Source organism: Halalkalibacter krulwichiae (assembly GCF_002109385.1).
Classification (GTDB): Bacteria; Bacillota; Bacilli; order Bacillales; family Bacillaceae_D; genus Halalkalibacter; species Halalkalibacter krulwichiae.
Genome location: NZ_CP020814.1, coordinates 2194901 through 2252571 on the forward strand (window position 1 = coordinate 2194901; position 57671 = coordinate 2252571).

Consider the following 57671-nt stretch of genomic DNA (forward strand, 5'->3'; position numbering starts at 1 on the left):
TACATTTAGCATCGTACCAAAAGCACTAGGAAAAGAAGAAAACGATCGTATTGGCAATTTAGTAGGAATCTTAGATGGCTACGCGAAGCAAGGTGGTCATCACCTTAACATAAATGTATTTAATCGTGAAACATTAATTGATGCAATGGAGCATCCGGAAGAATACCCACAATTAACGATACGTGTGTCAGGCTATGCTGTAAACTTCATTAAACTAACACGCGATCAACAAATTGATGTCATAAACCGGACATTCCACGAATCACTTTAAGTATAAAAGTATGTAGAAGGAAGTGAAGCCGAGATAAAAGAGTTGTTATTAATGAAAAATCCGAACGTAATAGATGCGTAGCATCCGCTACGGAAATAGAATTCTCTATGTGGCCTCGTTCGTATCTTCAATAAAACACTTTTTATCTCAGTTTCCTGCTTTCGACTTAATAGAAAATGAGGGGTTTATATGATTGGAAAGGTGCATTCGATTGAAACATGCGGCACAGTAGATGGTCCAGGGCTGCGCTATGTCGTTTTTATGCAAGGCTGTTTATTACGCTGTCAATTTTGTCACAATCCAGATACTTGGAAGATTGGAGAAGGAAAATCCATGACAGTTGACGAGATAATAAATGATTTGCAACATTATCTACCATACTTTGAAAGTAGTAATGGTGGCATTACAGTCTCAGGAGGAGAACCTCTATTACAAATAGATTTCTTAATTGAGCTTTTTTCAAAGTGCAAAGAGCTTGGCATTCATACGACCATTGATTCATCGGGCGGCTGTTTTCAAGAACACCCTGAATTTTTACGTAAACTTGATCGGTTACTAGAATTAACTGATTTAATTTTGCTTGATATTAAACATATTAATACAAAGAAGCACCGTATGTTAACTGGGATGAAAAATGAGCATATATTGAGCTTTGCCAAGCTCTTATCTGATCGCAATATCCCAATTTGGTTAAGACATGTTCTCGTTCCTGGTATTAGCGATGATTCAAATGATCTGCTAAAATTGCGTTCATTTATTGACAGCCTGAAAAATGTAGAGCGAGTTGAAATATTGCCCTATCATAAATTAGGGGTTTATAAATGGAAAGAATTAGGGTTAGAGTATCCATTAGAAGGAGTGGAACCACCTTCTGAACAAAAAATTACTGAGGCTCAAATAATATTAAATTCATAGAAAAATCCATTGAGAATAATCTCAATGGATTTTTCCTTTGTTTAAAAAAGATAAATAATTGAAGAGTTGTGATCAAAGTCACAGAGGATTCTTAAAGATGTATATAAAATACATATTAAGAAGGTAACAAATTAACTGCTCGGAGGCGATGAGAATGTTTTGTCATCAATGTGAACAAACACCTACTGGAGGCTGTCAAATAATTGGAGTTTGTGGCAAAAATGAAGATATTGCAAGTTTGCAAGACACATTAGTGTTTGCATTAAAAGGGATTGCTGCCTATGCGACCCATGCAAGACAGCTTGGATATTCTGACCCGGAGGTAGATGCGATTACACACGAAGCTTTATATATGACTTTAACAAATTCAAATTTTAATTTGCAAGAACATGTTGATATGGCGATGAAAGTAGGGTCAGCTGCAGTTAAAGTAATGGAGTTATTAGATAAAGCGCATACAAGTAGACTAGGTGTTCCTGAACCAGTAACCGTTTCTCAAAATAAAGTTGAAGGAAAAGCGATTATCGTAACTGGCCACAATTTGTTTGCTCTTGAGGAGCTACTAAAGCAAACAGGTGGGAAAGGGATTAATATATATACACACTCAGAAATGCTACCTGCCCATGGATATCCACAATTAAAAAAATACAACCACTTAAAAGGCAACATTGGTAAAGCGTGGTTTGATCAAAGACGCTTATTTGAGAAATTCCCAGGTGCTATACTTGCTACGACAAACTGTGTAATGCCAATTAAAGGCACATACTCTGACCGCTTCTTTTCTTATGATATTGCGGGCCTAGAAGGCGTTGAGAAAATTATAAATGATGATTTCACACCACTCATTCAAAAAGCCCTTTCACTTCCAGATGCAAACATTGAAAGTGATGAAAAGCTAACTACAGGTTTCCATCACGAAACAGTCATTGGCATTGCTCCTGAAATAGTAAGTGCAGTAAAAGCAGGAAAAATTCGAAAGTTCTTCGTGATCGCTGGCTGTGATGCCCCAGGACCAGGAGGAAAATATTATCGAGAATTAGCAACATCATTGCCAAATGACACAGTCATACTTACAACATCTTGTGGAAAATTCAGATTTAATGATTATGATTTTGGCACCGTAGCAGATACAGATATCCCACGATATATTGATTTAGGACAATGTAATAACTCTGTATCTACTGTTAAAATAGCTCTTGCACTAGCAGATGCATTTGATTGTGAAGTAAATGAACTTCCAGTTAGCATTGTCCTATCATGGTTTGAACAAAAAGCAGTTGCCATATTACTTGGTTTATTTAGCCTTGGAATTCAAGATGTACGAATTGGGCCAAAGCCCCCTGAATGGATCACGCCAGGAGTACTAGGGGTTTTGCAAGATGCCTTTAATTTAAAGTTAATTACTACGGTTGAAGAGGATCTGACGGCAATGCTACAATAAAATATTTTAATCAATTATTAAATAATTATTAAAAATACAGCGCAAAGCTTAGATGAAGCATTGCGCTTATTTTTTGTTACAAGTCTCTCACCAATGAATCTTAACGATAGTACTTAATTTTATATTAACTTATTATTTGTTAACAGTTACCTTTCTCCGTGGCAATGTCCATTGATAGTGAACGGAAAGCATTCGAAGGAGGACAATTAATAGGAATAAAAGTAATGTTCCAACTGTTCCTGTAACTATGTTTAATCCTATCCCGAGTCCAGCTAACATTGTCCACGCAATATAAATCTCCTTTTGTAAAAGTAATGGCTTTCTCCTAGCTAAAATATCTCGTATCATTCCTCCTCCCGTACCAGTTAAAGCCGCAGCTACTAAAACAGCACTTAACGGATGTTCCATATTTGATGCGTAAATGGCCCCTTGAATAGAAAATGCGGCTAAGCCTAAGGAGTCAAAGAATATCCCTGTTTTCTTCCAGTGATTAACCCACAATTTGGGTAAAAAAAAGGCTAACGACATAGCGATGATTGCAATGGTGAACAGTGAGCCTTGTGCCCATAAATTAGAAACGGGAACTCCTATCAGTAAATTTCGGATCGCACCGCCTCCAAAGGCGGTAACAAGTCCTAATATGTATACACCTATCAGATCATAGTCTTCTTCCATAGCAACGATCACACCGCTTAATGCAAAAGCAATCGTTCCGATGATATTAAGGACATCCCAAATCATATTCCTTCTCCTTACTAATCTCTAATCTAACCTTAAATAAAGTGGGTGCTACTATGTTTGATAATAAGTCGATCGTAAATAGCATGCTAATTGTAATTTCAAAGTATCTTCATTATTATCTAAGTTCAGCTGAATTAATTCTTCTATCTTTTTAATACGTTGGTATAAAGTATTAATATGGATGTGGAGTTGTTCTGCTGTTTTCACAGCTGATCGATTATTTTCCATGTATTTTACAAGTGTCTTTTCTAATTCTTTGTTTTTTTCATTATCGGACCTCAGCGGTAAAAAAACTTCGTTGATGAATTGTACAATCTCTTGAGTAGACTGGTTTAGAAACAAACGATTTAATCCAATTTCTTTGTAACAAATAACTTCTGATTTATTTCGGGTAGATAGAAATGATATGGTCTTAGTGGCTTCATCGTAACATGTACAGAGTTTTTCTAGACCTTTATAAGCAAAACTAATCCCTCCGCGAAAAGGAGATCCATTGTTATTCTCCCATTCCTTTTTAATAATAAGAAGTTTCTGTTGAATGTATTTGAATTGGTCTAGGTCGTGAGTGGAGAAAAGTAAAATGACTTTATTATGAAAACCATATATCACTTTTTCCATAGAGACTAGTTCAGCTTTTAATTTTAAAACGAGCTGATGTATTTCAATTTCTAGCAATTGCAACTCAGAATAGTTAGGGATTTCTAATATAGTAATGACATAATGAGCGGATGGGTTTAAACCTAGTTCTTGGGCTTGTTTCATAAGTTGGTCAGCATCTTGAGTGTTTAGCAAACCTTGAAATTGTTCGTGAATTTTTTTGTAGAAAATTTCAGTTATTGTTTGTGTTTTAACCAGTTCTAAAGTTAGTACAGAGCTACTTTGTTCTAGTGTTATTCGATCATAAATAGAAAAGCTCTTTGTCGTGCGAATGATAAAGCATCCTAAAAAGGCAACACCATTATAAATAGGATAAAGATAGTAGCTTTGACTAGATATATTATTGATTTCTACATATAAAGGCCGTCGCCTTCTTTCAGAAAATAGCACCTTAATTTCAAATAGACTAATAGGACACTGTGTAAAATCACTTGAGTAAAATTTATTATCAAGCATGTTAAAGAAATATAAAGGGGGATCGATCATTTGGTCAATTTCAGAAATGATGGTTTCAAATCCTTTGTTTTTCAAGGAAATATTTATTAAGCTCTCATGGATCTCTTGTCTTTTTTGAAGTTGGCTATTTCTTTCTTCTAGCTGCTTACTTAACTCCAAACTTTCTAATAATCTTTTGTTTGCCTCGTTATAAAATTGTGCGTTTTGAATAGCAATTGCAGCCTGTAAAGCAAATCCGTGTAATAAATTTAAATCATAATTAACCCACACTTTCTTTTTGTACCATTGGTGAATAATCATTACACCAATTCTATTTTCTTCTATAAATATCGGCACGCACATTGCAGCTTCAGGTATCTTTCCTGCAGAAGTAATATGAAGGTAGTTCTCTGATGAGATGTTGTAAAGCTCCATCTTCTCATAAAGCTCTTCTTTTGTATTAAATATCCTGCCAATTCCATCTTCAAACACTTTACCTGTAATGGATTCTCCAACTTTAACTTTGAAATTATAAATACTTTGCTCAAAACCTACAGGTGCTTTCGGTAATAACTTTTTAGTCTGTTGGTCATAAAGAAGTAAAAAGCCTGCATCTGCAGCTGGTATTACTTTAAGAGCATTACTAACTATTTTCTCAAGTACCTCATCAAGGTCAAGACTTGAAGTAATCGATCGAATACTATCAACTACGTTGTTTAATTCTGTTTCTTTTTTTTGAATCATTCCTTTTGTTTGAGAGACCGAAAAGAAATAATATAAATATTCTATTTCCTCTTTGGATAATTGGAGAGCATGATTGAAAATACATACATTTACTTGATTACCTCCCTCGAAAAAGTAATAGATGAAAATCTTATCTGTTTGCTTTTTGATAACATATAGTTGTTCATTATCGAATGTAAGAAGTGGCGGCACTAATGAGTTTTCATTACCATGATTATATAATAGGTTACTTTTATTATTATGGTAATTTAAACCCCACACTTGAAATGGAGTGTCTTTTAATTTCTTTTTTAGAAATAAGAGACTATAATCAATGTCGTACAATTCGACCACCTCTATTAATGTAATAATATATAGTTTGATTACTCTATTATGTAAAAAGCTACATTGTAAATGATTAATCTTAAGTGTAAAATAAAATTCACAAAAAGAAAAGACGAAAAATTCAAAATATAATGAAAGGAGAGACTTCTTAGTTTAGTTAATTTTTAATTAAAAGGGAGATGGGATAAGATGGAGCAAGTTATGCAAGTAGCAAATAGTTTTCCAATTTGGGTCTTCGCTTCACTCATCGTTTTTGTTGTAATCTTTCAAGCTATTATATTTATTCGGTTGGCTACAAAAACTAGTGCGACTGTAGGGATGACTTCTAAAGAGGTAAAAGTAGCGATTAGAACTGGAGCCATTAGCTCTTTGGGACCATCTTTAGCGATCATTTTTGTTGCAATATCCCTCATTACTTTAATTGGCGATCCTGTTACTTTAATACGTATCGGTATTATTGGATCAGCTGCAATTGAAACGGTAGGTGCAAGTATTGGTTCGCAAGCAGCAGGCGCTGACTTAGGGTCTAGTAACTATACTGCACAAGCTTTCACCGCTGCTGTATGGGTCATGTGTCTAGGGGGAATGGGGTGGCTCTTATTCACAGCAATATTTACAAAATCGTTAGGGAAAATTCAAGGTAAGGCTGTTGCCAAAAGTAAAAACGTAAGTATCTTAAATTCTATTGCATTTGCTGCAATGATTGGAGCCTTTAGTTACCTTGGAGGAAGTGAGATGGTTAAAGGTTATATAGAAACAATCGTATTGATTATTGGGTTTATCTGCATGCCGATAATTCTGAATCTTTCGAATAAATACAAGCTTAATTGGTTAAAGGAATGGTCGCTCGGACTCGTTATACTTGTAGGAGTAGTGGTAGGTTACATATTATCATAGAGGAGGCGAGGAGAAGGTATGTCAACAAACAATGAAGCTAGAAATTTAAATGAAAGTAAAAGTAGTGAGGGAAATCAACCTAGTATCGATTTCGAAATTTTTCAAGAGAAATCTCATTTTTGGGGAAGGCTAACTATTTGGTCAGTTATCATTCTAACCTTAATGGTGCCCCTTTACCTTTCATTTGTTTTAGGTTTTCATCCTGGTTGGGCGGTTATTATTTCAGGTTTCTTAGCTTATGCATCGATAATTATGTTTGTTTGGGTTGTCGAACCAATTAGTTATTATCCAATTCTCGGGGTTTCTGGAACATATCTGGCCTTTTTAACTGGAAATATAGGAAATATGTGTCTACCATGTGCTTCTATGGCTCAAAGCGTTGTTGGTGCTGAGCCAGGAACGAAGAAAGGTGAAATTACCTCTACCTTAGCAATCGCAACTGCTTCGTTAGTCAATATAACCATTTTGATTTTCACGATATTAGGAGGTTCCTACCTAATATCTTTATTGCCAGAATCAGTAATCGAATCCTTTCGCTTTGTTCTTCCAGCTATTTTCGGTGGAGCAATTGCACAATTTGCTATTAAAAAGCCTAGCTGGGGAGTTGTTGGAATAGCTTTTGGGTTATTTGTAAACCTTGGTCCGGTACCGCGTCCATTACAAACTTTTTTGTGTATACTTGGAACTATTGTGGTGTGTATGCTGTTAGATAAGTTAAAAAAAGATAATAAAGCAGAATAACTAAAGAGGACATTCACTGATTCTTTTACATTTCTTGTAAGTTCCTTACAAACATTTTCGTATTAGAATAATGATTCATTTAATAGTTTAAGTCTTTTTAGATAGGGGGATGACTTTTGAGCAAACAAAATATTTTACGCTTTCTTGAAAATCATCAATCAGAATTTACAGATATGGCACGGGAAATTTGGGAGAACCCTCAAGTGGCATATGAGGAAGACTTTGCTTCTAGTTTGCAAATGTCAAAACTAGAAGAAGAAGGGTTTACTATTCAAACGCCCATTGCTGGTATTCATACCGCGTTTGTTGCTGAATATGGTACGGGCAATCCGGTAATAGGAATACTAGGGGAATATGATGCGTTACCAGGACTTTCTCAAAAGGTAACTACAGTTCAAAAAGAGATCCTGTCAAATGGCCCCGGACACGGATGTGGGCATAACCTACTTGGTACGGCAGGGGTGGAAGCTGTCATAGCTTTAAAGAAAGTAATGGAAGAAGAAGGTCTTGTTGGAACGATTCGATACTATGGTTGCCCTGCAGAAGAGGTGCTCTCAGGGAAATCATTTATGGCAAGAGAAGGAGTCTTTAATGATTTAGATTGTGCTTTAACGTGGCATCCAGGTGATGCTAATCTCGTGATGAATAAAAGTATGCAAGCAATGACTTCAATTGAATTTCATTTCAAAGGGATTACCTCTCATGCAGCTTCTGCTCCTCATGCGGGTAGAAGTGCCTTAGATGCTGTTGAACTTATGAATATAGGTGCAAACTATATGAGAGAGCATGTGTTGGATGGGTCTCGTATACATTATGTGATTACAAATGGCGGAATGGCTCCTAATATTGTTCCGGAATATTCAAGTGTATGGTACTACTTAAGAGCTGAAACAAAACAACAAGTAGAAGAACTGTTAGAGAGAATGGAAAAAATAGCTAAAGGTGCTTCGATGATGACTGAAACAGAGGTGAAATCAGAAATCAAAGCATTTGCTTATGAAACGCTTCCTAATGAAAAATTAGATGAGTTATTATTTAAAAATATGCAAGTATTGGACAAACCTATTTTTGATGACGAAGAAGTAGAGTTTGCTAAGGAACTTGTAAATAGTACTGGATTTAAGGTTGGAGATAAAAGTAGCTTATTCAATAGTGACGTTACCGATCTTTTACCAACCGATTTTAACTTTGACAAACAACAACATGGAAAGCCAATGGGGGGATCAACTGATGTTGGAGATGTTAGTTGGATCACTCCGGTTGGAACAGTAATAACGACTTGTGCTCCTGTTGGGGTACAGCTTCACTCCTGGCAAGCAACAGCTTCATTTGGATCTTCAATTGGATTTAAAGGGATGCATTTAGCTGCTAAGGTTATGTCTTTAACTGCTTTTGATTTGCTCATAAATAAAGATAATATAATTGAAAAAATAAGGAAAGATTTTCATGAAAGTACAGAGGGAAATGAATATGTATGTGGAATTCCAAATCAGGTTATGCCGCCGAATAAAATGGAAAATAGCTTATAAGTAACTCATATAGGGCCTAATAAAGGGCTCTTTTTTTGAGTGGTATGAAGGAGGAGCCACCATTACACTTTGAAAAAATTTGTAACCATTATTCCAATGATCCCGTCCAATAAGCAAGGAGGGGGAAATGTGAAACTTTTTATCAAATTTGATCTAGTCATATTATTAGCATTGGTTCTATTTGGTTGTAATTCACAAGAAGTTGATCGCCCTGGGATAACAGGGTATGTAATGGATAAACAGGAGAACGAGATTCTTGTAGTAGCGAAAGAAGCACAAGACTTTCGTTCAACTGGAGGCATTCCCGAATTCTATAATGCGGTATGGTTTTCTAATGCTCCGTCGGAAATAGCGATAGGAGATTACGTAAACGTCTGGTATGATTTTGTTGCAGAATCATATCCTGGACAGTCTGAGGTGAAAGAGATAACTGCAATTCCAAGTGAACCACCTAATGGAGCTATTCTTAATGAGTCAGAAATTTTAGCTCAAACGTTACAATCATTAGAATTAACAGGGCTATATGGGGTCGAATTGATTGAATTTCATGCAAATTCAAACGTTTGGAGAATTATTTTAAAAGATCTTCTTTTTGAAGACGAAGAATCAATTGAACTTGAAGTTCCTGATCAGATAATAGTCGAAAAGAAATCATAAAGGGAGTGAAATAAGAAAAGATAAGTATAAGGGCCGCTAAATAGCGGCTTTTTTGGTGATTAGTTAGCATTTCGTGGAGGTTTGTTTGTTGGGTTAATAGCCTTTTCCAATTCTTCTGCTGCTATCACGCTATCCACGTTATTACTAGAAGGTTTGCCTTTTTGACTGTACCCTTTATCTCGTTTTTGACTCATGTTATTGCCCCCTTTTTAGTGCTATCATGTTATAAGATGAGTTAATTATTGTATTGTTATTCAGGTAGGAACAAAAAAAGATGAAGGTACATCCAGTTTCGATTTATTTGCTCAAATTTATTAAAAAGCACATTAAGATAGCGCTTACAAAGGTAAGCGCTATTGCTACATATTAGAATCTTGAACCGTTCATTTGTTGTTCAGCCATTTGTACTAGTCGTTTTGTGATTTCTCCGCCTACTGAACCATTTGCACGTGAAGTCGTATCTGGTCCTAATTGGACTCCGAATTCTTGTGCGATTTCATATTTCATTTGATCTAAAGCTTGCTGAACTCCTGGTACTAATAGTTGATTTGAATTATTATTATTGTTGTTTGCCATTTCTAACACCTCTTTCTTTTATTTGAAAATAGTATGTCTTATGTAATTTATTTTATGTTTCCAATTTTATCTAATTATTAGTAAGACTACGCTATGTTTGATTTCACATTCAGTTCACATATTATTTGTATACTAACGTTGAAAATTCATTGGAGATGTGGGGTATTTATGAACAAAATTTTAGTCGCTGATGACGATACGCATATTCGTAAATTAATAAAGTTGTACTTAGAAAATAGCCATTTTATTGTAGTAGAAGCAGCTGATGGCAAAGAAGCATTAGAAGTAGTTACGAATCAAAAGATTGACCTCGCCATTTTAGATGTCATGATGCCTTATAAAGATGGAATTGAACTGACGGAGGATATAAGGTCATTTTTAGATATACCAATATTAATGGTTACAGCTAAAGGCGAATCCCATGATAAAGTGAAAGGATTTCATGCAGGAACAGATGATTACGTAGTAAAACCTTTTGATCCTGTTGAACTCATCTTAAGAGTTAAAGCTTTACTCAAAAGATATAATGTTGGAACAGAAAAAATCATTACAATTGGTTCATTAACCATTGATGCAGAGCAATTGGTCATATCCTCTCCTGAAAACACGATAAACTTGAAGAAAAAAGAGTGTGAATTGTTATGTACGCTTGCTAATTCACCAGGTAAGATATTCACCCGTACACAATTAATTGAAAAGATTTGGGGATATGACTATGAAGGAGACGAGAGGACGGTTGATGTTCATATTAAACGTTTAAGAGAACACCTGGTTCCTTTTCCTGAAATGACCATTTCTACCGTGCGAGGTTTAGGATACCGATTAGAGGAGGTGTAAGCGATTAAAAACAGCCTATACTTTCGTATTGTAGGAATTTTTATCGGAGTTGTGATAATAAGTTTATTAACTTCTTATAGCATCACAACTTTGTTTTTTCATAATGAGGTAATTTTTGATGAAGAAATTGTAAAAGTGTCAGAAGGAATTGCAGACCTTGTAGAGTTAACAGAACCGGATAAAGTACCTGATGTAATAAAAACATTAAATACATTTCCATTTGAACTCAAGATAATGAGCAATGATGGAGAGACACTCATCCAGACAAATATATCATTTACTATAACAAGTACAGAATTTAATATAGTAAAAAACCAAGTTGAAAAGACGGCATCAATCATGCCGCATGATAAACGAGAAGCAACGAGAACAATCGGTGTTCCTATTACAATTGACAATCAATCCTACGCAATGTTTATTCGTATTGATTATGAAGAGGAAATGCACAGCTTCAAAAAAGTAATGATTTTCTTGCTAGGGTTAGTCTTGTTTATTGGAAGTCTATTAATTTTATTAGCTTCTAGACACTTAGTTAATCCGATAAAAAAATTAACTTTTGCAGCTAAAGAAATAGCTAAAGGGAATTTTGCTGTTCGTTTAAATAGCAAAAATAAAGACGAAGTTGGAGAATTAATCAATAGCTTTAATCATATGGCAGCAGAAGTGGAGAAAATAGATAAAATGCGTGAGAATTTTGTTAGCAGTGTCTCCCATGAAATCCAATCTCCATTAACTTCCATAAAAGGATTTACTAAAGCGATTAGAGACGAGGTTGTACCAAAACAAAATCAAAAGGAATATTTAGACATTATTTATCAGGAGACAGAACGATTATCGCGGTTAAGTGAGAATCTTCTCCGTTTGGCCTCACTTGACTCAGAGCATCATCCATATCACCCCACCGTTTACAGGTTAGATGAACAAATTAGAAGGACCGTTTTAGCGACGGAACCTCTTTGGAAACAAAGAAATTTAACGATTGAATTAGATATAACTTCTATTGAAATAGAGGCTGATCAAGACTTGTTTGAACAAGTTTGGTTGAATTTACTGACAAATGCCATCAAATATTCACATGATAATGGCAGAATTATTGTTGAAGCAGAAAAGACTGAGACTCAAAGTGTTATTAAAATCAAAGATTTTGGAAAAGGCATACCACAAGCAGAAATTCCTCATTTATTTAAACGCTTTTATAAAGTAGACAAAGCGAGAAGAAGTTCGATTGAAGGAAATGGACTAGGATTATCCATTGTCAAAAAAATAGTAAACATTCATAAGTGTACAATTGATGTATCTAGTAAGGAAGGTATTGGTTCAACTTTCACAATCACTATTCCAAATCACCTCAAATAATGAGAAAGAGGTTGTCTAAAAAGGTTGACGTACACCTTTAATTGGATAACCTCATTTTGATGTACTATTAGACTAATGAATAGTTTATGTAAAATTACTGAAACTTTTTTATTATTAGTTCGTATGTATAAAAAAAAGATTAGTGTGGTGGTTAAATGAAAATAATCTCAGGAAATACTAAAGGTGATATAGTGATTGAACAGGACACGTTACTATTAGGAAATGTAGAAGGAAACATAAGAGTTTTACCGGGGCAAAACTTCAGTTAGAGGCTCAAGTTAAAGGAGATTTGTATCTTAGTAAACATTCAAAAGCTTCCATTCAGAAACAAATTCACGGAGAAATTATTAATAATGGTGGTTTAGTTGAAGTGATGAATGGGAAAATAAATGGAGGAATGACAAAAAAGTAGGCTGTATGAAATGTTCATACTGAGTTCATATTTGTACGATATAATGAATCTGTAAAATGAAGATATAGTTCGGAGGTTGGTGAAGTCAATGAATCTAATTGGTTTTTATAAAAATGAGAATAAGTCTAAACCAAATCAAGAGAGTATATCACCCAATGAAACGAATTATGTAATGAAATCGATTCAACAGATTGTTGAAGATTTGAGAAACAAAGGAATCGATGTAGAGCTTTGTAAAAGAGTTCAAGGGTAAGGATTAAATAAGTGATTCAAAATGGATAGGAAGGAAGAACGCCTCATGGACATGCAACAACTTAAGTACTTAAAAACAGAACTGGCAAGATTTATGATGTCTTATAAGTTTGCACTAGATGAGGTAAATACAAAGATTGATATTCTTAAACAAGAATTTCATTATATCCATGATTATAATCCGATTGAACATGTTAAATCTCGTTTGAAATCACCAGAAAGTATCCTTAAAAAAATATCTAAAAAAGGGTATGATTTGTCGCTGCAGTCAATTAGAGAAAACATTAAAGATATTGCTGGGATTAGAATTACATGTTCCTTTATTTCAGATATTTATAAAATTAGCGAGATGTTACAAAAGCAGAAAGATATTGAAGTAATTGAAGTTAAAGATTATATAAGGAATCCAAAACGTAATGGCTATCAAAGCTTACATCTATTATTGCAGGTCCCGATTTTCATGTCGGATCGAGTTGAAAATGTATGTGTAGAAGTCCAAATAAGAACCATTGCAATGGATTTTTGGGCGAGTTTGGAGCACAAAATTTATTATAAATACAACAAGGAAGTTCCACAGAAGTTAGTCAATGAATTGAAAGAAGCAGCTGAAACAGCTAGTCAATTAGATAAAAAAATGGAAAGAATTCATAAGGAAATGAATGAACTAAAGGCACTTCATGCTACGGAAGAAAAACAAGAACTTTTGATTGATAAAGAAAGATTTCACTTATCATCACAATTCATTGCTTCTTATATGCGTGGGATGATGAAGTGATATTCTAGTAATATAATTGTTGATAAAGGAGTGAGAGGGATGATTCCTTCAAAGCTGGATCAGTTCTCACACTATACACGGAAAGAATTTGAAAAAATTCAAGAGATGATTGCTCCATTAGTAAAAAAGAGCAGCACCTATGCTTTTTTATCAGTACCTATGTTTTCTTTTTCTGTCGTAAATTTGTACTTCTTATTGTTCAATTCATCACAAGCTAATCAAATGCTTTGGATTGCGATATTTGCTATATTAGGTGCTTTGGGTTTGGCCTTATTTAAAGAATCTATTCACAAAAATCGAGAAATTTTCAACAAAAGTGTAGCTTATATTAAAGGACGAATTAACAAGAGCGACTTGATAACGGACGATGAGAAAGAAAATTATTTAAATGAAATCAAACATAATCCTGTCAATGTTTTTAAAGTGTTTCAAAAATTTCTAAGCAGAGAAGAACGTTTAAAAAGAATGAAAGAGCAAATATTATCCAATCATTAAGGTAGCCAAACAGGCAGCCTTAATGATTTTTTTATTCAATGGATGATCACAAACGGAATTGACAAGCTACCTATTTCTATGATAAATAAAATAGAGTTAGCACTCGTTGATCTGGAGTGCTAATAATTGATCTTTAATTTTGAAAGGGGAACTATTCATGACTAAGAAGCAATTTAAAGCAGAGTCGAAAAGACTATTAGAAATGATGATCAATTCAATTTACACTCAAAAAGAAATATTCTTGAGGGAATTAATTTCCAATGCAAGTGACGCAATCGATAAAATGTATTATAAAGCTTTAACGGATGATTCAATTACTTTTAATAAAGACGAATATTACATAAAAGTGGCTGCTGACAAAGATAATCGAACACTGACGATTACCGATACAGGAATTGGTATGACGAAAGAAGAATTAGAAGCCAACCTTGGTACGATCGCCAAAAGTGGCTCGTTAGCATTTAAAACAGAAAATGAGTCACAAGACGGACATGACATAATTGGCCAGTTCGGTGTTGGTTTTTATTCCGCATTTATGGTAGCTGATCAAGTTACAGTTGTAACTAGATCGATTGGTAGTGAAGAAGCATTTAAGTGGCAATCAGATGGAGCAGAAGGATATACTATTGAACTAGCGGAGAAAGACTCCGTTGGAACAATTATAGAATTGAAAATGAAAGAAAGTACAGAAGAAGAGAACTATGATGAGTTCCTAGAGGAGTTTCGTCTGAAAGCTATCATTAAGAAGTATTCAGACTTCATTCGTTATCCAATTAAAATGGACGTGGTAGAACGTTCATTAAAAGAAGGAAGCGATAATGAATGGGATGAATATACAGAGGAACAGACAATTAATAGTATGGTTCCGATTTGGAGAAAGAATAAATCAGAATTAACAGATGAGGATTATGATCACTTTTATCAAGAAAAGCACTACGGTTTTGATAAACCTTTAAAGCATATTCATATAAGTGTTGACGGAGCTGTAAGATATAATGCAATTTTATATATTCCTGAAAATATTCCATTTGACTACTATTCGAAGGAGTATGAAAAAGGCTTAGAACTCTACTCAAATGGAGTACTAATCATGAATAAATGTGCAGATCTTTTACCAGATCATTTTAGTTTTGTAAAAGGGATGGTTGATTCTGAGGATTTATCTCTCAATATTTCAAGGGAGATTTTACAGCATGATCGACAGTTGAAATTAATCGCGAAAAACATTAACAACAAAATTAAAAGCGGCTTGCAGAGTCTACTAAAAGATGAAAGAGAAAAATATGAAACATTTTATAACGCCTTTGGGCGTCAGCTGAAATACGGTGTATATACAGATTTCGGAGCTAATAAAGAAGCTCTTCAAGATTTATTAATGTTCTACTCTTCTACAGAAAAGAAGATGGTGACATTACAAGAGTATGTTTCTAGAATGCCAGAAGATCAAAAATATATTTATTATGCTACAGGTGAGTCGAATGAGAGAATAGAAAAACTCCCACAAATTGAAGTAGTTACCGATAAGGGATATGAAGTTTTATATTTTACAGAAGACATTGATGAATTTGCGATTAAAATGTTACAAACTTATAAAGAAAAAGAATTTAGATCAGTATCAAGTGGCGATTTAGGGATTGAAAACGAGGAAAGCAATGAAAACAATGCGACTGAGGAACAAAGTCACAAAGAGTTGCTTGATAAAATGAAAGAAATTCTTGCGGGCAAAGTAAAAGATGTACGGGCGTCCAAACGATTGAAAACACACCCTGTTTGCTTATCTGCAGATGGTGAAGTAACGATTGAGATGGAGAAAATTCTCCAGGCAATGCCAGACAATCAAAATATAAAAGCGGATAAGATTTTGGAAATAAATCCAAATCATGAAGTATTTCTATCGTTAAAAAATGCTTTTGCTAGCGATGCAGAAAAATTAAGCTTATACACGAACTTACTTTATAATCAAGCTCTTCTAATTGAAGGTCTTCCAATTAATGATCCACTAGAATTCACAAATGATATTTGCAAAGTAATGGTTTAAAAGGAATAGGAATCACACTACAACCTCTCAATTGTATGATTACAATGAGAGGTTTTTCCTTTACAAAATAGAAAGTAGGTACATTCAATTCTTTAAGGTAAACATGGAAAAAACATTGCTCATAAAAAGGGCTTGTTGTTAAAGGACCAATTCCTAGTATAGAATTTAACTATATGCATGAATATTTGTAAAAGTAACTCTATAACTCGCAACAAATACATAGTTTTTAGGAGAACTTAAAAATGACTAAACATATACTGACGATTGATCGTACTTCTCCAGTCCCACTTTATAAACAAATTAAGGAAATCTTAATAGCAGAACTGCGAGCGAATATGGATGGTCCACTGCGTCCTATTAGCACGGAGGAAGAGCTTGTTCTCCGTTTCCATGTAAGCCGAGCACCCGTTCGTCAAGCGTTAAAAGAGCTTGCTGATGAAGGCTATGTCTACAGAGAGGTAAGCGTCAAATAATACACACATTCCATTAGCCCTGGTCCCATGCGATACTCTAATCAATAATGATGAAAGGGTGTCGCTATGAAACGTAAAGAAAAACACGATTTGTGGAAAAAACGCATGGAGGCATACGAAGCCAGCGGGGAGACGATCCCAAAATGGGTATCTAAACAAGATGACATTACAGAATATCAATTCCACTATTGGCGAAAGAAGATCAAGGAAGAAGGAAACTCAGATTCAAGTGATGAGGTAAGCCGCACCTGGACATCTTTTGATGTCCCTACCTTCACCACCACATCCATTGAAGTGAGACTAGATGATCTGTCTGTCTATATTCCTGAAAATGTGAGTGAAGAACATTTGTCTCGTGTACTACGCGTGTTGAGAAATGGATGATCAATCAACGCTCCATTGATAAAGTCTACCTTGCAAAAGGGAGTACAGACTTACGAAAATCCATTGATGGACTTGCGGCTATCGTACAAGAAAGCTTTCAATTAGATCCCTTCTCCCCATGTCTATTTGTTTTCTGTAATAGACAACGAGATAAGATCAAAATCCTTCACTGGGAACATAATGGATTTTGGCTCTATTATCGCCGTTTAGAAAAAGGTACGTTCCCTTGGCCAGAAGATTCATCTTCTTCTCCGCAAATGATTAGCCACCGTCAGTTCCGTTGGTTACTTGACGGCCTTTCTATTGATCAAAAATCTGCACATCCAAAAGTTACCGCACAGCGAGTCATTTAATGAATAAATGATAAAGCAAATCGATGAGAGGTGATGTATAATTAAGCTATGAAAACTACAGAAACCACCTCTCAACCTACAACTGAAGAATTAGAAGAACGTGTCTCATCACTTGAGGAACAAAACGCAGAGCTGACGGCAAAAATTAAATGGTATGAGGAACAATTCCGTCTTAGTAAGCAACGCCAATTTGGTACTTCAAGTGAGAAGACAAATGCTGATCAGTTAGAATTGCCTCTTTTTAATGAGGTAGAAATTACTGCTGACCCATCGATTGAAGAACCTACGGTTGAAACCATTACGTACGAACGTAAAAAAACCAAAGGTCAACGTGATAGTAAACTTGAGAACCTTCCGAAGGAAGTTATTGAGTATCGATTACCTGAAGAAGATCAGGTTTGTTTGTGCTGCAATGGAAAGCTACATGAAATGTCAACAGAAGTACGACGTGAATTAAAAGTCATCCCAGCGGAAGTGAAGGTCATTGAACATGTTCAACATGTTTATGCGTGTCGCCGTTGTGAACGTGAAAGCACTGAGACTCCTATTGTTAAAGCTTCTATGCCGAAATCTGTTTTTCCAAAGAGTCTTGCTTCGCCATCTGCGATGGCCTACATCATGAATCAAAAATATGTAGAAGGGCTTCCATTATACCGTCAAGAACAGCAATTTGCTCGTCTTGGTATCTTTTTGTCACGCCAAACATTAGCTAATTGGGTTCTTTATGGTGCTAATACATGGTTAAACCTCATCTATGATCGAATGTATCAATATCTGATGAATCTTGATATTGCTCATGCTGACGAAACGACGCTGCAAGTGCTACGAGAGCCAGATCGTCCATCAACAGCTACCTCTTACTTATGGCTTTATCGTTCAGGACAGGAAGGCCATCCGATTGTATTGTTTGATTACCAGCAAACACGAGCAAGTAAACATCCTAGAAAGTTTTTATCTCCTTTCCAAGGATACTTACATGTAGATGGATATGCTGGATACAATGGAATTCCAAACATAAAGTTAGTTGGTTGTTGGGCACACGCTCGTCGAAAATTTGATGAAGCTTTAAAGGCTTTGCCTAAAGAACAACAGTCGAAAGATGTCACAGCCAAAGAAGGCTTGAAGTTCTGTAACCAACTATTTGCGATTGAACGAGAAATCAAAGATTTGTCGTTCTCTGAACGTCATCAAGTACGTCTAGAAAAAAGTCGACCACTTCTTGACGCTTTTTCAGCATGGCTTCGCATGCAAACGCCAAAAGTATTACCAAAGAGTGCACTAGGACAAGCGATCAAATACTGTCGAAATCAATGGGATAAGCTAGAGGCTTTCTTAGATGATGGCAGACTGGAAATTGATAATAATAGAAGTGAGAGATCCATTAAGCCGTTTGTGATTGGCAGAAAGAACTGGATTTTTGCCAACACTCCGAAAGGAGCAAAGGCAAGTGCTGTGACTTATAGTATTGTAGAAACTGCCAAAGAAAATGGCCTCAACCCTTATCAATACTTAATGCACTTGTTTGAGGAGCTTCCCAATATAGATGTGAGTGATGAAAAAGCCATTGATCAATTGCTTCCTTGGTCAAACAGTCTTCCGGCTCACTGTCGTATTCAACATGATAAGTAGATTATAAGTTAATCCCCATCTCTATAATAGGTGGGGATTATTTGACGCTTACACAGAGAGCGTGCAAAGGGGACTTTCCCGGTTCGGGACCTTCCCGTACGACCTCCAGAACTCGAACTTGGTGACTTGTAAGCTATCTGCTGGAACAGGGAATTTCATTAGCTCGAGGTGAACACCACATATGAGCCACCGGAGCTACTGATGAGGATGCAGCTACTTTAAACATTCATACTAAAGATCCAGTTCTTATTGTGAAACGAAAATGTATACTCGAAGTGACCGTTTTATCGGTTTTAGACATGCCGTGCATATCGCTGATGACTATAAGTAGTCCTTTACAGTAAATCGATAATTAGTTGATCTTTGTCCTACTAGTAAAAGCTAATTTCAAGTAGTTGGGCTATTCTTAATACATATTGGCTACAGCGGAAGCATTTGTTGTCATCAGACAGCCAGTGTTTTTTTTGCTATTTGATAAGGAAATTTAATTTGAAAACGGTCAAAATGTCTCATTTCACAACAAGAAATTTATGTTAATATGTCTGAATATTAACGATAGAGGTGTGGTTTTTTGTCTGAAAGAAATCCTTATTTTGATAATGCTAAAGCAATTCTTATTTTCCTAGTTGTACTAGGACATATATTATCCGAATTTTTATATGAGAACTCATTTATCTCAAGTCTATATCTCTTTATTTTCTTGTTTCATATGCCTGCTTTTATTCTAATATCTGGTTACTTTGCAAGAGGAGTCCATAAACGAGGTTATATTAAAAATCTAGCAAAGAAACTTCTTGTTCCTTATATCGTTTTTCAAGTGTTTTATACTTTTTATTATGTAGCAATCTTTGGTAATGATGTTTCGATAAGTTTGTTCACTCCAAGGTGGGCCTTGTGGTTTTTATTAAGTTTATTTTTATGGAATGTAATGTTATTGCTGTTTACGAAAATTAGATTTGGTTTGTTAGTAGCGGTCAGCTTATCATTATTGATTGGATACATCTCCCAAATTGATGGCTTTTTAAGTTTATCGAGAACCTTTTTCTTTTTTCCGTTCTTTTTACTAGGCTATTACTTAAAAAAAGAACACTTCATCAAACTTACAACCAATCCGAAAAAGGTAATTTCACTTGGAATAATGGCTTTATTGTTTATCGTCGTTTATTTGATTATGCCTATAGATGAAAGAGCCTGGTTAATGGGAAAACAACCTTATGAAAATTTAGGGGATGTTTCACTTGAGTTTGCTTGGTTAGCAAGAAGTGCAGTGTATCTAATTATGGCAGTTGTCACTTTTTTGTTTTTATCTTTAGTACCTACTAGGAAAACGTTCTTTACACATATTGGACAATATACGATTACAATTTACTTATTACATATGCTACTTGTAAAGTTATTACATGAATCCCCTTTAGTCACGATGATCATAAAACAAGATCTATATTGGCTGCTTGTAGTATTTGCCTTTGTGATTGTTTATCTATTATCAAGAAAAACGGTTCGATTACTTATGAAACCCATTATAAAATAAAAATATCCAAAAGGATGATTAGTATTTCTTTTACGAAAGTACTTAATCATCTTTTTTTGATCAAAACTGTTGTTACATTCATCTAATTAGACTATAATCTAATTAGATGAATGTAAGGAGGTCTTTATATGCAATTAAATCGGCTTGTGAATTTTCATAAGACTCTTGGAGATAAAACGAGAATTCGAATTATCTCACTATTAAAAGAAGGGCCATTGCATGGTCAAGCAATAGCCGGAAAGCTTGGTTTGACAGCGCCAACCATTTCACATCATATTACGAAATTACGTGAAATTGATATTATTTATCAACGCCGAGAGAAGAATACGATCTATTTTTACTTAAATGAAAAAAACCTCAAAGTCATGGCAGAAGCTATCTTGCGAATTGGAAATGACGATCAACCGAGAAAGTTTACCATTCAAGAAAATGAAAAGTACAAAATCATTGATAATTTCATAAAAAATGGAAAGCTTAAGAATCTTCCTGCACAACACAAGAAAAAACTTGTAATACTTGAACATTTAGTAAAAGGGTTAGAAATAGGGAAAACATACAGTGAGCCGGAGATGAATGAATATATTAAGAATTACCATGAAGATTATGCGACGATACGTCGAGAATTTATTATGTGTCAATTTATGTATAGGCAAGAAGGGCAATACGAATTAAACCCGAAGGAAATGTGGCCGATTTGATCCATGTTATTTCTCAACTAAAGAGAGGAAAAAACTGAGCTCTCATAAAGTTAAGAAAAATTTCTGCTATAATGAGTTGAGTGATAAAAACTTCTCCTTCTTTCAATTCTTCCACGAAGGAAAAGAAGAACACATGAAATCACCAGCTTAAATAATGAATTATTCAATGAAGCTGAACCAGCTTCTTTTTTTATGAAAGTGTTCGTTATGCTTATGGAGTTTATAGATAGAATGGGGCTCGATCAATGATTATTAATCAAATAAAACCAAAACGCTATGTATATACATATGCTTGTCATGAAGATGAAAGAGAATTGTGCCAGTTAGAGATGAGATCATTTTTGGGCATGAATCAAAATGAATCGAAAGTAGAAAGCGAAAGGAAGATTCCTCTAAATAGAAGTCCTTTTGTAAAAGAGAGACTAGATGTTCTATTAGAAGCAGAAAGTCTTAAAAGGCTATTACAAATGATAAAAGATGCCGAGATAATAGAAACCACTTATAAAGTCTTATTTATTCAGAACGAAGACCAAGGTGAGAGCGGAAAAGTAGGATTTAATGAACGGAGAACGATTGAACGTGAAATCGGCTCTACTATAGTAGGAACAGTTGATTTACTCAATCCATCAATATTGTTAGGAGTAATGAAGCACCACAATCGATGGTTACTCGGTTACTATCATAAAAGTAAAGCAATTTGGTTAACTCATCAAAAGAAACCAAATAACTATTCAACTGCACTAAGTACTCGTTTGGCAAGAGCGATTGTTAACATCGCAATTCCTCTTCCTAATGGAATAAAAGCGATTGACCCTTGTTGTGGAATTGGTACGGTTCTTATTGAGGCACTATCGATGGATATTCATATTGTAGGGAGAGATATTAATCCACTTGTCTTACCAGGTGCGAGAGAAAATATCGCCCATTTTGGTTATCATACTGAAGTCATTTTAGGAAATATTTGCGATGTGTCAGCGAACTATGATGTAGCTCTAATCGATATGCCTTATAATCTATGTTCCGTAATAACAACACAAGAAAAACTAAAAATGATTCAAAGTGCACGTAGGTTTGCTCAGAAAGCGGTCATCGTTACAGTAGAGCCTATGGACTCAGTAGTTTCAGCAGCAGGATTTGAAATTGTAGATCGTTGTGTCGTGAAAAAAGGTTCGTTTAAGAGGGAGATTCTTGTTTGCGAGTAGGATAATTTGGAATTAAGGATTAGTTTTTTTGGCAGGGAGAGTTTTTAAAGCACCTAATTGATGTAAGTAAGAAGCGATGAAACTTAAGATAATTATAATTGAATTATTTTACCATGTTTTTTGTACATTAAGTTTTGCTTATACAAGTAACAGATGGTTATATTATCGTGATAGCGCGTAAAGGGATTAACCTTTACGCGCTTAAACTTATTTACCTGGTCGTACATCTTTCTCTTCCTGACCAATTCCTTCAAGACCTATTTGCTCTTGGACATCTAATTGCACTTTTTTGTTTGTTAGTTCTTCAGTTTTAAATTGTAAATCAGGTTGAATGTTGTTATTCATACTTGCTTGTTTATTCCAATCTCCCATATCCTCACCTCCATTTTATTAATCAGCTTTTGTTACAAAGCGTGACATTATGTGACAAGTTGGACAAACTAACGAAATAATTAAAGACAGAAATCAAGGAGAAATGACTAATTTCATTTCTTTGTTCATATTCAATTCACATTAAAATGGTAAACTGTATATGGGAATATTTAAATAGAAATAGGACTTTTATATTATAATTTGGAGGGTTTCATGAATGGTTCGAAAAAAAGGCATATGGCTTATTAGTGTTAGTATTATGTTTTTATTATTAGTTGTAGGGTGTAGTTCACAAGCTAATGATGCTCCATCCGGTGAGGAAGAAGCAGAAGCTCCTGTACATCCTGTAGAAATTATGGAGGTTGCAACCGGAACGCTTTCAAATGAACTTAAGATTTCTGGAAACGTGATGGCAGCAAAGCACATGCCTGTTCTTCCAATGTTGACAGGTGAGGTAAAGGCTATTCATGTGAAAAATGGCGATACCGTAAATAGTGGCGATACATTACTTGAACTTGATGCAACTGACGTGGAGTTAAACATAGCTCAAGCGCGTGCGGGGCTCGAGGCGGCGCAAGCAAATTTAAATAGTGCAAAAAGTATGTGGGACCAAAGTATCAAGCAAGCTGAAACTCAATTAAAGCAAACGAAAGATATGTATGACATGTTAAAAAATGCAGAAAGCCCTTCTGATGTAGTGCTTGAAGATGTTCCTGATGAGTTACAAGCTGTCTTTGGAAGTTTATTAGGGAGCACTATGCCTACTCAACAAGATATAAGTCAGGCTGAGTCTGCTGTGAAACAAGCAGAAATGGCACTTGAGCAGGCAAAAGGGACAGGCCAAATTGAAGCGGCTGAATCTTCTGTGAAACAAGCTGAGATATCTGTTCAGATGGCGCAGCAACAAAAAACACACTCTGTCGTTAAGGCTCCAATTTCTGGACAGGTGACTAACTTTAATGCGGTAGTAGGGGAAATGGTTTCTCCACAAGCTCCCTTGCTCCAATTGGTTCAGATGGAAAAACCAATTGTACAAATCAATGCTACTGAATCAATGCTCCCAAATTTAGAAGTAGGTCAAGAAGTTGATGTTTTTATTCATTCATTTAATCAATCGTACGCTGGGGAAATCAAGTACATTAGTCTTTTGCCTGGTGAACAGTCACGCTCATACCCAGTTGAAATTGAGCTTATAGATCCTGATGAGTCTTTACGTGTGGGGATTCACGCAGAAGTTATCATTGATACTGATATTGCAAGTGAACAAATCTTGATTCCAGTAGAGGCGGTAAGTGAAGAGAACAATGAGCAGTTTGTATTTGTGACAGAAGATGGAGAAAAAGTTGAAAGACGTGTTATCACTATTGAAAATGAAACTGCTGAATGGTATGCAGTTGAATCTGGCTTGAGTGAAGGGGAGTACATTATAGTCAAAGGAATTCATCAATTGTATGACTCTGCCCTTATTAATATTCGTAATGATATTCAAATTCAACCTGAAGAGATAGAAGAAGAGGAACAACCAGTTTCAGATGAGGAAGAAACGGAAGAAGCAAGTGACTCAGATGAAACTGACAAGTAATCGTTATATGGAGGTACTCTAGTTGAAACTGATAAAAGAATCTGTAAAGCGCCCAGTAGGGGTAATCATCCTAGCTCTTGTTATGATGATCCTAGGTGGGGTGTCATTATCTGGCTTGAAAGTTGACTTAATGCCAGATTTAGATTTGCCAATTGCAGTAGTAGCAACTCCATATAATGGTGCTGCTCCGCAAGAGGTAGAAAATTTAGTTACTCGTCCATTAGAGGGGGCGTTAAGTGCTACAGAAGGCTTAGATACTATGCAGTCTATGTCAGCGCAAAATCAATCTATTATCTTTTTAATGTACGACTTTAATACGGATTTAGATATGGTTATGTTAGATCTAAGGGAGCGAATCGATATGGTCCGGCAATCCTTGCCGGAAGGAGCTGGTTCACCAAGTGTAATGCGATTTGATCCAAACCAAATGCCCATTATGCAAATTGGCCTCTCGGCAGATATGGATCTAACTAGGCTTACTTATATTGCTGAAGAAACCGTAATTCCACGATTAGAGCGTATTCCTGGTGTTGCTCAAGTTAACTTAACGGGTGGACAGGATCGAGAAATTGTTGTTGAGCCAGATTTGGCACTTCTTCAACGATACGGAATGACGATTTCTCAATTGGCTCAATTGATCGGTGGAGAAAGCATGAGTGCATCTGCTGGCGAAGTAGAACGAGGAGGACAAGATGTACCTTTACGAATCGTCGGAGAATTTCGCTCAGTACGAGATATTGAAAATATCAATATCCTACTCCGTACAGGTGAAACAGTTAAACTTCATGAAGTAGCTGACGTGCTGGACACTTTTAGTGAGCAAAATTCGCTAGCCTATTTAAATGGAGAACCAACTTTAAGTATTGATATTTTAAAACAATCCGATGCTAATACTGTAGAAGTGTCCGAAACTGTATCAAAAGAGATTGAGATTCTTCAAAGTGAAATCACGCAAGGTGTCTCGTTGACAACAGTTATGGATTCGGCATTGTTTATTAACGATTCAATTAGAAGCGTCGTGATGAATATGGTAATTGGGGGCGCAATGGCTGTCCTCGTCCTCTTAGTATTTTTACGAAGCTTTAGAAGTACATTGATTATTGGTTTATCAATTCCAATTGCTTTAATTTCAGCCTTTACATTGTTATATTTTGCGGGTGAAACGATCAACATTATTACACTAGGTGGTCTAGCATTAGGTATCGGTTTATTAGTTGATAGTTCCATTGTTATACTAGAAAACATCTATAAATACAGAGAACGTGGCTATAGTCGAATAGAAGCTGCTAAAAAAGGAGCTTCTGAAGTATCATCAGCAGTTATTGCATCAACAATGACAAGTTTAGTTGTCTTTGTTCCAATTGTCTTTACAGGAGGAATTGCTTCTGAATTATTTATGCCTCTAGCTTTAACTGTTGGGTTTACTCTTTTGGCATCACTTGTAACAGCCTTAACATTTGTTCCAATGTTATCTGGTCTGTTACTGCCAGATATAAATGAAGAGGAAGAACCTAAAGGACTTAAGAAAATTGGTGCAAGCTTTGGTCGATTCTTTGATCGTGTTGATCAATTTTATCGGAATGTTCTCCGTTGGTCTATTAACCATAAAAAGACTATTATTTTTAGTACGATTCTCTTATTAGTAGCCAGTCTTGGAAGTGTGAAATTTGTTGGGGTTGAATTAATGCCAGCATTTGATCAAGGTGAGATATCTGCTAGTTATGAAGTACCAGCAGGAACACCCATTTCCGAAACGAGAGAGACGATTAGCCAGTTAGAACAATTCCTACTAGATTCAGGAGTAACAGAGGTTGTGCATACATCTGTTGGAGGCGGCGGCTTTATGGGTGGTGGCTCCAACGAAGGTGAACTTTATATTCGATTAGTTCCTGCAAATGAACGAACGGTTACAACAAATGAATTAATTGAAGATTTCAGTGATTTTGCTGAAAGCCTCCCAGATATTGATGTGAATGTTCGTGCTTTTGAAAGTGATGGAATGGGTGGGAATCCAATTGAAATTGAGTTGCGAGGAGAAGACTTCGATACACTTAAGTTAATTGCAGATGACATTCAACAGATCATTGATGAAGTTCCTGGTACTACAAATGTATCTCATTCGATGGGAGAAACGAGAACGGAAACTCAAATTCACATTAATAGAGACATCGCTGCACAATATGGTTTGAATTATGCAGAAATCATGCAAACCATCACGGCAAGTGTAAATGGGCAAGTGGCGACACTTATGCGTTCGGAAGGGCAAGAATTTAATGTAATGGTTATATTACCGGAAGAACAACGTAGTAATCTGGCTAATCTACAACAATTACCATTGTTAACTCCAATGGAAGATACAGTCCCATTATCTGCGGTTGCTGATTTTGTACAAGCTGAAGGGCCTAACGTCATCAATCGACAAAATCAAACTAGAGGTGTTGCCATTACTGGAGATATTTTGGACCGTGATTTAGGAGCTGTCATCTCAGAGATTGAAGCAGAATTGGACCAATATATATTCCCAGAAGGTTATGACTACCATACTGGTGGTGATTATGAGATGATGATGGATGCCTTTTTCGATTTAACTCTCGCTTTAGCTCTAGCTATATTCCTAGTTTATGCAGTTATGGCCTTCCAATTTGAAAAAGTGATTTATCCATTTATCGTAATGTTCAGTTTACCAGCAACATTTATTGGGATAATGGCAGGATTCCTTCTAACAGGAAGACCGTTAAGTGCACCAGCTTTCATTGGGGTCATCATGTTGGCCGGTATTGTGGTAAATAATGCAATTGTATTGGTCGACTATATAAATACGTTAAGAAAACGTGGTCTGGATACAGAAGAGGCTATTCTAGAAGCAGGACCATTGAGATTAAGACCGATTCTCATGACAATGCTGACAACAGTATTAGCGATGGTACCATTAGCAATGGGAATAGGAGAAGGAGCCGAGCTTCAGGCACCGATGGCAACTGTGATTGTATTCGGATTAACATTTTCTACATTCATTACACTTGTTCTCGTCCCAGTTATGTATATCTATACAGATCGATTCACCAATTGGTGGAAAGGTTTATTTACTCGACGTAAACAAGAAGTTGAAGATACAACTCATGAATAACAATCAAAAGAAGAGGAACAAATGTTCTTCTTCTTTTGCTATTTTTATATTCGGTCAAGTATACATTCAAAATAAAATAATAATTGACACGTAACCTAAAAGTTACTTATTATAAAATAGGAAACCAAAAGGTTACATATAATTCTAGGAGGAAAGAACATGAGTGATCACAAAGCATCTACACCAGATATTCGTAAACAGGCTGTTTTCAATGCCAAAATTGAGAAAGTTTGGGACATTGTAGCATCTTCGAAAGGGATAGATCAATGGTTTATGCCGAATAACTTTCAACCAGAGGAAGGGGCTGAATTTACAATCCATTCGCCTTTTGGTCCGTCTACTTGTAAAGTTTTAGAAATACACGCACCCAATCGATTGGTGTTTACATGGGGAGAGATGGGCTGGAAAATAACGTTCGAGCTAAAGGATTTAGGTGATAAAACAGAATTTACTCTTATTCATGCTGGTTGGGGCCTTCCAGAAGAAATTGTTCCTGGACCAGGGCCAGATCAATCAAACCTAGACATACGAAATAGAATGAACGATGGTTGGGAATCGATTGTTAATGAAAATTTACGAAAAGCAGTTGAGGTGTAATGGTAGAATCTCAGAATTACGATGTATTTCAAGCGATAGCAGATCCAACCAGAAGGAAGATGCTTGTTTTATTAGCAAACGAAGAAATGCCGGTTACAATGATTAGTAATCATTTTTCAATTAGTCGTCCAGCCATTTCGAAACACCTTCGTATCCTTTCTGCAGCTAATCTTGTAACAAGTGAAAAAATTGGTAGAGAGATGCGTTATCAATTACAGCCAGAAACATTGCAAGAATTCAAGCAATGGCTTTCTTTTTTCGATCAATTCTGGGAAAATAAAATTGCAATGTTACAACATATCGTTGAACAAGATCAAGAAACTAATAAATCAATCAAAAACGGATAAGAAAAGAACGTCTCTATGATTTTTCTATCATGTAAATAAGGAGTGTTTTAATGATCACATTAAAAAGTGAGAGAGAAATTATGTTAATGCAAGAGGCTGGGAAAATCTTAGCTGAATGTCATAAAGAAATAGCATCTCGTATTAAACCAGGGGTTACGACCTTAGAAATTAATTCATTTGTTGAAGAATTCTTAAAAAAACATAATGCAACGCCGGAACAAAAAGGATACAAAGGGTATGAATATGCAACTTGTGCCTCCATTAATGACGAAATTTGTCACGGATTCCCTCGCAATAATCCTCTTAGCGATGGAGATATCGTGACAATCGATATGGTTGTTAATTATAAAGGAGGTTTAGCAGATTCTGCTTGGACGTATGCAGTTGGAACAGTCTCTGAGGAAGTGAAAAAACTGATGCAAGTTACAGAGACCTCTCTTTATAAAGGTATTGAACAAGCTTTAGTTGGAAACAGACTAGGTGATATCGGCCACGCAATACAGAGTTATGCAGAGGCAGAAGGTTTTTCGGTTGTCAGAGATTTTACCGGCCATGGTATTGGACCTACGTTGCATGAAGAACCGCAAATCTTGCACTTTGGTAATCCTGGTAGAGGGATCAGGCTTCGTGAAGGTATGGTAATTACGATTGAACCGATGATTAATCAGGGTGTTTGGGGAAGTAAGATGGACTCAAATGGCTGGACTGCTCGAACAGTTGACGGGAAACTATCTGCTCAATATGAACATACATTAGCCATTTCATCAAACGGACCATTAATATTAACTAAACAATAAATAGAAAACGTTCCTAATTAGGAACGTTTTCTTCATTTTGTCCGTAGTGTTGATGGTAGCTTTCAGGATCTTCGTTTATTGGTGGACTGTTGTTATATAGAGAGAGCATGCCTATGATGGAAAATGACGAGACTAATAATATTATTATAGTCAGTTTTTCATTTGTTTTTAAAATGCCTATACAGTATATTAATTAGCAAAAATATTTAACACAAAATGATTAGATCAATGGTTGTTGTAGCTGAAATCGTAGTCATTGCTGATAATTTTATATTTGTGAGGTGTAGGTGTACTGAGACAGTACACCACTTGATGGAGTTAACAATGCCCCTTTTTGTCATCAACGATTTTAATTATTTTAATTTCATCTAGAGGAATGATTAGAAATTTACTCTTATGGTCTTTGCATTTGCATTTACATTTATGTCTTCGACGATCTTTGCATTTGCAGTCTCTCTTACGTCTTGTATGATCATGATCATCGTGATGGAGTTTTTCAATTTCAACAAAATCTTTTCCTACATGACATACAGTTCCTTTAAACTCTCTACATTCATTTCCACATTCCACTTTAAATTTCACAACACAACCAATTAATTGTCGAAGCCTAAATGCTAATTCACCATCTAAACCTCTTAATTTTCCATCGAAGCGATCATCGTAAATACGTCTACGTCGCTTCAAACAATCGCAATCGTCTTTGTGTCTGAAATGGTGGTTAAAGCACTGTCTGTCACGATGATGAAAGCGTTTGTGACAATCACATAAACTATGACAATCATGTTTTCTGTGGAAATCATCGTAGCGATGGTGTCTAAAGTAGCGGAAATCAAGCCCGCAGCTACATGGTGAGAAGCGATCATGATGAATCTTTCCGCAGTGATGACATTCAAAAGAATGACTCATGATTATTTTCACCTCTTTCTTTTAGATATACTTCATTTTATGTTATAAAAACTAGTGTGAAAGGTACAAGCAACTAGCTTTTATGAAAGAAGGCGCTTCACAGAATAGGAGGGAGTTTTGATACTATAGTGGGTGTCATAGTGATTAAAGGAATAGACATGAATATAGCGAAAAAAACGAGAATCACTGTTCAGTGTTCCCGCTGCATATCATTTATTTAGCTATTTTTGAACTTACCTTTTCTAAAAGGCAATGAGTAAATGCAAGATACTCTTTTTTAAGTGTAAGATCGTCATGAATTAATACAACCGGATTTCCATTTTCATTTGGAGCAATAAGGGGGATTTGTGCAAGCAAATCCGTTTCTAAATTTTTTGAGAGAGTTTCTCCACCACCTTGGCCAAAAATATTATATCGAGTCATTTCGTTTGGTTTAAAATAGGACATGTTCTCGACAACACCTATAATCTTATGATTCGTTTGTTTTGCCATTTGACCTGTTCGTTCAGCGACGTGAACAGCATTGGGATGGGGAGTTGTCACAATAATCTCTTGGCATTCAGGTAACTTCTGGTGTAAATCAAGTGCCATATCTCCAGTTCCAGGTGGTAAGTCTAGAATGAAATAATCTTGTTTACCCCAAATCACTTCCTCAAAAAAATGACCGACCATTTTTCCAGCCATCGGACCGCGCCAGACAACTGGTTCATTTCCTTTTAATAGAAATCCCATTGACATCACGCTAATGTTTTCGTTGTATCCGATTGGAATAATTTTGTTATTCATTGTTTTCGGTTTAGAAGTGATGTTTAATATTTTCGGGATGCTATATCCATATATATCCAAATCAATAATGGCAACTTTTTTTCCAAGTTCTGATAATGTTAAAGCTAAATTAACAGCAACAGTAGATTTTCCTACTCCGCCTTTTCCACTAGTAATTGCAATAATATTTCCTTTTAACAATGATCTCACTCCTTTGTTATTAGAATATATACTTTTTCTGTTCATTACAGTGACGAAGATCACATCTCTCTTGAAAACAAAAAGAGACTGTTACATTACTAATCAGTCTCTACTCGCTATTACATTCTGCAAATTTCCAAAGGACAATTTTCACAATGACAAATTTCTTTTAATTGAATTAAATCACGAACAATTAGGTGGCCTTTATCTTGTGCTAATATTTCTTTCGAACGTAAATCAGAGAGCATGCGGTTAACACTTTCTCTCGTTGCGCCAATGTATTCACCAAGCTCACCATTTTTCACCTTTTTTGTAATACGAATGCCTTCAGAGGTTTCTTCCCCATATGAATTAGCCATTCGAATGATTGTTGAACAAAGAGCTCCCAGCTTACCATGAAAGGTGAGGTCACGTAGTTTAGATTGTGTGATTTGATTAAGTAGTGAAGACCATTTCAAAAATTCAACAGCAATTTCTCCACGTTGCCATAGAATGATCTCTAGGTCTTTTTGCTGAATGACACCAATAACACTGTCTTTCATGACTTGTGCGTTATAACTATATTTGATATCCATAAAACTACTTAATTCACCAAATAGATCTCCGTCACTGAACATATTTAAAATATATTCTTTTCCATCTGATGTAGCTTTCGTCATTTTCACGTGGCCTTCTTTTATATAAAATAATTTATCCGCTTGATCGCCTTCCCAGAATAAATAAGTACCAGCTTCGACTTTTTGTTCGTACATAATATCAGTTAAAGCAGTAAGGGTTTTATTTGAAAGGTGAAATGTATTTTGTTGGATATTACGTTCAAGTGTTAAATTTGTCATGGCAAATCCTCCCGACTTATGATTGTTTTCATTATATAAGAAAGATCTAAAAAGAAATGTGATAAAAATCACACCTAACGGATTTTAAGAGTGTTTTTGAATAAAGCGAAGTGTGATGAAGTTAACAGAAACGAATGAGGGCATGTTTTATAGTATAGCTACGGAGGTGTGACGAAAATGAAATTAACCGGTGTCATTATTGATTGTGCATCAACAAAATTTACTGATTCGGCAACGGGATTATTGAAGATAGCAAATGAGACGATCATTGAGAGACAAATTTGTTTATTGAAACAGGTCTGTCAGGAGATTATTTTAGTTACAAACGAACCTCATCAATATTTACCGATAGTCGGTAGCAGTATACGGATAATTACAGATTACTTTAAGGGAAGTGGAGCGTTAAGTGGAATGCACGCTGCACTCTCATTAGCGAAAAGCGATTCTTTATTAGTTGTAACACCAGACATGCCTTTCTTATCTGTCCAAGTAATTACTTCTATGTTAAAAGATAAGATTGAAACAGGAGTACAATTAGTTGTTCCAGAATCACAAGGACAATTGCAATTATTTCATAGTATTTATGATCGTTCTTGTATAAAATCGACTGAAAAATTAATAGAAGAACAAGATGCAGGATTAGTAAACATATTAGAGCATGTTTCTTTTAAAATTATTAGAAATGAAGATCTCTTGCCAATAAGTTATCGAGTTCAATCAATGGAAGACTATCAGCGTGCTATTCAATTCAATGAAACGAATAAAATATCTTAAAGTATATCTGAGAAACAAATCATCATTGATGAGGAGTTTCTTTTTTTATTTTCTTCTTTCTCAAAGTTTTGCCACAAAAAGAAGATGGAGTGTGAGCAATCTCACAGTTTATAATTCGTGATGATTTTACAATAAGCCTATCAACAAGAGAAAATAAGGGGTGGCGTAATGAGCCAAATTGAAAGATCGTTTTATTCAAGAGCTAGTATGTATTCGTTTGGTATTGTAATGATTCTGATTATCTTAATGTGGATTGGAACAGGACAGTTTTCACATGTCGATATTATGTTATTTGGATACGTCGTGTCATCAATTGTATTTGCCATCGGCATGACGATTCGTATGTGTGCATGGGCAGTTAGACCAGCTACACACCAAGTAATAAAAAGAAGCTTCAAAAATATGAAGAAGAAGAAAAGAGTTAAACGGAATTGGAAAGCAATCACTAAGACTTTAATTGAGAATATTATTTTACAAAAATTCATTTTTAAACGAGGGATTTACAGAGGAATCATGCATTGGTTAATTGCATGGGGCTGTATCGGTTCGTTTGGAATTACCTTCGCTCTTACATTTGGTTGGATGCATTTCAAACTAATTGATCCTATAACATATCAAGTTGTTGTTATGGGAATTCCGACTATATCGATGGCTGCAAATGGTATTTTAGCCAAGTTAATGTTTGAAGGCTTAAATATTACAGCTCTTATGGTCTTGTTTGGGGTAACGATGGCATTAATTCGTCGTTCAAAAAATCAAGATGTCAAGGTAACTCAGCGTGTGGAATTTGATTTATTACCTTTATATATTTTGCTTTGGGTGACTGTTTCTGGTTTATTACTAACGTTATCTTATAAATTTTTAGGTGGATGGATGCATTCCTATTTAGCTCTTATTCATCAAGTTACGGTAGTTATTTTCTTAGTTTATTTTCCATTTGGAAAGCTATTTCATTTACCGGTGAGACCCCTAGCAACTGCTGTACCAATGAATTACCAAGAAGTAACGGGAGTAGATACGAGAGAATGCAAATCTTGTCAAGCTCCTTATAGTAATGATGATCAAATTACTGATGTGAAAGAAATATTAAGTGTACAAAGTTTTGACTTACAACTTGCAGATGGTTCATATTTAGCTGATTATTGTCCGAGCTGTCGTAGAAGAATTCGGGTGATGAAACAATTAAACATTCAATCTAATTTACCATCTCCAAATGGACCAATCCAAACAAATAACGGAATTCATATTCCGGGATTTGGTCAAAAAAGAGATGATTCATATTATGAAAAAACGGGGGAGAAGTAAATGAGTGAATTTCTTGTAAAAGATGGTGTGAAAAATTTAAAGAAGCCTGGAGAAAAGCTCGTCACAACCCACTGTTGTTATTGTGGCATGCAATGTGGAATGCACATAAGAGTGAATGAAAAAACAGGAAAAGTTGTAGGAGTAGAACCTCGTTATGATTGGCCTGTAACAAGAGGGAAAATGTGTCCAAAAGGAGTGACAGCTTACCAAACTGTCAATCACAAAGATCGAATTCTTAAACCACTAATCAAGAAGAACGGGCAATTTGTCGAGGCAACTTGGAAGGAAGCGTACGATTTAATCGAGAAAAATTTCAAAAGAATTCAAGCGGAGTCTGGAAAAGATGCAGTGAGTGTTTTCGGCGGAGTATCAATGACTAACGAGAAATGTTATTTGGTAGGTAAATATGCACGTGTTGGACTAGGTACTAGATTTTTAGATTATAATGGTCGCTTCTGTATGTCATCAGCAGCAGGTGGATTTATGAAAACACTTGGAATAGACCGTGGTTCAAGCTTGCCTTTACCTGAATTTGAACATACTGATTGTTTATTTATGGCGGGTTCTAATACAGCTGAATGTCATCCGACGATGATTCAATGGTTATGGAAAGCCAAAGACAAAGGCGCAAAATTAATTGTAGCTGATCCGCGTGAGACACCAACAGCAAGAGTTGCTGATGTTCATCTTGATCTTAGACCAGGAACTGATTCTGCATTAGCAAACGGGTTAATGCACCTAATTATCAAAGAAGGATATGTCGATTACGAGTTTGTTAAAGAGCGTTGCAATAATTTTGAAAAGTTAAAAGCAATGGTAGAAAAATTCACCCCTGAATTCACGTCCAACATAACAGGTGTAGCCGTTGAAAAAATTATCAAAGCTGCTCATATTTACGGAAAGTCACCTAAATCAATTGTCACTTTCTGTAGAGGAATTGAACAACAAAATAAAGGTGTTGATAACGTTTCATTATACACGTCAATGGCTTTAATAAGAGGACAAATTGGGAAGTTTGCTTCAGGTGTTGCAACTATTACAGGACAAGGGAATGGTCAAGGGGAAGAGAACACGGTCAAAAGGCAGATGCGCTTCCAGGCTATCGGAAAATTGATAATCCTGAACATGTTAAATATGTTGCTGGTGTTTGGGGGATTAAACCAGAAGAAATGCCCAAAGCTGGTGTATCTGCATACGAAATGTTCGATGAGATTCAAAAAGGTAATATTCGCGCTATGCATGTGATGTGTAGCAACCCAGCTGTATCAGCGCCGAATTTGGAACACATTTGGAGTGGGTTTAAAAAATTAGACTTTCTTGTTGTAAGTGATTTCTTTTTATCGGAAACAGCTGAATTCGCTGATGTTGTTTTACCAACTACTACTTGGGCGGAAGATGAAGGAACAACTACAAATTTAGAGGGTCGAGTACTCCGCATTCGTAAAGTATCTGAACCATTAGGTGAATCAAAGGCAGACTGGGAAATCATGTGTGATATTGCCGAAAGAATGGGAAAAGGTAACTATTTTAAATATGACAACCCCAAACAAATTTTTGAGGAATTAAGAATCGCTTCAAAAGGGGGAAAAGCAGATTACTCTGGTATCACATGGGAGCGTATCGATAAAGAAGATGGTGTGTTTTGGCCTTGCACGTCCGAAGATCATCCTGGGACACCGACGATGTTTAAGGAAACGTTTGGGACAGAAGATGGAAAAGCAAATTTAGCTGCTGTAGATTGGGCGGAACCCGGTGAAACGACTTCTAACGAGTATCCACTTACGTTAACGACTGGTCGTGTCGTATTTCATTATTTATCTGGAAATCAAACGAGAAGAGTTGATTTCTTGATGGAACAATGTCCTCTGCCTTACATCGAGATTCATCCAGAGCTAGCTAGTCAGTATAATATCGTGAACAAAGATGCGGTTAAAATTACTACTCGTAGATCAACGATGACCGTAGAAGCCCGAATCACAAAGGCTATACGTAAAGATACCGTTTTTATCCCATATCATTGGGGGAAAGAGCTTGCGGTGAATCTACTGACAAATCCAGCATTAGATCCAGTGTCAAGAATGCCTGAATTTAAAGTGTGTGCCGTTAAAATTGAAAAAGACTAACTTAAAATAGCAACTGGGGAACAACCAATGAATAAAATAATGTATTTAGAATTTGAACGATGTATCGGCTGCCGCGCATGTCAAGCGGCATGCCGAGAATGTGGAGACCACGATGCAAAAGAACGGAATTACGTTGAATATATCGATTTCACAGAGAGTAGACAAACATTTCCAATGATGTGCATGCAATGTAAAGATCCTGCGTGTGCGAGAGTTTGTCCAGCCAATGCCATTCAAATTACTGAAGAAGGTGTTGTTCTATCCGCAATGGAAGAAAAATGTATCGGCTGTCGTAACTGTACCTTTGCTTGTCCTTTTGGAATTCCTAAGTTTGATTTTGAGGAGAATAAAATGTACAAATGTGACATGTGTTACGATCGATCAAAATTTGATATTGCACCAATGTGTGCGTCTGTTTGCCCAAGTGAGGCAATTCGATTCATAGATTTTGATGAGATGCAATCTTTAAGAAGAAAACGTACCCAAATGAATTTAATCGAAGGAAAAAAGCCAAGTGAACAAGATAAATGGCAATATGTTCCTGAATTTTTCGGTGTTTATACAGACTAGAAAGGAGGGCTTTCCATGTCAGAACAAATGAAGTGTAAGAAAGAAAAACACTTAAAAAAAGATGATATGTTAAATCTAAAAGATAATATTAATCGCTTTGATGATTTGAAATTTAATAGACGTGCTTTTTTAAAAACAGCAGTAGGAGCTTCAGTAGCACTCGGCCTATCCACTTTACCTTTTTCAGTAAAAGCATTCTTAGGTGACTTTGAGGATGATCGCGAGCTTGTTGAGATTGTTAAATTGGAAGATTTGCCAAAAGGGTCTTCCGTTACATTTAATTATCCATCTGAAAAAGATCCTGCATTGTTAATTCATACAAAGGCAGGAGAGTTAAAAGCTTATAATAGTGCATGTACACATTTAATGTGTCCTGTATTTTATGAAGAAGAAAGTGAAGTGTTACTTTGTCCATGCCATCAGGGATTCTTTGATTTAAATAACGGTCATCCGATAGCAGGGCCTCCTCAACGAGAGTTACCTTTAATTGAATTAGAAGTTCAAAATGGGGTTGTATACGCTGCAGGGAGGAAGATTCGCCATGGCTAAGAAAATATGCTGGGTGATTATATTCATAACATTAGCATTAAATGTAGTCATGTTACAGTGGACAATTGAAGCATACTTAGGATTAGAGTTTGATCTCGTTTTTCGTTATACGGTTATAGCCTTGGTTTCATCGGCAATTGCATTGATAACCCTTTTTAAATGGAAACAAGTTGAATACCAAAAAGAAGAGTCTGCAAATTAATGCAGGCTTTTTTCATATTGATATCTAAACAGAGAATAATAATACTGATTATACGATGGATACGCTATGATATTTTACTTCTTTGCTATTAGATGATAGGATTAAAAAAGGTTACTGACAGAGGGAGTGAAGTGTTAGTAATGACTAAAATAACCCGTTTTTTTGAACAATTATCAGCAGAAAACCAAAATGTAATGCTAGATAAAGGAACGGAAATTCAGGCACAATCAGGTACAGTCCTTTTTTCAGAAGGGGATATACCTGAGTATACATTCTTAATTCTGTCTGGGTTAGTAAGGCAAAGTAAAATGACTGCTGATGGAAAAGAATTTTCAGTTAGTTTGTCTCAAAAAGGCGAATTAGTTGGAGAAACAGCCTTATTTAATGGACTTGCACTAGCTGTGACTGCGACTGTAATAGAGGATGCAAGACTAATCCGTTACCAAAGACAAGAACTCGAAAACCTTTTCGAAGAAAAGGGTGAAATTGCTGTTGCCTTTATGAAATGGTCTGCTATACAAAATCAATCCACTCAATCGAAATTTAGAGATCTAATTTTATGTGGGAAAAAAGGTGGCCTCTATTCAACTTTAATTCGTTTTAGTAATTCATACGGTGAAAAACATAAAGATGGAATCCTCATTAATATTGCTCTTACGAATCATGAAATTGCAAATTATATTGGCACAACACGAGAAGGTGTAAATCGGATTATGAGTGAATTAAAGAAAGATCAGATCATCTCTTATGAGAATAATAAAATCATCATTCGTGACCTTCAATATTTAAGGAATTTCTTACAGTGTGGAGATTGTCCGGTTGAAATTTGTACGATTTAAGTTGATTTCCCGTGCAGATGGTTCTATCTTGAAGCCTATTATAGAATGAGCTAAAATAAACGTTGGTAAGATAATACATATAGAATAGAAAGAAGGCTAACTTATGATCCAACGTACGGTTCTTGTTAAATTTGCAGAAACTACAACAAATGAGCAATTACAAGAAGTGGTAAATCGCTTCAAGGAGCTTGAACATCACTTAAACGGAGTTGTGGATTTGCAAGCAGGACTTAATTTTGCAGAGAGAAGTAAGGAGTATCAAGTTGTTCTAATGGTTCGTTTTGAAAATAAAGATGCTCTTGAGGCGTATGTAAATGATGCTAAGCATCAAGCTGTAGCTACTTTCATTAAAGAAGTAGGTAGAGTTGATAGTATTGGAGTAGATATTGAGATTTAATGGATGAAAGCAAAGGTCTTGAGCCTTTGCTTTTTTCATTGTTATTTAAGCAAAGCAAAGTTAGAGTAACTAGAACATGGTGACTTACAAATATCGCAGTTGACTTCTATTTATAATCCATATGAGACATAGAATTTGTTCCGTTGATACGATTGTTTCTTGTTATAATAAATAAAAACAAGCAATAAGGTAGGGATAATAATGTTTTCAAAAAAGATGGACCAGTTTCAAACGAGTGTATTTAATGAACTTGCTGATTACAAAATGGTAAAAATGAAAGAAGGCAAAGATATAATAGATCTAAGTATTGGTAGCCCTGACCTACCACCACCTTCATTTGTGATGGAAGAGTTATCATCTTCAGTTAAAGACCCTTCTTTATATCGCTATTCTCTAAGAGGTATTCCAGAATTACATGATGCGATTTCACACTACTACCACCATCATTATAATGTGGAGCTCGCGCAAGAGGATGAGGTGCTTGTTGTTATGGGTTCTCAAGATGGACTTGTTCACCTCCCTCTAGTAGTGGCTGATCCAGGGGATATCATATTAGTACCAGATCCTGGTTATACTGCTTACGCCGCAGGTATTTCATTAGCTGAGGCTATTCCTTATTCAATGCCTTTAAAAGAGGAAGATGCTTTTCTACCCGACCTTGATGCTATTCCTGATGAAGTTCGACAAAAAGCAAAGTTGATGATTTTAAATTTTCCTGGTAATCCAGTGCCATCTACAGCATCAAGAGAATTTTTTGAAAAAGTAGTGAGGTTTGCAAAAGAAAATAAGATTGTCGTACTTCATGATTTTGCTTATTCTGAATTATATTACGATGAAAGACCAATAAGCTTTCTTTCAGTCGAAGGAGCGAATGAGGTAGGAATAGAGTTCAATTCTCTTTCCAAAAGCTTCAATATGGCTGGTTGTAGAATAGGATATGTCGTTGGAAATCCACATGTCTTAGAGGGTTTAAAACGATTGAAGTCAAATTTGGATTATGGAGTATTTTTACCGGTACAAAAGGCTGCTGTAGTTGCATTAAAAAACACTACTAATTTTAGTAACGAGTTACGAATGATTTATAAGAAGAGAAGAGATATTTTGGTAGCCGGATTAAATTCACTAGGGTGGAAGGTTGATTCACCACCGGCATCAATGTTTATATGGGCAAGGGTACCTTCTTCATATAAATCAACAGAATTTGCTTTTCGACTAATTGATGATGCAGGAATTGTTACAACTCCAGGAGTTGCCTTTGGTGATAATGGTGAAGGATATTTACGAATTTCTCTTGTCCAAAATGAAGAAACTTTACATAAAGCGGTCTTAAGGTTGAAAGAAAGTGGAATATTCTCTAAATAAGAAGGAACGAGGCTTACGCATAAGCGAAGCCTCGTTTTTCTTCAGCCAATATATACATTGCACTCGACCACCCAAGTGGAGTATTCGGGTTAGGCTTTTGAATACCGGAGAAATAAGCTTCTGGCAGTATCCCGTTATCTAACATTACTTCTTTTGTACGCTCAATATAGTATCTGGCATGTTGGTCATGGTTAAGTGTTTGCCAGCATAGAGAGAGCCAAGGGAAACCAAAAGTCCATTCTGCTTCGGTTCCATAGTAGAAAGATCGATCTTTATTTCGACCATAAGCTTGTTCAAGTATAGAATAGTAACTATCGCCTTGATAGCGGATGACACCATTTGGACGTAGTAATTCCTTTTCAATGTTTTTAATAATTTGTTTGGCTTCCTCACCTTGGTAAAGTTGATAAGGGTAGATTAGACTTAACTGTGCTAAATCAGCGTTTTTTGAGACGCTTTCTCTTGGGAACAAATTTGTTAATGTGTTCATCCCATTATCGATAGCTTCCTGGGGAACAAATACAATTGGTTGAATGGCTCTAAGCCCTGCTACACAGGCACCGACACTGCTTGCATGAACTTCCCGGTACTCTTCCCACATACCATTGTCTTCATCTTCCCAGTAACGACAGCACATTAGGTAAAACACGAGTTTCTGAATAATAGCATGATCTCTTTCTTCACGAATAATCGGTTTATTGTACTGCTGGATACTTGTTCCGACTGCATATAAAAAAGCACCAATCATATCATGTTGAGCATGTCCCCATTCTTGGTTATGAATTTCGAAACCATCGGGGCTATATCTGGCATGGATATACTCATACATAGCTTGAGGCTTTCTCTCTGTATGAATATCTATTTTCCATTCGTATCTGCGGAATACATCTAAGATTGCTTGCATAGATAAAGTGAATGTATTACAAGGTTTATCCATGTAGGGAAGAGACATATAGATTGCATCCCGAATCCAGAAATAATGATATTCTTTAGATTGACTTGCTAAATATAAGTGGTTTGGTTGTCTTAATTCCTCTAATAGCCGATAGCTCTGTTGTAAATGATCCATTCGAGTAGCCTCCCAATTCTATTAATTAACCTTAGTTTCTTTTTAGCCTAGAAAAGGAGGTCTTATACTTTTGTTAGTAAGATAAATCATTTATATAATTATCATCTACTGATTGATCAGTTTTGAGCGATCTGGATATTGAGGCGGTTCTTCCAACCAATGATGTTTGAGCATAATATCTAGTCCATCTTTAGCATATAACGCTACTTCGGCTGATAGTCGTTGATAATCTGCAACTAAGTCATATCTCATGCTAGCTGTTGAAGCTGCGCTATAATTCCCTTGACCGCTAGCGGTTAAGACTGTTTTCAAGAACATCATTAATTTATCGGAAAAAACTCGAGTTGTAGACTCTGTTACGCCATGATCAGAAGAGGAGGGTGGCTCTATATTCGATTCCGCAAGCTTGTTGGAGAATATTTTTACATGTTTTGTTCCGATTTTCTTTCCGTTAACAAAAAATTTTTTTATCTCTTTTGTCTCGGTTGTTTGAGCAAAGCTCGTACATATAAACGAGCCAATTTGGTTTGTTTTGAAGTTTTCAAATAAATGCATAATTTCAATGCTATTTAAAGTTCGTTTTGTAAATGGATTGAATCCTTTCGTGAAATATGCTTTTCCTTCAATATAATCTGCGTTCTTCGGTTTTGTCATATAAGGAGGGCGCACATACAATCCTTTTTCTAATCCAAGGTCAACAGAAAGGTTGTAAAGATTTGAAACGTTCAATAAACAATCCGTAAAGAATTTTCTAATATCGTGCCTAGATGAAGCGCTTTGTGAAAGGCAATATGCAACTGTTCCAGCCTTACCGAACATTTCAAGGAAAGAGAGAATAAATGAATCAGTATATAGTCTTGGTGCATGGATATTCACATCTTTATCAGTGAACCCTTCAGGAGTTGGAATCCTTTCATTATGAAATAGATGTTCAATCTCTGTATTTACATTTAAGGTAAATCGAAGAGTCTTTTCGACAATGGTACGAATTTCTTTATCTTCGACAATTTCATTAAAATACTTCATCATATGTAATGACATGCTATTCTGGATGTACTGGCTCCAAAGCACTCCGATTTCTGAGGATGTCATGTCTACAATCGTCATTATATACACCTCGATATTTAACGTAATACTTTGTAGATTGTCCAACGGTTTCAATTTTATTAATATAGGAATTTATATATAGGTAAATTAACATAAAAAAACAAACTTTGTTTAAATTTTCGTATCTCGGTAATAATAGGAATGCAACAAAAAGCTACATGCTAGGAGGATACAACAATGGAAAGTGGAAAAGTTAAATGGTTTAATAGTGAGAAAGGATTCGGCTTCATTGAGCGAGAAAATGGAGATGATGTATTCGTTCATTTCTCTGCTATTCAAGGAGAAGGCTATAAATCCTTAGATGAAGGACAAGAGGTTACTTTTGACATAGAAGATGGTCAGCGAGGCCCTCAAGCTACAAATGTTCAAAAAGTATAAACGTAACAAAAGCGAATCTGAAAAGATTCGCTTTTGTTGTTTTCAAGGAAAGGCAATTGAATAATTATGGGTAGTTTTAGACATAATACCATTAATGTGAAAAAGGAGATGTTTTCAAAATGATAAAACAAGGTTTAAGTATCTTCCTTCTAGCAATAATGGTCATCGCAATAAGTTCAGTTACAATGATTCAGGCACAATCTTTTACAGATAAAGAAATAGATGAATTTGTTAAAGTGAATAAATACAAAACTGTTAAAGAGGCATTGGATATCTTTGAAAAAAGAATAAATCAAAAAGTGAGTTTACCGGCTAAGCTACCATTTAAACCAACACACTATTTTGGCAAAATAACGGAAAATGGCGACTTGCAATTGCATTACATGAATGTAGAAGAGAAGCATGAAGATTTCATTTTTTATATTCTTTATCCTGATACCAAAGTAGACGAGCATATTTCCAGTGAAGACAAAGTGTTGACACTTGATGATGGTAGCAAAGCATATTATAGGTTAAACAGTGTGTATCCTAGATCACTGGCTTTTAAGAAGAATGGTCTTGGATACCTAATCGGCGGTAACCCAAATCAAAATGGCAAATATAATGTTGAAGGATTATTAGAAATAGCAAATTCTATTCAATAATAAAGGTATAGAATAGGTTAAAGACCTACTCTATGCCTTATTTTTTTAACAGTCCTTCAGTATCATTACTGTTTGTCTGTTTCTTCCGATAGTTGCTTTAATGATTTAATTTTCCCATGGTCATTTTGTGCCTCTTTCCTTTTTCGAAATTGGCGCTCTTGTTGGCTTTTAGATTGTGTCATAGTCATTACTCCTTTATCGTGTATTGTCATAATAGTCCCCGTAAAGGTCTACACTTTAAAATCCCCTAAAATTGATTAAAAATATTCATTATCAAACTAATTTAAAAAAAGCGTATTTGGACAAGCTCAACTCTCATAAAACTTTGTATAGCAACATTTTCAGCGAATATTTATTAAATTTCATAAAAAAGAGGTGAGCTGATGAGTTTTTTTGCCCGTTTTTCAAATATTGATTTAGAAGTAAATTTGTCGATGATTCATACTTTTGTTAAGAAAATTAAAGAAACGTATTCGTATAAGTGGATAAGAAAAATGGACCAAAGATCATTAATCATTTATGGAGGTGAAAAAAGTTATGAGCTTCCATTTCAAGAGAGAGAGACAAAGATTTATTTAACTGTTACGGAATTAACAACTTCTGAAAAACCTTTGGCACTCTTATTGAATCAATTTTTATTTGAAGCTAGAAAAAAGAAATTAGGAATAAAAAATTTGAAAGAAAAAAGTAAAGCATTAAACAAAGAGCCTTCCCCTATTACAACAAAACCAGTAACTTTGCAGAAGAGCCAAGTTAGTCATTTTAATAACTATTTATTTAATAAGCAAGTCATCCAGATGGAAATCGACTATCTATTAATGGACTTATATGATGCAATGCAACTACAGGATGAAGAAAAGGTAAAACATTGTAAACTACAATTACAAGAAATTGTGTCAAAACAAACTGAAGAGTAAAGGTGAGTAAGAATTAAGGATGCATCTGTGTTAATTAATCAATGTTCAATTCTCTCTAAAGCTATGGAAGGTAAAAGCACACTGAAATGTAAGATGGTAAGGAGGTGTATATTGTACATTCAAAATTCCTTACATTTTATTTATAACGATGAAACATATTTGCAAGATAATTTTCAAATCTCACGCAAGGAGGCAATTCATTGTGTCGCTGGCATTTGTCGTACAGTTAAATGGTTAGAAGCTTCCATTTTTAAAGAAGTGTTAGACGATGTTAGATGTCACATTACCGATGAACCTATTAACTTTCCAGGTGAACTAGTCATAAATGAAGGTGAACCATTTGAACCTATTATTTATATGAATGTAATGGCAATCACTGAAGACTTTCAGAACAAAGAATATGTAATCGACTTAAAAAAGAACACAGCAACTTGTTTCGAATACGCTTCATTTATTTTATTACATGAAGTGGGACATTACATCCATGCTTTGATCGGTGGAAGAGGGAAAAATAAAAGGGAAAAATTATTTGATTACTTTGATGGAGGGCAATATTATTATAATCGTTATATGCAAAAGATGGTGAAAGGAATCTCGAATAAAGAGAAGAAAATGTACCGTAATATTCCTCATGAAAAAGCTGCTGATCAGTTTGCTATGCAGTATGTTCAGGAGATCCCAATAATTAGATTAGACTCAAAACTATTGACATGTAATTTATTGAAAATGGTCGGAAACAGAACGGAATAAGCAACTTTATACTTTGGTTGCTTGTTCCGTTTACGTGATAAAGGTTTTTCACCGATGTGTCATATTTCTTTATTAAAAAACCCGGGTAGAAATTGCTATAATTATGGGGAAGCTTCATAATAGTATTTAGTAATTAAAAGGTGAGCTTATAAAAATGTTAATAAATAGGAGTAACAATTATATGTATCGAAATATGGAAGAGTGTGTACGAGATTTAGAGAAACACGGACATTTAATTCGTGTACATGAAGAAGTAGATCCATATCTTGAAATGGCATCTATTCAGTTAAAAGTATATGAAGCAGGTGGACCTGCCATCTTATTTGAAAATGTTAAGGGTTCAAAGTATCCTGCATTAGCGAATCTATTTGGAACTGTTGAAAGAGGGAAGTTCCTTTTTCGTAATACATTGGATTCTGTTCAAAATGTTATCAATCTTCGTAGCGATCCAATGAAGGCGTTGAAAAATCCTTTTAAGCATGTTGGTAATGGACTTACAGCAGCAAAAGCGTTGCCTTTAAAGAAGAACCAATTACCAGCTAGCTTTAAAGAGATTAGCATTTCTGATTTGCCATTGATTCATCATTGGCCGGATGATGGTGGGGCGTTTCTTACGTTACCTCAAGTTTATTCAGAGGATCCAGTAAAACCAGGAATTATGAATGCGAATGTTGGTATGTATCGCGTCCAACTTAGTGGAAATGAATATGAAATGAATAAAGAAGTTGGAGTGCATTATCAAATTCAGCGGGGAATAGGTGTTCATCAAACTAAAGCTAATCAAATAGGACAACCATTAAAAGTAAGTATTTTTGTAGGGGGACCACCTGCACATACGATTGCTGCTGTTATGCCTCTTCCAGAAGGATTGAGTGAGGTGCTTTTTGCAGGGATGCTATCCGGTCGCCGTTTCAGATATAGTTACCTAGATGGATTTTGCATAAGCCACGATGCTGATTTTGTTATTACTGGTTATCTATATCCTAATGACACAAAGCCAGAAGGACCTTTCGGTGATCATTTAGGCTATTATAGTCTTACACATCCATTTCCTGTTTTAAAAGTTGATAAAGTATTTGCGAAAGACAATTCAATTTGGCCTTTTACAGTTGTTGGCCGTCCTCCACAGGAAGATACGACTTTTGGTGATTTGATTCATGAAATTACTGGAGATGCTATTGATCAAGAAGTACCAGGAGTTAAAGAAGTACATGCTGTTGATGCAGCAGGAGTCCATCCGTTGCTGTTTGCAATAGGGAGTGAGAGATACATTCCTTATGAAAAAGTAAAGCAACCTACAGAGTTATTAACAATTGCCAACCGCATATTAGGTTTTGGACAGTTAAGTTTGGCTAAATATTTGTTCTTAACAGCAGAAGATGAGCGACCATTAGATACTCATAACGAGGTTGACTTCTTAACATATATTTTAGAGCGAATTGAGTTACGCCGTGATATTCATTTCTATACGAATACAACAATTGATACATTAGACTACTCTGGTACAGGTTTAAATACAGGTAGTAAAGTGGCCTTTGTCGCTTATGGTGAGAAGAAGAGAGAGTTATGTAAAGATGTTCCAAAATCATTAAATGATCTTAGCGTTGCTTGTAAACCTCGTTTAGTCATGCCTGGAGTAATTGCGATAGAAGGAAATAGATTCTCGAGTTATTCAAGTACGAGAGAAGAAATGATTGAACTAGCTGAAGAAATTAAACGTTCTGGTTCATTTTCAACCGTACCTTTATTTATTATATGTGATGACAGCGATTTTGTTAGCGAAACATTAGCCAATTTCTTATGGGTGACATTTACTAGAAGTAACCCTTCTCATGATATGTATGGAGTAAACGAGTCTTATGAGTTTAAACATTGGGGATGTGACGCAGTCATTATTGATGCTCGGATAAAGCCTCATCATGCGCCACCATTAGTGCTTGATCCAAAAGTAGAGAAAAATGTAGAAAGATTTTTCTCTACAGGAGCCAGCTTAGAAGGATTCCTGAAATAATATTTAATAGGAGGTTGTCTGCGAATACTTGGTGGACAACCTCTATCATTTCCTCCTGTAAAAAGATGATAAGAGGTAGGTGATATTATGCAAAAAGCAAAATGGATATTATTAATTATCGTATTTTTTCTTTTATTGAACGTAATTATTACTCAATTTAGTCAAGAGGAGAAAAATAGTAGGATAAACCCGATTAATAGTAATATACATACTCATTAACTAACGTATTGTAAATTTATGCAAGGGATAGTTAGGCTTTTATGAAAACTAGACAATCTTTCCTTCAAATTCACCGCTAATAAAGATTCTTGTACATGTTTCATCAATTGTCATTAAAAAAACATCTTTTACATCATGATAACCGTGCTGATATACTTGTTTTAAAAGCCATTCCTGAGTAAGGCCCAATGATTTTAAATTTTTGGTATGCAGATTCCCTTCTAAAATGAGAACTGTAGGAATGCCTTTCTCATCAGGATTCTTCCCCAAATCGTTAGGGGATAAGGAATTGTATTCTGATTTTTTTATTACACTAATTTGACCATTGGGTTCTAAGATTGCATAATCAATTTCTGTTAAATCACTTGCTTGGTTAAGGCGAAGATCCATCATTAATGATTCCACTGTTATTTTTGCTTTCCGTAATTCCTCTACTAAAATATGTCCCTTCTTAATAATTATAATTGGTTCAGCTTCGACAATTTGTCTTACTTTTGTGTTCTTAAGAGCTAAATATGAGAGCAGCAAATGCAATCCTGCAATAAATGAAGCGGCAACAAGTGGGCCGCCTAATGCTATATTTCCACTCGATAGTGGTTCGCCGACTATATCTCCGATGATAACCGCAAAAATAAAATCAATTGGGTGAAAGGCAACCATGGAACGTTGACCGAGTATTTTAACTACTAGAAAGATATAAACATATATGATAGCCGCTCTTATAATAAAACCGTAAATTGGTAAATCTTCTGATCCCGTCCAAACCTCCAAAGCACTTCTCCTTCTTTCCGTGTAAATTGATTATTATCACCATTTCCTAATAAAAACTTTCTAAACGATAAATGAGAAATAATTTGAATAGACATGAGAAAGAGAGGGGAGACATACAAATTGGTTATCAGCAATGAAAAAGAACCATGAATAGCTCTTTAATAAAAGCCATTCATGGTTCATCAGATCATTTAATTATTAAATTACACCTTGGTCAATCATGGCATCTGCCACTTTCTTAAAGCCTGCAATATTTGCTCCAGCTACTAAATTCCCATCTAATTCATAATCAGCTGCTGCAGTTTTGCTGTTTAAATAAATATCTTTCATGATCTCTTGGAGTTTTGCATCTACTTCTTCAAAGCTCCATGATAGTCTCATGCTGTTTTGCGCCATCTCTAATGCAGAAACAGCTACTCCACCTGCATTTACTGCTTTAGCAGGACCGAAGAGAACATTGTTAGCATGGAAAACTTCAATTGCCTCTAATGTAGACGGCATGTTTGCTCCTTCACCAACAGCTTTGACGCCATTTGCCACAAGCATTTTTGCAGAGACCTCATCAATCTCATTTTGTGTTGCACAAGGCAACGCAATGTCACATGGAAGAGACCAAATACCTGTGCAGCCTTCAACGTATTTTGCATGTGGATGCTCATTCACATATTCATTAATTCTTTTCTTTTCAACTTCTTTTAGACGTTTTACTGTTTCTAGATTAATACCGTTCTCGTCATAAATATAGCCGCTTGAATCACTACATGCTATAACTTTAGCGCCTAATTGTTGTGCTTTTTCAATGGCATAAATAGAAACATTTCCAGAACCAGAGACAACTACCGTTCTTCCGTTAAAACTTAAGTTTGTTTCCTTTAGCATTTCTTCTACAAAATATACCGTTCCATACCCTGTAGCTTCTTTACGTGCTAAACTTCCTCCATATGAAAGGCCCTTGCCTGTTAATACGCCAGCTTGAAAGCTACCACGGATTTTTTTATATTGACCAAACATATAGCCAATTTCTTTAGCTCCAACTCCAATGTCACCTGCAGGAACATCCGTATCCGGTCCGATGTATTTACTAAGTTCTGTCATGAAGCTTTGAGTAAATCGCATAATTTCTCCGTCAGATTTCCCTTTTGGATCAAAGTCAGAACCACCTTTTCCTCCTCCGATCGGTTGACCTGTTAAGGAGTTCTTAAAGATTTGTTCAAATCCTAAAAACTTAACAATACTTGCATTTACAGAAGGGTGAAAACGAATACCACCTTTATAAGGACCGATAGCACTGTTAAACTGAACACGGAAGCCACGGTTCACTTGTACTGTGCCGTTATCATCAACCCATGGAACACGGAAGCTAATGATTCTCTCTGGTTCAACGATTCTTTCTAATATATTATGTTTTATATAGATAGGATCTTTTGCTAGGACAGGAACTAAAGAATCAAATACTTCTTTCACTGCCTGAAGAAACTCATTTTCATTTGCGTTGCGCTTTTTTACTATTTCAAATACTTCATTCACATAATTTTGTGCGAATTGTAGTTCAGGTTGAATTTTCTCTAGTGTAGGCATGTTTAATTTCCCCCAAGTCAAAGTTAATAACACAGCATGCTTTTTTAAGCATTGTTAGATTTCTTGTTATGGTGTATTTTATTATTTATAAATAATCTAAACAATATGAAAAATAGATATGATTAATGCCGAAATGAGATTAATAAGGAGAAGTGAACTGATTGGAATTAAGACAAATTAAATATTTTATGGAAGTAGCTAAAAGAGAACATGTAACAGAAGCCGCTGAGGCACTGCATGTTGCTCAATCAGCTGTTAGTCGACAAATCTTCAATTTAGAAAATGAATTAGGTGTTGATTTATTTATAAGAGAGGGGCGAAGAGTACGATTAACACCAATTGGAAAAATGTTCTTAGAACGCATGAATCAAGCGATGAATGTTATTGATATTGCAAGATTAGAGGTAGAGGAGTATTTAGACCCAGAGCAAGGGACGATTCGTATTGCATATCCAATTAGTATGGCAGCATATACGTTACCTACATCAATTGTAGCATTTAGACAGAAATATCCTCATGCAAAGTTCCAATTAAAACAAGCAACTTACAATGACTTAATAGGTGGGGTTATCAATGGTGAGTTTAATATGGCTATGATAGGACCTGTCCCGAGGCAAGAAAAGAAAGTGAAGAGCAAAATATTATTCACGGAAAATGTTGTTGCACTTTTGCCATTTAACCATCCACTCGCGAATAAACCAGTTTTAAAGTTGAATGAATTACAAGAAGAGCCGTTCGTCTTACTTCCAAATGGTTTTGTATTAAGAGATTTAATCGTCAACGCTTGCGCAGAATTCGGTTTTCAACCTAAAGTAGCTTTCGAAGGAGATGATATTGATGCTTTGAAAGGATTAGTATCAGCAGGATTAGGCATTACTCTGATTCCTGAGATTACTTTAATTGAAAATGTGCCACACGCTACGGTTAAAATTCCTGTTATTGATCCATTAATTCAACGAACAGTCGGTATTATTATTCCAACTGAACGACAGTTATTGCCAACTGAAAAACTGTTCTATAGTTTTTTAACAGAGTTTTTCACAAGATTAACGGACTTCCAGAGATGATACTTTCAAACGTTAATGAAAGCCTTAGTAACTAGTTAATTTAGATGGAGCACGTCGGATGAAGAATCGACGTGTTTTCATTTTTTCTAACAGGTTCGTTTATTTCATTATCTAATTCATGAAGAAGAAGCTAGAAGGACATCTGATCGCTAAACTCATTTGTGAACTGGGGATGTTTAATTAGTTTTATAAATGATAGAAATAAATAAAACCAATTTGACTAATAGGAATAATGGAGATACGATTAATTTAACATTATAATAGCAAATTTTGTTGAATGTAGTCTTTTTAAGATGAATGCTAAAATGAATACTTATTTATGTGAGGTGGAATTGGTGCAACTTCAAGTAACAAATAGTCCATATAATCAAGAACAAGTTGAGCTACTTAATAAACTTTTGCCAACTTTATCAGAATCACAAAAAATCTGGCTTACTGGTTATCTTGCTGCAACTCAACAAGTGGGTGCTGCTACCACTACAACGGTTGCAGATGTGAAAACAGAAACAGAAACACCTGTAGCAACTATTCCTAAAGAAATAACAATTCTTTACGGGTCACAGACAGGGAATGCACAAAAGCTAGCGGAAAATGCTGGTGAGAAATTTAAAGGCTTAGATTTTCAAGTCACTGTTTCGTCAATGAGCGATTTTAAACCGAATAATTTGAAGAAAGTAAAAAATCTACTTATTGTAGTAAGTACTCATGGAGAAGGTGAACCACCAGATAATGCGCTTTCTTTTCATGAATTTTTACACGGTAGAAGAGCTCCAAAACTGGATGACCTTCGTTTTTCTGTATTAGCGCTAGGAGACAGTTCCTACGAATTTTTCTGTCAGACAGGGAAAGAGTTTGATAGTCGATTAGAGGAGCTAGGTGGAATAAGAGTACAAGACCGTGTTGATTGTGACTTGGATTTTGAAGAACCTGCAGCTGATTGGCTTGAGGGTGTCGTAAATGGATTAAATACAGTTGGAGGCACTACTGTTTCAACAGGCGATGCTCCATCAGTTGAAACAACTGAATCATCCTATTCAAGAACTAACCCGTTCAGGGCAGAAGTATTAGAAAATATTAATTTGAACGGACGTGGATCCAATAAGGAAACTCGACACCTTGAATTATCTCTAGAAGGTTCAGGTTTGGTATATAAACCAGGAGATAGTCTTGGTGTATATCCGGAAAATGATCCAAAACTCGTTGAAGAAATCCTAAATGAATTGAAGTGGAATGAAGATGAGAAGGTAGTCATTAACAAACAAGGAGATGAGGTTTCTCTTAGGCAAGCTCTTATAAATCATTTTGAAATTACCGTATTAACAAAACCGCTCCTTGAAAATATTGTGAATCTCTCTGAAAATAAAAAGCTTAAAGAGTTAGTCGAATCTGATTTAAAGGAATATCTCAAGGGCCGTGATTTACTTGATCTAATACGTGATTATGGAGGATGGGGGCAAACTGCGCAAGAGTTTGTTTCAGTTCTACGAAAAATGCCACCTCGACTTTATTCAATTGCAAGTAGTCTAACATCTAATCCTGATGAAGTTCACTTAACGATAGGTGCTGTTCGTTATCAAACTCACGGTCGTGACCGTAACGGGGTTTGTTCGATTCTTTGTTCCGAACGTCTTGAGCCTGGTGACACGCTGCCGGTCTTTATTCAAAGTAATCAAAACTTTAAGTTACCAGAAAATAATGAGACTCCTATTATCATGGTGGGGCCTGGCACAGGTATTGCTCCATTCCGATCTTTTATCCAGGAACGCGAGGAATTAGGTGCTGAAGGAAAGTCTTGGCTATTCTTTGGTGATCAACATTTTGTGACAGATTTTCTTTACCAAACTGAATGGCAAAGATGGCTTAAGGATGGCGTTCTGACAAAAATGGATGTTGCCTTTTCACGTGATACAGATAAAAAAGTATATGTCCAACATAAAATGCTTGAACAAAGTAAAGAGCTGTTTAGCTGGCTTGAAGAGGGAGCGGTTGTATACATCTGTGGTGATGAAAAACACATGGCTCATGATGTTCATAATACATTAATTGAAATTATTAAAACTGAGGGTGGAATGAGTCAGGAAAAGGCTGAAGAATATATTGCAACAATGCAACAAGAAAAACGTTACCAACGTGACGTATATTGAGTTTTCAGTGAAAGGAGCTTGAAAAATGGCAAAACAATTATTAAAAGCGCCAGAAGGAACACCTAGTGATGTAGAGCGCATAAAGAGAGAAAGTAACTATTTGCGCGGAACTCTTGCTGAGACAATGTTAGACCAAATTAGCTCAGGTATTTCCGATGACGATAATCGCTTAATGAAATTTCACGGAAGTTATTTACAAGATGACCGCGACCTTCGTAATGAGCGACAAAAACAAAAGCTTGAGCCTGCTTATCAATTTATGTTACGTGTTCGTACCCCGGGAGGAGTTTCAACGCCAGAACAATGGCTTATAATGGACGAGTTAGCCCAGAAATATGGGAATGGAACGTTGAAATTAACGACTCGTCAAGCGTTTCAGATGCATGGAATTTTAAAATGGAACATGAAAAAGACAATACAAGAAATTCATGCTTCCATGCTTGATACGATAGCTGCTTGCGGTGATGTCAATCGTAACGTCATGTGCAATCCGAATCCATACCAATCTGAGATACACAGCGAAGTATTTGAATGGTCAAAAAAGTTAAGTGATGATCTGTTACCTCGTACAAGAGCCTATCATGAACTTTGGTTAGATGAAGAAAAAGTGGCTGGTACTCCAGAAGTAGAAGAAACCGAACCGATGTATGGTCCACTTTACTTACCAAGAAAATTTAAGATTGGAGTCGCTGTTCCTCCTTCCAACGATGTTGATATTTTCTCTCAAGATCTTGGTTATATCGCAATTGTTGAAGACAATAAATTAGTTGGATTCAATGTAACGATTGGCGGAGGAATGGGAATGTCACATGGTGATACAGCTACGTATCCGCAACTAGGGAAAGTGATTGGTTTCTGTAAACCGGAACAAATTTATGATGTAGCTGAAAAAATCATTATGATCCAACGAGATTATGGGAATCGATCGGAACGTAAAAACGCACGCTTTAAGTACACGGTTGATCGATTAGGGCTTGAGACAGTTACGAAAGAGTTAGAAGAACGTCTAGGTTGGAAATTGGAAGAGGCTAAACCATTTCACTTTGATCATAATGGAGATCGCTACGGTTGGGAAAAAGGCGTAAAAGGAAGATGGCATTTCACATTATTTGTGCAGGGTGGTCGCATTACAGATTTAGATGATTATAAATTAATGACTGGCTTAAGAGAGATTGCCAAAATTCATACAGGTGATTTTCGATTAACAGCTAATCAAAATTTAGTTATTGCAAATGTAACAAGCCAGAAAAAGAAACAAATTAGTCAGCTAATCGAGAAATTTGGCTTAACGGACGGCAAACAATACTCTGCTATTCGCAGAAGCTCACTTGCCTGTGTTTCGCTACCTACATGTGGTTTAGCGATGGCAGAAGCAGAACGTTATTTACCGACTTTAATTGATAAAATTGATGAAATTATTGACGAAAATGGTTTAAAGGATAAGGAAATTACGATTAGAATGACGGGCTGTCCTAACAGCTGTGCTCGTCCAACACTTGGAGAGATTGGCTTTATCGGGAAAGCACCGGGTAAATATAACATGTATCTAGGAGCAGCATTTGATGGCAGTCGTTTAAGTAAAATGTATCGTGAAAACATTGGAGAAGAAGTAATCTTGAATGAACTAAGCGTCCTACTATCTCGTTATGCGAAAGAACGAGAAGAAGGAGAACATTTCGGTGATTTCGTTGTTCGAGTAGGTATTATTAAAGCAACAACAGACGGTACAAACTTTCATGCATAATAAAAAAGGCGGGAATTATTCCTGCCTTTTTTTGCGTTGTATCAATATGTCCTACAACTACTGAATAATCGATCATGTAATTACAAATAGTAGTATTGCTTATATTGCATTCTAAAAGAAAAGAGGCATTGCATGATGGATAAACAAGAAATGTCTTATGGAAAAGATTATAAAATCATTCCCACTACATCTGCTACAAGTGGAGTGGGGCTAGAAGTCTTACCTGATGTATATTGTTATAATGTTCACATTGTTAATATCTGCTTAGTTGGAAATTCAGATCAGTTTGTTTTAGTAGATGCCGGCATGCCTGGATCGGCAGAAGAGATCATCAAAGCAATAGAAGAACGATTCGGCTCAGAAAAGCAGCCGGAAGCGATTATTTTGACACATGGTCATTTTGATCATGTAGGAGCTATTCTTGAGTTAGTGAAGCGCTGGAACATTCCAGTATATGCGCATGAATTAGAACTGCCTTTCTTGCAAGGAAAGAAAAGCTACCCTGAACCAGATCCAACAGTAGAAGGAGGAATCATAGCCAAACTATCGCAAATGTTTCCGAATGAACCAATAAACTTAGCTAATCATGTAGAGAAGTTACCAATTGATGGTTCAATTCCACATATGCCAGGATTCCGTTGGATTCATACCCCAGGTCATACACCAGGTCACATTTCTTTATTTAGAGATGAAGATAGGTTGCTGATTGCTGGAGATGCGTTTGTGACAGTTAAGCAAGAATCTCTTTATTCTGTTTTAACTCAGGAGCAGCAAATTAGTGGTCCGCCAAAATATTTTACACCAGACTGGGAATCTGCAAGAATATCTGTTCAGAAGCTTGAAAAGTTAAAGCCATCTGCTGCAATCACTGGGCACGGCTTGCCAATGACAGGGGAGCTACTTTCTAACAGTTTAACGAAATTAGTAAATGAATTTGATCAGTTAGCTGTTCCAGAACATGGAAAGTATGTTGAGGATTTATATAAACACTAGTTCCCTTAAATCATTGTTTTATTAATTGATAAATATGAAGTATATCCTTCTCTTCTAAAATTTTCGGAACCGGATAAAGTGGGTTCGCTTCTTTTAATGCTCTTTCGGCCATTTATTTTAAGGTCAGTTTCATTGATGCAAGAAACTTTATCCGGTATCTCCATTTTTCTATTAAGTTCCTTAATAGCATAAATTAAATGATTGGCCTTTTGCTCCATAGAGTCTTCTTGCTTACAAAGTTGAAGGTAATCTGCTAATTCAGCCAACGGTTTATGCACACTCTTTCCATAGTATTCTAGTACATAGGGAAGAATAATAGCATTTGCAAGTCCATGGGGAAGTGAATAAAACCCACTTAATTGATGAGCAATAGCATGGACATATCCAACATATGCGCGAGTGAAAGCTATACCAGCTAGGTAGGACGCTTTCTGCATGTTTGCTCTTGCTGAAATATTTGAACCATCTCTGTAAGCTGGATAGAGGTTCTCAAAAATTAATTTGACTGCTTCCTTACTTACTTCTCTTGTTTCTTTTGTATTACTTTTGCCAATGTAAGATTCAACACAATAGTAATGGTATTATAGGAGATTTACTTTAAATATATAAATTTATTTTGAGTTTCATTACTCATATATATTCTTGTCACATCTTAATACACCACGATAGACTCTGGTTGGTTTTATATCCCAAGCAGAGTCTTATTTATAGTAAAAAAATGGGATGATTAATTAAGTAAGTAAAATATTGGAATAGAGGAGATACTACCCTTAAATAAAAAAATGGGGGTTATGTTTTGAAGGTACCAACTACACCGTGGACACTCATGTATCGTATTTATAGAAATGCTTTGCCAAATGCACATTTTTATTTAGAATATTGGAAAAACAAAGCCAATGAGATTCCGAATAAAGAGCTGAGAGAACAAGCGTTATCTAGTATTAAAGATAAAGCTTTTCATTGTGAGGGTGGAGCAGTTTATGGTTTACTGGCAGGAGAAGACAGCAAGAAAATCATTCAATTTATTGTCGCTTACCAGACAATTAGTGATTATTTAGATAATCTTTGTGATCGAAGTACCTCTCTAGACGAGGAAGATTTTCGAGCTCTGCACGAATCAATGTTTCACGCTCTCACTCCTGGGGCAATGCCGATCAACTATTATCGTTATAGAAGTGATCAAAATGATGGGGGATATTTAACTGAACTTGTCCAAACTTGTCAAAGTGTTCTCGAAAGCCTTTCTGGTTTTATAAGTGTACAAGAGGCTATGAAGAAGTTAGCTCAATATTATTGTGATTTACAAGTTTACAAACATGTAGAAAAAGATCAACGCGTCAACCTCTTACAAAGCTGGTATGAACGTAATAAATATGATTTACCCGATATGACATGGTATGAATTTTCCGCCTGTGCTGGTTCAACCCTTGGAATTTTTTGTTTTGCTGCTTATGCTTCCAACGGATTGATGGATGAGGAGCAAGTCAAATTAATAAAAGAAGGCTACTTTCCTTGGGTTCAGGGATTGCACATTCTTTTAGATTATTTTATTGATCAAGAAGAAGACCGAATAGAGGAGGATCTAAATTTCATTTTTTACTATGAGAATGAAGATCGGATGGTAGAGCGAATGAAACATGTAAAACAAAAAGCAGAGGAAAGTATTAGAAATTTGCCTAATTGGAAGTTTCATCGATTAATTAATAAAGGTCTTATAGCAATCTATTTAGCAGATGAAAAAGTACAAGCGCAAAAAGAAATAAAGCGGCTAGCTAAAAGATTTATTCGTTTTGGCGGTCTGCCGACAGTATTCTTTTATTTGAATAGTTGGGTTTACCGAAGAGCATAAAAATTAATCCGGAGTATTTACTCCGGATTAATCATTTTTAACAAGGGGAATTTGTAATTCGACTTTCGTTCCTTCATTAGGATGACTATTAATGTGGATTTCTCCTCCATATGAACGAATAATTCGTCGACAAACAACTAAACCTAATCCAGTGCCATTATCTTTCATCGTGAAAAAGGGATCAAAAACTTGATCTAATACTTCTGTTGTCATTCCACATCCATTGTCAACTACTTGGATGAGGCAGTAGGTTTCGTTTTTCTCTAGTCGAACTACAACTTTTCCACTAGTATCAACAGCTTCTAATGAGTTTTTAATTAAATTCAACATTACTTGTTTAAGATGGTCTTTCACACATAATATAGGCAAGTCGTAATTCGTATAGTCAATATAGAGATCAACGCTTTTATAATTGG

General features: G+C 35.7%; 60 protein-coding genes and 1 pseudogene (2 of these 61 running past the window's edge). 45 read left to right on the forward strand and 16 right to left on the reverse strand.

The annotated features are described in order from the left end of the window. The 3 genes from pflB to hcp all read left to right on the forward strand — a co-directional run. Positions 1-271, forward strand: the 3' end of a protein-coding gene (gene pflB / locus BkAM31D_RS11010; protein WP_066151184.1) for a formate C-acetyltransferase. 1958 nt of this gene lie to the left of the window's left edge; the window shows 271 of its 2229 coding nt (coding positions 1959-2229); the start codon falls outside the window, past its left edge; its stop codon occupies positions 269-271. A gap of 189 nt (positions 272-460) precedes the next feature. Continuing rightward, complete coding sequence (gene pflA / locus BkAM31D_RS11015; RefSeq protein ID WP_066151182.1) at positions 461-1186, forward strand: pyruvate formate-lyase-activating protein; 726 nt, start codon at positions 461-463, stop codon at positions 1184-1186. Positions 1187-1340: 154 nt separating this feature from the next. Beyond that, on the forward strand, positions 1341-2627 hold the full coding sequence (gene hcp, locus BkAM31D_RS11020; protein WP_066151179.1) for a hydroxylamine reductase: 1287 nt from the start codon (positions 1341-1343) through the stop codon (positions 2625-2627). A gap of 132 nt (positions 2628-2759) precedes the next feature. Here the strand turns inward: hcp and BkAM31D_RS11025 are convergent, their stop codons facing one another. Both BkAM31D_RS11025 and BkAM31D_RS11030 read right to left on the reverse strand, forming a co-directional pair. After that, complete coding sequence (locus BkAM31D_RS11025) at positions 2760-3368, reverse strand: trimeric intracellular cation channel family protein (protein ID WP_066151176.1); 609 nt, start codon at positions 3366-3368, stop codon at positions 2760-2762. Positions 3369-3419: 51 nt separating this feature from the next. Further along, the gene (locus tag BkAM31D_RS11030; protein WP_066151173.1) at positions 3420-5528 is read right to left on the reverse strand and encodes a helix-turn-helix domain-containing protein; all 2109 of its coding nucleotides are present in this window, start codon (positions 5526-5528) and stop codon (positions 3420-3422) included. A gap of 189 nt (positions 5529-5717) precedes the next feature. Here BkAM31D_RS11030 and BkAM31D_RS11035 point away from each other — a divergent pair, with 189 nt between their 5' ends. From BkAM31D_RS11035 to BkAM31D_RS11050, 4 genes are all read left to right on the forward strand, one after another. Then, the gene (locus BkAM31D_RS11035; RefSeq protein ID WP_066151170.1) at positions 5718-6425 is read left to right on the forward strand and encodes a DUF5058 family protein; all 708 of its coding nucleotides are present in this window, start codon (positions 5718-5720) and stop codon (positions 6423-6425) included. Positions 6426-6443: 18 nt separating this feature from the next. Beyond that, positions 6444-7166, forward strand: a complete 723-nt coding sequence (locus BkAM31D_RS11040) for a small-conductance mechanosensitive channel (RefSeq protein WP_066151167.1) — start codon at positions 6444-6446, stop codon at positions 7164-7166. 116 nt (positions 7167-7282) lie between these two features. Continuing rightward, a complete protein-coding gene (locus BkAM31D_RS11045; protein ID WP_066151164.1) occupies positions 7283-8695 on the forward strand; it encodes an amidohydrolase in 1413 nt (470 codons plus the stop codon). 129 nt (positions 8696-8824) lie between these two features. Further along, positions 8825-9352, forward strand: coding sequence for a DUF3221 domain-containing protein (locus BkAM31D_RS11050; protein WP_169801082.1), 528 nt, complete (start codon positions 8825-8827; stop codon positions 9350-9352). Positions 9353-9411: 59 nt separating this feature from the next. On the opposite strand, the gene BkAM31D_RS24285 is transcribed toward BkAM31D_RS11050, so the two are convergent. Next, the gene (locus BkAM31D_RS24285; RefSeq protein WP_257391657.1) at positions 9412-9546 is read right to left on the reverse strand and encodes a hypothetical protein; all 135 of its coding nucleotides are present in this window, start codon (positions 9544-9546) and stop codon (positions 9412-9414) included. 172 nt (positions 9547-9718) lie between these two features. Further along, positions 9719-9928 (reverse strand): alpha/beta-type small acid-soluble spore protein, encoded by a 210-nt coding sequence (locus BkAM31D_RS11055; RefSeq protein WP_066151159.1) that lies wholly within the window; start codon positions 9926-9928, stop codon positions 9719-9721. Positions 9929-10096: 168 nt separating this feature from the next. Between BkAM31D_RS11055 and BkAM31D_RS11060 the strand changes: the two genes are divergently transcribed. The 14 genes from BkAM31D_RS11060 to BkAM31D_RS11115 all read left to right on the forward strand — a co-directional run bounded on the left by BkAM31D_RS11060 (position 10097) and on the right by BkAM31D_RS11115 (position 22363). After that, positions 10097-10765: a response regulator transcription factor gene (locus tag BkAM31D_RS11060; RefSeq protein ID WP_066151157.1), complete on the forward strand. Its 669-nt coding sequence runs from the start codon at positions 10097-10099 to the stop codon at positions 10763-10765. A 51-nt stretch (positions 10766-10816) separates the two neighbouring features. After that, on the forward strand, positions 10817-12121 hold the full coding sequence (locus tag BkAM31D_RS11065) for a sensor histidine kinase (protein ID WP_066151156.1): 1305 nt from the start codon (positions 10817-10819) through the stop codon (positions 12119-12121). Positions 12122-12410: 289 nt separating this feature from the next. Next, positions 12411-12533, forward strand: a complete 123-nt coding sequence (locus tag BkAM31D_RS24290) for a hypothetical protein (protein WP_257391658.1) — start codon at positions 12411-12413, stop codon at positions 12531-12533. Positions 12534-12621: 88 nt separating this feature from the next. Beyond that, a complete protein-coding gene (locus tag BkAM31D_RS23555) occupies positions 12622-12786 on the forward strand; it encodes a hypothetical protein (RefSeq protein ID WP_157076759.1) in 165 nt (54 codons plus the stop codon). A 45-nt stretch (positions 12787-12831) separates the two neighbouring features. After that, the gene (locus tag BkAM31D_RS11070; RefSeq protein WP_235820310.1) at positions 12832-13560 is read left to right on the forward strand and encodes a GTP pyrophosphokinase; all 729 of its coding nucleotides are present in this window, start codon (positions 12832-12834) and stop codon (positions 13558-13560) included. A gap of 39 nt (positions 13561-13599) precedes the next feature. Beyond that, entirely contained in the window at positions 13600-14055 is a 456-nt protein-coding gene (locus tag BkAM31D_RS11075) for a DUF5392 family protein (RefSeq protein ID WP_066151148.1), read from the forward strand. Positions 14056-14212: 157 nt separating this feature from the next. Next, positions 14213-16093 (forward strand): molecular chaperone HtpG, encoded by a 1881-nt coding sequence (gene htpG, locus BkAM31D_RS11080; RefSeq protein WP_066151145.1) that lies wholly within the window; start codon positions 14213-14215, stop codon positions 16091-16093. Between the two features lie 242 nt (positions 16094-16335). Next, positions 16336-16566 (forward strand): GntR family transcriptional regulator, encoded by a 231-nt coding sequence (locus tag BkAM31D_RS11085; protein WP_085449792.1) that lies wholly within the window; start codon positions 16336-16338, stop codon positions 16564-16566. A 66-nt stretch (positions 16567-16632) separates the two neighbouring features. Beyond that, positions 16633-16950 carry an IS66 family insertion sequence element accessory protein TnpA gene (gene tnpA, locus BkAM31D_RS11090; protein ID WP_034751745.1) on the forward strand — a complete coding sequence of 106 codons (318 nt, stop codon included), beginning with the start codon at positions 16633-16635 and terminating at the stop codon, positions 16948-16950. Beyond that, a complete protein-coding gene (tnpB, locus tag BkAM31D_RS11095; RefSeq protein WP_066161164.1) occupies positions 16947-17303 on the forward strand; it encodes an IS66 family insertion sequence element accessory protein TnpB in 357 nt (118 codons plus the stop codon). The genes tnpA and tnpB overlap by 4 nt, the downstream gene beginning before the upstream one ends. Before the next feature lie 48 nt (positions 17304-17351). Then, positions 17352-18932: an IS66 family transposase gene (gene tnpC, locus BkAM31D_RS11100; protein WP_066161162.1), complete on the forward strand. Its 1581-nt coding sequence runs from the start codon at positions 17352-17354 to the stop codon at positions 18930-18932. A gap of 571 nt (positions 18933-19503) precedes the next feature. Next, positions 19504-20463, forward strand: a complete 960-nt coding sequence (locus BkAM31D_RS11105) for an acyltransferase family protein (RefSeq protein WP_066149059.1) — start codon at positions 19504-19506, stop codon at positions 20461-20463. 128 nt (positions 20464-20591) lie between these two features. Next, entirely contained in the window at positions 20592-21161 is a 570-nt protein-coding gene (locus tag BkAM31D_RS11110; RefSeq protein ID WP_066149062.1) for a DUF2087 domain-containing protein, read from the forward strand. A gap of 248 nt (positions 21162-21409) precedes the next feature. Then, the gene (locus BkAM31D_RS11115) at positions 21410-22363 is read left to right on the forward strand and encodes a TRM11 family SAM-dependent methyltransferase (RefSeq protein ID WP_371807202.1); all 954 of its coding nucleotides are present in this window, start codon (positions 21410-21412) and stop codon (positions 22361-22363) included. Positions 22364-22570: 207 nt separating this feature from the next. Here BkAM31D_RS11115 and BkAM31D_RS23945 read toward each other — a convergent pair whose 3' ends face one another. Then, positions 22571-22735, reverse strand: coding sequence for a hypothetical protein (locus tag BkAM31D_RS23945; protein ID WP_169801066.1), 165 nt, complete (start codon positions 22733-22735; stop codon positions 22571-22573). A gap of 217 nt (positions 22736-22952) precedes the next feature. On the opposite strand from BkAM31D_RS23945, the gene BkAM31D_RS11120 reads away from it, so the two are divergent. The 5 genes from BkAM31D_RS11120 to map all read left to right on the forward strand — a co-directional run bounded on the left by BkAM31D_RS11120 (position 22953) and on the right by map (position 29185). After that, the gene (locus tag BkAM31D_RS11120; RefSeq protein ID WP_066149067.1) at positions 22953-24317 is read left to right on the forward strand and encodes an efflux RND transporter periplasmic adaptor subunit; all 1365 of its coding nucleotides are present in this window, start codon (positions 22953-22955) and stop codon (positions 24315-24317) included. Positions 24318-24339: 22 nt separating this feature from the next. Continuing rightward, complete coding sequence (locus tag BkAM31D_RS11125) at positions 24340-27444, forward strand: efflux RND transporter permease subunit (protein WP_066149069.1); 3105 nt, start codon at positions 24340-24342, stop codon at positions 27442-27444. A 159-nt stretch (positions 27445-27603) separates the two neighbouring features. After that, positions 27604-28041 carry an SRPBCC family protein gene (locus BkAM31D_RS11130; RefSeq protein ID WP_066149072.1) on the forward strand — a complete coding sequence of 146 codons (438 nt, stop codon included), beginning with the start codon at positions 27604-27606 and terminating at the stop codon, positions 28039-28041. After that, on the forward strand, positions 28041-28388 hold the full coding sequence (locus tag BkAM31D_RS11135) for an ArsR/SmtB family transcription factor (protein ID WP_066149074.1): 348 nt from the start codon (positions 28041-28043) through the stop codon (positions 28386-28388). The genes BkAM31D_RS11130 and BkAM31D_RS11135 overlap by 1 nt, the downstream gene beginning before the upstream one ends. Positions 28389-28438: 50 nt before the next feature. Then, the gene (gene map / locus BkAM31D_RS11140; protein WP_066149078.1) at positions 28439-29185 is read left to right on the forward strand and encodes a type I methionyl aminopeptidase; all 747 of its coding nucleotides are present in this window, start codon (positions 28439-28441) and stop codon (positions 29183-29185) included. Between the two features lie 318 nt (positions 29186-29503). Here map and BkAM31D_RS11145 read toward each other — a convergent pair whose 3' ends face one another. The 4 genes from BkAM31D_RS11145 to BkAM31D_RS11160 all read right to left on the reverse strand — a co-directional run bounded on the left by BkAM31D_RS11145 (position 29504) and on the right by BkAM31D_RS11160 (position 31893). Further along, positions 29504-29869: a hypothetical protein gene (locus BkAM31D_RS11145; protein ID WP_066149080.1), complete on the reverse strand. Its 366-nt coding sequence runs from the start codon at positions 29867-29869 to the stop codon at positions 29504-29506. Next, the gene (locus BkAM31D_RS11150) at positions 29866-30078 is read right to left on the reverse strand and encodes a hypothetical protein (RefSeq protein WP_066149085.1); all 213 of its coding nucleotides are present in this window, start codon (positions 30076-30078) and stop codon (positions 29866-29868) included. The genes BkAM31D_RS11145 and BkAM31D_RS11150 overlap by 4 nt, the downstream gene beginning before the upstream one ends. A 226-nt stretch (positions 30079-30304) precedes the next feature. Continuing rightward, entirely contained in the window at positions 30305-31057 is a 753-nt protein-coding gene (locus BkAM31D_RS11155) for an Mrp/NBP35 family ATP-binding protein (RefSeq protein ID WP_066149087.1), read from the reverse strand. A 119-nt stretch (positions 31058-31176) separates the two neighbouring features. After that, the gene (locus BkAM31D_RS11160; protein WP_066149089.1) at positions 31177-31893 is read right to left on the reverse strand and encodes a Crp/Fnr family transcriptional regulator; all 717 of its coding nucleotides are present in this window, start codon (positions 31891-31893) and stop codon (positions 31177-31179) included. A 177-nt stretch (positions 31894-32070) separates the two neighbouring features. Here BkAM31D_RS11160 and mobA point away from each other — a divergent pair, with 177 nt between their 5' ends. The 9 genes and pseudogenes from mobA (at position 32071) to BkAM31D_RS11205 (ending at position 40014) form a co-directional block, all read left to right on the forward strand. After that, positions 32071-32667 (forward strand): molybdenum cofactor guanylyltransferase, encoded by a 597-nt coding sequence (gene mobA, locus BkAM31D_RS11165; RefSeq protein ID WP_066149091.1) that lies wholly within the window; start codon positions 32071-32073, stop codon positions 32665-32667. A gap of 168 nt (positions 32668-32835) precedes the next feature. Beyond that, positions 32836-33972, forward strand: a complete 1137-nt coding sequence (locus BkAM31D_RS11170; protein WP_066149093.1) for an MFS transporter — start codon at positions 32836-32838, stop codon at positions 33970-33972. Next, positions 33973-36095 (forward strand): annotated as a pseudogene (gene fdhF, locus BkAM31D_RS11175) (formate dehydrogenase subunit alpha). A gap of 27 nt (positions 36096-36122) precedes the next feature. After that, a complete protein-coding gene (locus BkAM31D_RS11180; protein WP_066149098.1) occupies positions 36123-36665 on the forward strand; it encodes a 4Fe-4S dicluster domain-containing protein in 543 nt (180 codons plus the stop codon). Between the two features lie 15 nt (positions 36666-36680). Beyond that, on the forward strand, positions 36681-37214 hold the full coding sequence (locus tag BkAM31D_RS11185; RefSeq protein WP_066149099.1) for a QcrA and Rieske domain-containing protein: 534 nt from the start codon (positions 36681-36683) through the stop codon (positions 37212-37214). After that, positions 37207-37416, forward strand: a complete 210-nt coding sequence (locus BkAM31D_RS11190; protein WP_066149101.1) for a hypothetical protein — start codon at positions 37207-37209, stop codon at positions 37414-37416. Before BkAM31D_RS11185 ends, BkAM31D_RS11190 begins: the two co-directional genes overlap by 8 nt. Before the next feature lie 140 nt (positions 37417-37556). After that, positions 37557-38255 carry a Crp/Fnr family transcriptional regulator gene (locus BkAM31D_RS11195; RefSeq protein WP_066149103.1) on the forward strand — a complete coding sequence of 233 codons (699 nt, stop codon included), beginning with the start codon at positions 37557-37559 and terminating at the stop codon, positions 38253-38255. A gap of 103 nt (positions 38256-38358) precedes the next feature. Then, positions 38359-38652: a Dabb family protein gene (locus BkAM31D_RS11200; RefSeq protein ID WP_066149105.1), complete on the forward strand. Its 294-nt coding sequence runs from the start codon at positions 38359-38361 to the stop codon at positions 38650-38652. A 201-nt stretch (positions 38653-38853) separates the two neighbouring features. Beyond that, positions 38854-40014, forward strand: a complete 1161-nt coding sequence (locus BkAM31D_RS11205) for an LL-diaminopimelate aminotransferase (protein WP_066149107.1) — start codon at positions 38854-38856, stop codon at positions 40012-40014. A gap of 13 nt (positions 40015-40027) precedes the next feature. Here the strand turns inward: BkAM31D_RS11205 and BkAM31D_RS11210 are convergent, their stop codons facing one another. Continuing rightward, complete coding sequence (locus tag BkAM31D_RS11210; RefSeq protein ID WP_066149110.1) at positions 40028-41083, reverse strand: glycoside hydrolase family 15 protein; 1056 nt, start codon at positions 41081-41083, stop codon at positions 40028-40030. Between the two features lie 105 nt (positions 41084-41188). Next, positions 41189-42190 (reverse strand): DUF3231 family protein, encoded by a 1002-nt coding sequence (locus BkAM31D_RS11215; protein WP_066149113.1) that lies wholly within the window; start codon positions 42188-42190, stop codon positions 41189-41191. A 177-nt stretch (positions 42191-42367) separates the two neighbouring features. Here BkAM31D_RS11215 and BkAM31D_RS11220 point away from each other — a divergent pair, with 177 nt between their 5' ends. Both BkAM31D_RS11220 and BkAM31D_RS11225 read left to right on the forward strand, forming a co-directional pair. Beyond that, entirely contained in the window at positions 42368-42568 is a 201-nt protein-coding gene (locus BkAM31D_RS11220) for a cold-shock protein (RefSeq protein ID WP_066149115.1), read from the forward strand. Positions 42569-42687: 119 nt separating this feature from the next. Beyond that, positions 42688-43212, forward strand: a complete 525-nt coding sequence (locus BkAM31D_RS11225) for a hypothetical protein (RefSeq protein ID WP_066149116.1) — start codon at positions 42688-42690, stop codon at positions 43210-43212. A 65-nt stretch (positions 43213-43277) separates the two neighbouring features. Here the strand turns inward: BkAM31D_RS11225 and BkAM31D_RS24295 are convergent, their stop codons facing one another. Then, positions 43278-43394, reverse strand: a complete 117-nt coding sequence (locus BkAM31D_RS24295; RefSeq protein ID WP_235820213.1) for a DUF6254 family protein — start codon at positions 43392-43394, stop codon at positions 43278-43280. 201 nt (positions 43395-43595) lie between these two features. Between BkAM31D_RS24295 and BkAM31D_RS11230 the strand changes: the two genes are divergently transcribed. From BkAM31D_RS11230 to BkAM31D_RS11240, 3 genes are all read left to right on the forward strand, one after another. After that, positions 43596-44129 (forward strand): YkzI domain-containing protein, encoded by a 534-nt coding sequence (locus BkAM31D_RS11230; protein WP_066149118.1) that lies wholly within the window; start codon positions 43596-43598, stop codon positions 44127-44129. A gap of 111 nt (positions 44130-44240) precedes the next feature. Further along, the gene (locus BkAM31D_RS11235; protein ID WP_066149119.1) at positions 44241-44879 is read left to right on the forward strand and encodes a hypothetical protein; all 639 of its coding nucleotides are present in this window, start codon (positions 44241-44243) and stop codon (positions 44877-44879) included. A 181-nt stretch (positions 44880-45060) separates the two neighbouring features. Next, positions 45061-46890 (forward strand): UbiD family decarboxylase, encoded by a 1830-nt coding sequence (locus BkAM31D_RS11240; RefSeq protein ID WP_066149122.1) that lies wholly within the window; start codon positions 45061-45063, stop codon positions 46888-46890. A 267-nt stretch (positions 46891-47157) separates the two neighbouring features. Here the strand turns inward: BkAM31D_RS11240 and BkAM31D_RS11245 are convergent, their stop codons facing one another. Beyond that, complete coding sequence (locus tag BkAM31D_RS11245) at positions 47158-47880, reverse strand: YetF domain-containing protein (protein ID WP_066149125.1); 723 nt, start codon at positions 47878-47880, stop codon at positions 47158-47160. Positions 47881-48078: 198 nt separating this feature from the next. Beyond that, a complete protein-coding gene (gdhA, locus tag BkAM31D_RS11250) occupies positions 48079-49458 on the reverse strand; it encodes an NADP-specific glutamate dehydrogenase (RefSeq protein ID WP_066149127.1) in 1380 nt (459 codons plus the stop codon). A gap of 161 nt (positions 49459-49619) precedes the next feature. On the opposite strand from gdhA, the gene gltC reads away from it, so the two are divergent. From gltC to BkAM31D_RS11270, 4 genes are all read left to right on the forward strand, one after another. Beyond that, on the forward strand, positions 49620-50525 hold the full coding sequence (gltC, locus tag BkAM31D_RS11255) for a glutamate biosynthesis transcriptional regulator GltC (RefSeq protein WP_066149130.1): 906 nt from the start codon (positions 49620-49622) through the stop codon (positions 50523-50525). A 335-nt stretch (positions 50526-50860) separates the two neighbouring features. Beyond that, a complete protein-coding gene (locus BkAM31D_RS11260) occupies positions 50861-52669 on the forward strand; it encodes an assimilatory sulfite reductase (NADPH) flavoprotein subunit (RefSeq protein ID WP_066149132.1) in 1809 nt (602 codons plus the stop codon). Between the two features lie 25 nt (positions 52670-52694). Continuing rightward, positions 52695-54413 (forward strand): assimilatory sulfite reductase (NADPH) hemoprotein subunit, encoded by a 1719-nt coding sequence (gene cysI, locus BkAM31D_RS11265; protein ID WP_066149134.1) that lies wholly within the window; start codon positions 52695-52697, stop codon positions 54411-54413. Between the two features lie 135 nt (positions 54414-54548). Continuing rightward, positions 54549-55406 (forward strand): MBL fold metallo-hydrolase, encoded by an 858-nt coding sequence (locus BkAM31D_RS11270; protein ID WP_066151032.1) that lies wholly within the window; start codon positions 54549-54551, stop codon positions 55404-55406. A gap of 5 nt (positions 55407-55411) precedes the next feature. Here BkAM31D_RS11270 and BkAM31D_RS11275 read toward each other — a convergent pair whose 3' ends face one another. Beyond that, positions 55412-55960 carry a dehydroquinate synthase/iron-containing alcohol dehydrogenase family protein gene (locus BkAM31D_RS11275; protein ID WP_235820286.1) on the reverse strand — a complete coding sequence of 183 codons (549 nt, stop codon included), beginning with the start codon at positions 55958-55960 and terminating at the stop codon, positions 55412-55414. Between the two features lie 242 nt (positions 55961-56202). Here BkAM31D_RS11275 and BkAM31D_RS11280 point away from each other — a divergent pair, with 242 nt between their 5' ends. Further along, a complete protein-coding gene (locus BkAM31D_RS11280; protein WP_066149138.1) occupies positions 56203-57255 on the forward strand; it encodes a tetraprenyl-beta-curcumene synthase family protein in 1053 nt (350 codons plus the stop codon). A gap of 27 nt (positions 57256-57282) precedes the next feature. Here the strand turns inward: BkAM31D_RS11280 and BkAM31D_RS11285 are convergent, their stop codons facing one another. Next, positions 57283-57671: the 3' end of an ATP-binding protein gene (locus tag BkAM31D_RS11285; RefSeq protein WP_066149141.1), read on the reverse strand. It continues 1120 nt past the right edge of the window; only the last 389 of its 1509 coding nucleotides appear in the window; the start codon falls outside the window, past its right edge; the stop codon is at positions 57283-57285.

Coding starts and splice junctions, on each gene's coding strand:
- pflA (WP_066151182.1), top strand. CDS start 461: ATGATTGGAAAGGTGCATTCGATTGAAACATGCGGCACAGTAGATGGT.
- hcp (WP_066151179.1), top strand. CDS start 1,341: ATGTTTTGTCATCAATGTGAACAAACACCTACTGGAGGCTGTCAAATA.
- BkAM31D_RS11025 (WP_066151176.1), bottom strand. CDS start 3,368: ATGATTTGGGATGTCCTTAATATCATCGGAACGATTGCTTTTGCATTA.
- BkAM31D_RS11035 (WP_066151170.1), top strand. CDS start 5,718: ATGGAGCAAGTTATGCAAGTAGCAAATAGTTTTCCAATTTGGGTCTTC.
- BkAM31D_RS11040 (WP_066151167.1), top strand. CDS start 6,444: ATGTCAACAAACAATGAAGCTAGAAATTTAAATGAAAGTAAAAGTAGT.
- BkAM31D_RS24285 (WP_257391657.1), bottom strand. CDS start 9,546: ATGAGTCAAAAACGAGATAAAGGGTACAGTCAAAAAGGCAAACCTTCT.
- BkAM31D_RS11055 (WP_066151159.1), bottom strand. CDS start 9,928: ATGGCAAACAACAATAATAATAATTCAAATCAACTATTAGTACCAGGA.
- BkAM31D_RS11060 (WP_066151157.1), top strand. CDS start 10,097: ATGAACAAAATTTTAGTCGCTGATGACGATACGCATATTCGTAAATTA.
- BkAM31D_RS23555 (WP_157076759.1), top strand. CDS start 12,622: ATGAATCTAATTGGTTTTTATAAAAATGAGAATAAGTCTAAACCAAAT.
- BkAM31D_RS11070 (WP_235820310.1), top strand. CDS start 12,832: ATGGACATGCAACAACTTAAGTACTTAAAAACAGAACTGGCAAGATTT.
- BkAM31D_RS11075 (WP_066151148.1), top strand. CDS start 13,600: ATGATTCCTTCAAAGCTGGATCAGTTCTCACACTATACACGGAAAGAA.
- htpG (WP_066151145.1), top strand. CDS start 14,213: ATGACTAAGAAGCAATTTAAAGCAGAGTCGAAAAGACTATTAGAAATG.
- BkAM31D_RS11085 (WP_085449792.1), top strand. CDS start 16,336: ATGACTAAACATATACTGACGATTGATCGTACTTCTCCAGTCCCACTT.
- tnpA (WP_034751745.1), top strand. CDS start 16,633: ATGAAACGTAAAGAAAAACACGATTTGTGGAAAAAACGCATGGAGGCA.
- tnpB (WP_066161164.1), top strand. CDS start 16,947: ATGATCAATCAACGCTCCATTGATAAAGTCTACCTTGCAAAAGGGAGT.
- tnpC (WP_066161162.1), top strand. CDS start 17,352: ATGAAAACTACAGAAACCACCTCTCAACCTACAACTGAAGAATTAGAA.
- BkAM31D_RS11110 (WP_066149062.1), top strand. CDS start 20,592: ATGCAATTAAATCGGCTTGTGAATTTTCATAAGACTCTTGGAGATAAA.
- BkAM31D_RS23945 (WP_169801066.1), bottom strand. CDS start 22,735: ATGGGAGATTGGAATAAACAAGCAAGTATGAATAACAACATTCAACCT.
- BkAM31D_RS11120 (WP_066149067.1), top strand. CDS start 22,953: ATGGTTCGAAAAAAAGGCATATGGCTTATTAGTGTTAGTATTATGTTT.
- BkAM31D_RS11130 (WP_066149072.1), top strand. CDS start 27,604: ATGAGTGATCACAAAGCATCTACACCAGATATTCGTAAACAGGCTGTT.
- BkAM31D_RS11135 (WP_066149074.1), top strand. CDS start 28,041: ATGGTAGAATCTCAGAATTACGATGTATTTCAAGCGATAGCAGATCCA.
- map (WP_066149078.1), top strand. CDS start 28,439: ATGATCACATTAAAAAGTGAGAGAGAAATTATGTTAATGCAAGAGGCT.
- BkAM31D_RS11160 (WP_066149089.1), bottom strand. CDS start 31,893: ATGACAAATTTAACACTTGAACGTAATATCCAACAAAATACATTTCAC.
- mobA (WP_066149091.1), top strand. CDS start 32,071: ATGAAATTAACCGGTGTCATTATTGATTGTGCATCAACAAAATTTACT.
- BkAM31D_RS11170 (WP_066149093.1), top strand. CDS start 32,836: ATGAGCCAAATTGAAAGATCGTTTTATTCAAGAGCTAGTATGTATTCG.
- BkAM31D_RS11180 (WP_066149098.1), top strand. CDS start 36,123: ATGAATAAAATAATGTATTTAGAATTTGAACGATGTATCGGCTGCCGC.
- BkAM31D_RS11185 (WP_066149099.1), top strand. CDS start 36,681: ATGTCAGAACAAATGAAGTGTAAGAAAGAAAAACACTTAAAAAAAGAT.
- BkAM31D_RS11190 (WP_066149101.1), top strand. CDS start 37,207: ATGGCTAAGAAAATATGCTGGGTGATTATATTCATAACATTAGCATTA.
- BkAM31D_RS11195 (WP_066149103.1), top strand. CDS start 37,557: ATGACTAAAATAACCCGTTTTTTTGAACAATTATCAGCAGAAAACCAA.
- BkAM31D_RS11200 (WP_066149105.1), top strand. CDS start 38,359: ATGATCCAACGTACGGTTCTTGTTAAATTTGCAGAAACTACAACAAAT.
- BkAM31D_RS11205 (WP_066149107.1), top strand. CDS start 38,854: ATGTTTTCAAAAAAGATGGACCAGTTTCAAACGAGTGTATTTAATGAA.
- BkAM31D_RS11210 (WP_066149110.1), bottom strand. CDS start 41,083: ATGGATCATTTACAACAGAGCTATCGGCTATTAGAGGAATTAAGACAA.
- BkAM31D_RS11215 (WP_066149113.1), bottom strand. CDS start 42,190: ATGACGATTGTAGACATGACATCCTCAGAAATCGGAGTGCTTTGGAGC.
- BkAM31D_RS11220 (WP_066149115.1), top strand. CDS start 42,368: ATGGAAAGTGGAAAAGTTAAATGGTTTAATAGTGAGAAAGGATTCGGC.
- BkAM31D_RS11225 (WP_066149116.1), top strand. CDS start 42,688: ATGATAAAACAAGGTTTAAGTATCTTCCTTCTAGCAATAATGGTCATC.
- BkAM31D_RS24295 (WP_235820213.1), bottom strand. CDS start 43,394: ATGACACAATCTAAAAGCCAACAAGAGCGCCAATTTCGAAAAAGGAAA.
- BkAM31D_RS11230 (WP_066149118.1), top strand. CDS start 43,596: ATGAGTTTTTTTGCCCGTTTTTCAAATATTGATTTAGAAGTAAATTTG.
- BkAM31D_RS11240 (WP_066149122.1), top strand. CDS start 45,061: ATGTATCGAAATATGGAAGAGTGTGTACGAGATTTAGAGAAACACGGA.
- gdhA (WP_066149127.1), bottom strand. CDS start 49,458: ATGCCTACACTAGAGAAAATTCAACCTGAACTACAATTCGCACAAAAT.
- cysI (WP_066149134.1), top strand. CDS start 52,695: ATGGCAAAACAATTATTAAAAGCGCCAGAAGGAACACCTAGTGATGTA.
- BkAM31D_RS11270 (WP_066151032.1), top strand. CDS start 54,549: ATGGATAAACAAGAAATGTCTTATGGAAAAGATTATAAAATCATTCCC.